Raw genomic sequence first — 40,849 nt, forward strand, 5'->3', positions numbered from 1 at the left:
TCCATTTAATGGGGATTAACAATGAGAAAAATAATCCTGGACCTGCCCGTAACCCTGGACGGATTTATCGAAGGCCCCGACGGAGAAACTGACTGGTGTATTATGGATGACGATATGAAATTCGACGATTTTATTTCAGGTATAGACACCATCTTCTACGGAAGGACCAGCTATGATATCTGGGGGAATTTTCAGCCGGGCCCGGATGCCGGTAAAGCAGGGAAGTCCTTATGGGCCGATATCCATTCCAAAAAGAAATATGTTTTTTCCCATACACGGAGGACGATAATACCACGTTTATTTCTTCAGATCTCGCTGAAAAAATAAACGGGATCCGGCAGCAGAAAGGCCGGGATATCTGGTTGTATGGCGGCGCCGGGCTCATCAGGACTTTTATCCGCCTGGGTTTAATTGATATGTACAGGATTTTGGTACATCCCACGGCATTAGGTACGGGTCGGCCCCTGTTTGAAGATCTCGAAGAGAGAATGAACCTCGAACTGCTGGAAGTAAACAGGTTCGGGTCGGGAGTCGTACAACTTATTTACGGGCATAAAAAATAAAACCGGTACGCCGATAGCTTAAAAGCCTTCCATATAAAAAACATTAAACCTGTGGCCATCCGGGTCGGCAAAAACAAAACCGTAATATCCTTTCCCGAATGCTTCCGGCCCGGAAATAATTTGCCCGCCGGCACTTTTCACCTCTTTTTCCCAATCGTCTACCTGGTCTTTACTCCCGGCAGAAAGGGTGAAGATGACCTCATTGACCTTTTGTGAATCGGCTATTTCACTTTTCATACTGGTCCGGAGGATATCTTTGCGGAAAAAGTGCATTACAAAACCGTTTTCACCGACAACAAAGCTTGTCAGTTCCCCTGAAGGGCGTGTATTGTTGGGCTTAAATCCCAATGCCGTATAAAATTCTGTGGTCCGTTCCAAATCGCTTACGGCTAAATTGGACCATATCATTCTCGGGTTCATAATTTATTTTTTTGACAGTGATTATATATAAACTCTTTTTACAAAATTATAATTACGGACGTAAACCTTGATGGTGCAAAAATGACATTCTGGAGGGGGCTTTATGCCAATCCGTACCATGGTACCATCTGTCATTGCCCGGTCTCTGCCTGGCATGGAAAGGTAAGGAACCTGTGTATTTAAACCGGTTAAATATAACAAAACCAGGATTTTCGTATATTTGAGAAGTCGCTGGTCATAAACAACACCAAATAAATGGTTCTCACAGATTTTCCAATTCCGTTTTAAAAAATAAAAAAATGGCAAGTAAAAAAGACAAAATAAGGAAACTGTTTGAAAACAGTAATACCCCCCGGAACACAGATGTTAAATATGCCGATGCATTCAATGAATTCATTATTCCTTTTCGGAATGATTTTTCCGAAAGCTGGGATTGGGAGTTCATTTTTTATTTTGCTTTGAATGCATGGAACATGGGCAATTTAAAAATGGTCATACCCGAAAAGGATTTTAACAGGATTATTGCTCCCAGACCGGGAGAGGATATAGGCGATATTAATATAGAACTGTTAAAGAAAATGGTCGATTATAAAATATCGCATTACAACCAATATGACCGCTTTATAACCAAATTCAACTTTACCGGGGAAGAAATCGGGAAACAGGTCCTTACCGTAAAGACGGAAAACAGGGATACCTTTGTAGAAATGAAAGACAGCGATATTTTCGGTGGGCCTTATGGATATGAATATTATGCAGGTGAATTCGATTTCGAAGAAAGCTATATCGACCGTTATGCCGTTGTTTTAAAGCCAAAACAACCTTTCCTGGATTGGGTCAACAGTTTTATTACCGGGGAGCGGGTCGAAAAAATTGAGGAAGCGAACATTTACCTGGTCGATGAGGATATTGAGGACCTGGAAAAATGGCTCAAAAAGAAGTATGATAAATTGTTCACAATGGAGCTGGATGAATGGTTTTCTTCGAAATGCTGGCCACAGAAGCGTACTTATAAAATGTTCAGGCAATGGTTTCAGGTTGATATATCCACCATGATCTACGACCTGGAGAAAAGACCTATCACAAAAGAATAAGCTGTTCCATTCCGGGAACCAGGGTGGGTAACAGTTTATGAACTCATTCCGTATGCTCATTTTACGTTTTTTTAAAAGCTCCTCCCTTTAGATAAAGGCCTGTGCCGAGCCCTGCCGAAGCAGACAGACTTTAGTCTGATCGGAGGGTTTGAAAGCCCGAGCCAGGGGAAACACAAATGTTTGGAAATAAATCCGGGGCCTGGGCCTGGTCAAACTCCCCGTCCCGCAAGCGGGACACCCCTTTTCTCCCGATAGTCCCGATGTGTATCGGGATCGGGATGAAGATGGGAGCCTTTTTTCTTATCCATTTTATTCACGTTAAATCAATACGCTATGAAAAAGCACACGATCCTGATATGTCTCCTGATTATGGGATGTTCCCGGCATCCGCACCGGGACCTGGCTATCAGTTATCCGTTCCCGCGTCCGGATTCAACTGCATTGACTTTTTTGCCCGGTATAATTTCCGGTGACAGTCTGGATTTTAATGCCGCTTTTTCTCCCGATGGTACATCCTGTTATTTTTCGCGGTCCTCCGGCGGCGTATCCGATATTTACGTTACACAATTTGAGGGTGACCAATGGCAACTCCCGGAAATGGTGAGTTTCAGCAAAGGTCCCTTTTCCGAAGCCGATCCCGTTTTTGCCCCTAACGGTGCCCTGTATTTCATATCGGACAGGCCGTCGAATGAAAAAGATACCCTGAAGAATTTTAATATCTGGTATGTAAAGCCTAACGGGAAAGGGAAGTGGACAGAACCGGTAAACGAAAGGGCCGTTAACTCCGACAGTACTGAATATTATATATCCTTCAGTGCTAACGGAAATCTTTATTTGGCATCAAACAGGCCTGGGGGATATGGTTCGCATGATATTTATATGAGCCGCCTTGAAGACGGGGCATATACAACACCTGTAAATCTCGGCCCTGCCATAAATGCCCCTCAGATGGAACACGATCCTTACGTAACCCCTGATGAAAATGCCGTAATATTCACTTCGGTGAACCGGGACGATTCAAAAGGTACTGCAGATTTGTATTATTCCGTTAAGAGCGCGGATAATACCTGGACACCGTCCCGGAATTTGGGTACGCTCATCAATACGCCCACCTACGACTTTTGTCCCTACATCTCCCCGGACGGGAAATATTTCTTTTTCAGCAGTGAACGGGACGTAAAATGGATAAAGACCGATGCACTCCCCGGGGAACTGAAGCAATTAATTGTTAAAACGGAATAACCGGCTCTTATGAACAAAAAGTTACAGTTTTATACTTACCGACACTTTACAGTTAATGCCATTACCTTTGATATAATCTTCATCCCTGGCAGACCATTGCGAAATTAACGGATAATAGTCTTTGTTGAACAGATTTTCTATACCTACCATCAGCCTGGTACTGCTTGTAAGCTGATAGGAGGTAAAAAGATTGGCCAGGAAAAAATTATTAACCGGTGCGTGCCCGTATGTATAACCCCCTCCCTCGTTTGCCTGAAACTTATCCCTGTTCCCGATATAAGTCCCGGCCAGATTCACATGCCATTCCGGGGTAATTTTATAATTGATATCACCCCTCAGGATAGAGGGGCTTATTCTTGAGCTATCGATGTATTCGTCTTCACTGTCATTGAATTGCCCGTTGTCGTTGTTGTCCGTCTTCCCTTCAATCGTTGACAACGAGAGGTCGAGATCGAGTTTCGTGTTCACAATGACATTCAATTCAAATTCGGCGCCGTATATTTTTTCTGGCAATCTGGACAGCTCGAAAAAATTGGTTTGAGGGTTTATGGTATAGGTTGTACCCAGCTTCTGCTTATTGATAAAATAATTTACCCCGTACCTGATTTTTCGTGTCAGGCGGCCTTCGAGCCCCAGTTCCAGGTTATCGGTGATCACGGCCTTTGTATCCCTTATGTTCTCGCTTATGATGTCCGGATCTGTGGCTATCCGCAAAATCCTGCCCAATTCGCCTACCGAAAAACTCTGGGAAAAACTCGCATAAGGCTGAAGGAATTTCAATTTGTTGTAACGCACCCCCAGGTTAAATGTAAACGCATTATAATCCAGCTTCCCGCCGTTTATGTCAAGGCCCCCGTCGGTGATTTCCCCGTTGTCGCGGTATATGGTGGTATAATCATCAACACTGATGTTGATAATTTCATATCTTCCGCCTCCCTTGAAAATAAAATCATCGATTTTTGCTTTAACCTGCAGATACCCGGCGTAATTTTTCATATCCATTTCAGGTGCAAACAGCCTTCCGTCGGCCATGGGCTGTGCTGTTTTGTTGCTCAATATATCAAGTCCGTAGATAATATTTCCCTTAAAACGATCGGACAGGACATAGTCACTGTTAAAATTAACCCTTAGTCCCTTCTGGTCGGATGTAAGTTCCGGCTGTCCGCCGATATAGCCCTGCGACAGGTCGGTATAATAGCTATAGCTCGCATAGATGGTTCTGTATTTTTGCAGGTAATAAGTTGCCGTGAGGTCGGTGTTTTTAAAGATATTGGTTTTATTCAGTGATAACCGGAGGTTGTGATTGTATTTAACACCCTGGCCTGTCAGACCCGGATCTCGTTCACCAAAAACGCCGAGAGCAGGAGTCTCGCCATACATCCCGGGAACCTGTTGCAGTTGTGATTTCTGATTATTACCGAAGTAATTGTACATCAGTTCCAGGCCGTAGCCATTCCCCATATTAAACCCGATCTTGGAGAAAAGATTGTACCATTCCGATTCTCCTATCCCGTCCCTCGGAGATGAGATCTCTCCTTTTGCGCTGCGCATAATACCGAATTGCTTATAAGAGCCTCCGATAATGTAATTTACTTTACCGGCCTGGCCGTTGAAGAACTGGGACACCTGCATTCCGGCCGTATGATCCGGTTTTACAAGAAAGGATGAAGCGCCGATGTTAGTGTGGGATTCCATCTTCCGGGAGGTATTGCCTTTCTTGGTTATGTAGTTGATAATGCCGCCCTGTGCCCCGTTGCCATATATGGAAGTGGAACCTTTCACTACCTCTATCCTTTCGATGGCGGAAGGATCGAGGTAATTCAGGTTATCTGTCACAAAAAGGGGAGTGGATTGAGGAATGCCGTCCACCAGGACCAGCATACTGCGACCTCTTAACTTCTGCCCCCGGGTCTGTTGCCTGTTATTTGCCAGGGAAACACCGGGAATCCGGGCAACGATATCGGAAACTACATTTGAATATTGCTTGATCTGATCGATCTGTTTTGATGTTAGGACGGAAATGGACGAAGGTACTTCGGCACGGGTTTCTTTGTCCCTGTTGGAAACAATAACAACTTCATCAAGGCCAAAACCCGATTCCTCCATTACAATATGCAAGTCGGTAATCGAAGTTCCGATTTTTACATTCACTTTTCGGGTGGTATAGCTTATATGTGAAAAGGTTAGCTCGTACTGGCCTTCTTCCGGAAAGTTCAGGACGAATTGCCCGTTTTCATCAGTTTGTGAACCCGAACGGGGAAGTTTTGTTCTAAAAATATTTACTCCGGGCAGGGGATTGTCATTTACATCCGTGACCTTTCCCCTGAGTTGGTATTCCTGCGCAAATGCTTTTGTGAAAAAAAACAGGGCGGGCAAGAGTAATACTATCTTCATTTATTTTTTATTTAGACTTATTTTAAATATCGGCGAAGATAATTATTTAAACCGAAACCTGCATTTGAATTTTACGGGTTTTCTTTCCGGGCTTTTCCGTATAAACCGAACGGCATTCTCATGTCCGGGAGGACCACAGGAGTAGAAGATATTCACCCGGTTGTTATCCGTTCCGGGAATCTGCAACATGTCATTTTGTTCGGAAATACATCTAAATTGAAAATAATAATCACTATTTTTAGTCATAAAATTATAATAACCTAAAAAATCTTATCATGAAAAAAGCAATTTTAAATGTAAAAGGCGCTAAAGAACTGTCCGGAAGTGAGCAAAAGAATGTTCTGGGCGGTAAAGGTTCGGGCAACAAATGTGGTGGGGACGGCTCCTACATCATCGTTGACGGTGAGGTAGTTTGCTGTTATATACCGGCACAGGATGCTTATTTATGCTAACATTTCTGTTAGACTTTAAATCATTTCGGGTTTACAGTCCCAATAGCTTCCGGGATCAGGAAGTTACGGGATTGTAAACCCTGATTTTTTATCCGGCCGGCAAAGCGTGTTTTGCCCGGAGACAATGGTTAGACGGAAAGCGCTACATTTTATTTCAATATTCTCATATTTTTAAATACACCTTTCGAGTTGTTTCCTGTCCAGAGGCCTATCTTGTTTGAAACTTGTTTTTCTAATCGATTTACATTTAATATCGCTGTACCTGATTCTTTATCATAGACATAAACATTACTACTGTCAATCTTCACCCTGATTCCAAACCATTCATCAGGGGATGGCGGGTTCAGATATGCTGCTTCGTACTCTCCTTCATGGTCCGTTCTTAAGGATTTCCATGTGTGTCGTGGGGGACTGATGTATTGAACTGAATGTTCGCGGCTCACTAGGTCATCGGCTCTGAAATTAAAGGGTCTGAAATAAACAGCTTCGTAAGTTGAATCATTTCGGATGTTAAAGGCAATACCGATAAAACTTTTGCCCGGGTTATTTTCTCCTTTTAATTCTAATGTTATCGTGCCAATATCAAAATTTATATTTTTAATGACGGCAAAACCGTCCCCTCCTTTGGCATTCAATGCTACTGTATTTACCTCCTTTTCATCAGTAGTGACGATCTCTCTATTTACAAGCTTTAAATTATCTCTATCGAGGTTGATTTCTTTTTCAGCACATGAGATTAAAAGGAAAATTGTTGAAATAGCTGTTGTGATGTTGATTAAATTTTTTACTTTCATGATATACTGGTTGTTTAAGTACATTACAAAGAAAAACAGAGCAGGGGTACATCTGCAATTCATGATGGCATCAACTTCGTACAATATCATACATAACTGAAATCCAAATGGCTAAATCTCATTCAGAAAGCGGTCCGTCAGATCTGTCGCACTGTTTAAAAACCATCGAAGAGAAATTGGGCTGGGGCAGTGGTTCGGATTGGTCGTCACAGAACTTTGAACAGTTAAGCGAAAAAATCAGGGAACATACAGGTGTAGTCATAAGCTATAATACACTGAAACGATTATGGGGGAGAATTCCGTATAATTCTAACCCAAGTACGGTTACATTAAATACGCTGGCAAAATTTATAGGTTATGAAAACTGGAGTGCCTTTTGTGCAAGCAACTCAAACGAAATACGCATCAGTAGAAAAAGCTACCGGTTCAAGGATATAAAAAGATGGTCAAAAAAAGGAGAAAAGACCGCTTTGACTACTATAATCATTATTTCTACTGTATTAACCCTGGTCATTCTGTCCTTTTCTCAAACCGGGATAAATAAAAAAGACTTTCGTTTTTCTTCAAAAAGAATCACTCAAGGATTACCCAATTCCGTAATATTCGAAGTAGATGCCTCAAGTGCTGACGATAACGATGAAATCGAGATTCAGCAAAGTTGGGATGTGAACAAAAGACAAATAATCAATAAAGAGGATTCCCTTGTTACTTCAATCTACTATAACCCCGGGTATTTTGACGCTAAGCTGGTTGTAAACAATCAGATCGTGAAACGGCACGGCATTTTAATTCCTTCGAACGGTTGGTTTGCCCTTATGGAAACGGACAATGAGCCGCTATATTTTAAACCTGCTGAATTCAAGACCCGAAAAGGAGTAGTGGTCTCCCCCGAATTGATCAGGAGTTACAATTCAAATACCTCCATAAGCAATACGGTGGTAAACTACTATTGGGTCGAGGATTTCAAGGATCTTAAAGCCGATGATTTTCAAATAGAAACTTCGCTCAGGAATATACCTGTTCAAAATTACGGAAGTTGCCGGAAAAGTGAAATCATCGTGTATTGTGAAGGTGAGGTCATCATTATTCCATTATCCGTAAAGGGATGTATTGCGAATCTGAATTTGCACCTGTTGGATAGGACTGTCTCCGGTACCCGGAACGACCTTTCCGATTTTGGCGTTGATTTTTCCTCCCCGGTCAATGTAAAATGCGTTTCAAAAGATGGTACAATAACAATATTTGTAAATAGTAAGGTGGCTTATAAAACATCTTTCGAAGGGAAAACGAATAAGATATACGGAATCAAGTACCGCTTTGAGGGTACCGGAATCATATCCGGATTAAAGATATCAAACAGCAAAAAAGTGTTTTTGGATATCTGAACATTTAAGAGCATGTTTAAAAAGAGTTTAATTGGCTAAAAAAATGTCCTTCATCACGGCAGGCCGGCCAGTCACTAAAAATGTCCAGTGGACATTTTCTTAACGTTCCTGCCTCCCATATTTGTCTTTTTTTCGGCCCATAACCTATATTTACGGCTACGACCCCTCAGATGGTAGCCTCGGCAACGAAAGCCGGTGTATCGGGGTCTTTGCCGTTGGGATATCTGCCTGCTGACCGGTGTGTGGAAATTATCCGTGCTACAAAACAAATTACCGATAAACCCTACAGAGGATAGAAGCCGGGCGCACCGGGGAAACTTTACAGAAGATAACCAACCGGAAAAACGAACTCCTGTCGTCAATACGGGAGAAAAGTGCCCTTTCCTTATATCGCCTCATCAGTTTTCCTCCTTCTGAAAGGAGCCCGGTTTTCCCGGGTTTCTCCCTTTTTCTCTTCCCCTTGCTAACCAACTCTTACAGGCCGGACGGGTATCTGATATTTTTCAAAACGCGGACAGTACTGTTCGTAGTCGTCCGTAGTCGTCCGTAGTTGTCCGCGAATTTTGAAACCTCGGACTTTCTCTTCAATTTGCCCATAGCAACAAAAAGTTTTGAATATGGCAACACAACAAAACCCCATCCGGGCAGGACCCGGAACTGACGGGAAAGTACCCGGACGAAAAAGAACAACACGAATTTCTAACCCAAAAAAAAGAGAAAATGAGAACACCAAAATTAATCACCAACTACAGCTACATGAGCGATACAGATCTCGCTTCACTGGCTACGCGAACGGTCAATGCCTTGCAGACCAATACCAACTTCCCGGACCTGAATCCACCCTTTACCGAGTATGAATCCGCAGCGCTGGATTACGTGGCCAGGCAGGCGATTACAGCCAACGGACGTGCCAGCGGCATGCAGAAAGAAGAGAAAGACGAAGCAAGGGCAGCTGTGCTAAAGCTGATGCGGGCGGTAACAAGTTACATCAACAATTTTACCGAAATCAGTTCCATACAGTTGAGTTCGGGTTTTTTGCCTGCGAATGATCCGAAACGGGGAAGGGCCCCGGATGCCCCCACATGGACACGGATACGCCGGTCTAACCGGCCCGCCGAGATCCTGCTGGGCTTCGAAGCTGTACGCGAAGCATACCAGTACGAGATGCAGATCGCGGAGAAACTGGATGAACAGGGCAAACCGCTATGGCGGTCCCTGCCACTGATATCCGACTCTCGGGGCAATTACTACGCGCCTGTAACGGACGGTGTACGCTACCACTTCCGTGTACGTTCGCTGAACAGGCATGGTATGAGTGCCTGGAGCCCGGTGGCCACCCGTACGGCCTGGGTGGATTAAGACGATAACTACACAGGAAGGGTTTTCCATTATGCCGGATACAGACCCGATCGCGGCGGTTTAGTTACGAACCGCCGCGATTTTTTATTGGTATACGAAGGAACAGGAGGGATCTGCCGGGAAACAGCCCCGTTATTCACCGGAACATGGCTATGGTGCGGCAGAACGGGATCAATATGAATAGAAATAGTTTACAAGTGCCCCGTTCTGAAATCGTTTCGACAAGGAACAAACCCGTTACGCGGCGAAACAGGCATCGTTATGCCGGGGAAGGGGGGACAGGTACCGTACTTTAAAACCGTTCTGATAAGAAACAAACCTGTTATGCGGCGGAACAAGACCATAACATGGGGAAACAAGGTTGTTATGCGGGTGAATGGCTTACAGGTGCTCCATGTTGGAATCATTTGGATAATGAACAAACCTGTTAAGCGGCGGAACAAAGCTATAGTGCGGGGAAAGGATATGTAAATGCGGGGCCTTAAACCGGTTTTGATACGGAACAAGCCTGTGATGTGGTGAAACAGTATCGTTGCAAGGCGGAAGAAACCGGTACCCGCGTATAACAGTATCTGAAGAGTCACATTCTTATGCGAGGGTGGGAGCGAAGCGGAGGGATTCATAAAACATGCTATCTTTTACATGGTTTCCCTGAAGATTTGTAATAACACGTTCCGTACTTGGTGATTTTTCATACTTTGTGCTTAAACGAGCATCAGTCGGGACAATTTACACCCAAGTAAACACAAAAGCCTGTTCAATGATTTGCAGTGAAAAACCATACAAAGCCAACGGTATGTGGAATTTTTGTGTATGTTTGTTATATACATAAACGGGTTATCCGCAAGCAAAAAATTGAATAAGGATATGAAAAACGCAATCTTCGCCATTATCATTTTAACTACAGTCATATCTTGTAAAAATCAAAATGAATCTAAAGATAAATTAACCGAAGTGGAAAAAAATACACCTGAAAAAATCGTCTCTTTATCCGGAAAAACATTTGAATATAATTACGGCGATTATGTTTATGAAGTAAATTTCAAATCAGAAAATATGCTTCACTGGAAATGTGTAAAAGGAGATGAAAAAGGAAAAGAAGCCGATGAAACCTATTCTGAACAAAGACTGAATAACCATACCTTATTTATCTCCTGGGTCGAACAGGACGGATTGGGCGTGAGCCAGGTTGTTAACTTAAAAGATAATACGGTAAATACGTTTTTGAGAATAGACAAAGAAATAATACCCCTTACGGGAACAATCCGTGAATTATAGGGATTGAGTGAATAAAAGTCAACGGTGTTTTCTATTATCAAAATCTGATGGAATACTCTTTGCCCCGAGTGACACACAAAACAAAACTGAGTAAAGAAAATAAAATTATTCCTGACTTTGAATTAATCCGAACACACTCAATAAAAAAACTTCTATGGGGAAACCCGTTATAAAAATCGTTCTACTCTTCAATTATCGATTTCTGGCGCTTCATATGTTCTGTACCCCATTGATCCATCTTTTTAATAATAGGGAGAAGAGACTCTCCGAGTGGAGTTAAGTAGTATTCAACCTTGGGAGGAAGTTCGGGATAGACTACTCTGTTGATAATCCCATGCTTTTCCAATTCTTTTAATTGCTGGTTAAGCACTTTTCTACTGGCTAACGGATTAAGTCGTTGTAGTTTACTGGGCCTGCGATCTCCGTTCATAATATTAAAGATCAGACAAGGCTTCCACTTTCCACCAATAATATCCATAATTACGGCCATACCGCAATCCAAGTTCTTTGGAATTTTACGTTCGTACATTTTTTTTATTTATACACAAATATAGCATATTCATTTATTTAACCATAGGTACTTTTTTGTACCTATGCCATAATGAAGTACGTAATTGCCTGAAGGGAGATACCTCCCTAACTTTGTCCCAGATAAAAGATCCGGCGCGCGGATTGTTTGGTTTAAAAGGTAAAAAAATAAAAAAATGAAAATCGTACATTCAAATATCTTATTGGGAATCCTATTTAGCCTCTATATAGGGGACGGTCTTCAATTACATGCACAGCAACAGCCGGGGCATTATTTACAACAGCCGGGCAGTTACGAGATGATATTGGGAGATGTTAAAATTACTGCACTTTCTGACGGTAGTATCAATCAGGAGTTAAAAAAATTATTGATCAACATTACGGATGAGGAGATCGATCATCTCACTTCTGAGAATTTTCAGACGGATGAGAATGAAGCATCTGTTAACGCCTATTTATTCCGATTAGACGGAAAATTGATGATGGTCGATGCCGGGACATCCGATTTGTACGGTCCTTCTTTAGGCTTTCTGCCCCAGAATCTCCGTAAAGCCGGTTATGATCCTTTACAAATAGACATTATCCTCATTACACATATCCATACCGATCATACCGGAGGATTAATGGATGGAGATAAAATGGTTTTCCCAAATGCCACAATTTACGTTAACAAAACGGAATTGGATTATTGGACAAGCGATGATGTTTATCAAAATGCGCCTGCTGACAAGAAAAAGTATTTTGTGGAAGCCAGGGAAAAAATTCTACCCTACTTAAAATCCGGAAAAATTAAAACTTTTGAATTTGGCGAAGAACTATTTCCCGGTCTAACTCCACTTTCGGCCGTAGGTCACACCCCCGGACATACGATATATGAATTGATCAGTGATAATGAGAAACTGGTGTTTTGGGGAGATCTGTTGCATGCTGCAGCCGTACAATTCCCTAATCCGGATGTGACTATTGTCTATGACATAGATCAAGAGCAGGCAGCCATAACACGTAAGGAAGCATTTGCAGATGCTGCGAGGAATAAGTATTGGATAGCTGCAGACCATATTTCCTTTCCCGGAATCGGTCATATTAAATCGGATGGCAAAAAGAGTTACCGATGGTATCCTATCAATTATACGACCAACCCTACCGGAAAAGGTCAATAAATCAGCAAGATATGAAGTTTAGATATTGGTTTTGCATTTCCGTGGTATTGTTTTTTTGCAAAAGTCTTTCTGCTCAAGGTCATTCCATAGATAAAGATCCGGATTCGATTATTGTCAGGCATATTTTTGAAGAGTCGCTGTCGGGCACGGAGATACCTGAGCATCTGTATTATTTGACAAAGAAAATCGGACACAGGATTTCCGGATCGGCACAGGCAGAGCGGGCGGTGAAGTGGATCGAGCATCAACTCAGGGCGCTGGAGGCAGATACTGTTTATCTACAGCCTGTAAAAATTCCCGTTTGGACCAGAGGAGCTAAAGAAAGGGCTTTTATACAAACAGGAAATGGCAATGTACAAACAGTAAGTGTACTGGCTTTAGGCGGTTCTGTAAGTACGCAGGGGGCTTTGAGTGCAGAAGTCGTAGAGATCAGGTCCTGGGAGGAATTGAATGAAATGCCGGAAGAAAAAATAAAAGGAAAATTCGTTTTTTATAACCGGGCCATGGACGCCTCCATGCCCGATCCTTTCGATGCTTACTTAGAGGCTGTAGATCAACGGAGTATAGGTGCTATCGAAGCGGCCAGAAAAGGAGCCGTAGGCGCTTTGGTACGTTCGCTCACACTGGCCAAAGACAATTCTCCGCATACCGGGGCAATGCAATATGCCGAAAATGTCCGCAAGGTTCCGGCTGCCGCTTTGAGTACGCTTGGCGCAGATGCGCTTAGCAAAGCCCTTAAAGAAAATCCCACACTTAAATTTTCTTTGGAAATGCATTGTTCCCCCCAACCTGATGTATTATCCCATAATGTCATTGCCGAAATAAAAGGTAACTACTATCCTGAAGAGTTCATTACCATCGGGGCCCATACAGATACCTGGGATGTGGGAGAAGGGGCCAGTGATGATGCTTCCGGCATCGTACAAACCATAGAGGCTTTACGCTTGTTCAAAACTTTGAATTTGGTCCCTAAAAGAAGTATCCGGTTTATATTTTATATGAATGAAGAGTCCGGCGCCCATGGCGGCAAAGAATATGCCTCTGAGGCCAGGAAGAAGGGGGAAATACATCTGGCGTCCATTGAATCCGATGCAGGAGGCTTTCAACCTGTAGGTTTTCGTTTTGACGGAGCACCGGAAACTATACAGCAGGTACAAAAATATAGTTCTTTTTTATCCCTTTATGGAATAGACGGCATCAAAGAGAATCAAAGAGGTGTGGATATAGCTCCCATGAAAGGGGCGTCTGAAGTATTACTTAGTCTGGACTGTGAATCACATCGCTTATTTGATATTCATCATTCGGCACTGGATACATTAGACAAGCTTAATTTCAGGGAAGTCAGCCTTGGCGCTGCAGCCATGACCACAATGGCATATTTGATCAGTGAATACGGATTGTAAAAATTTGCAAATGAAACCGACACCTGACCATTGAAAAACAATAAAAAAATAAACAGATGAAAAATAATATTTTAATGTTTCTAATCGTAGTTAGTTCCGGTACTATGGGGAATTATTGTTACGGGCAGACAACAGACACGGAAACTAAAGTCTACAGCGATTTCCATATCCATCAGGGTGTTCTTTACACTTCCGGTATATTAGGTACGGACCACAAGGAAAATATACCTGCAAAGTTTGAAGAGGAAGTCCGGCAGCTTTTTGCCAACCTCGATAAGATATTACATAGAGCGAATATCAGGAAAGAAAAGATTTATAGTGTCACCGTATTTTTAAGTGACATAGCGAAAATCGACACCTTCAATGAGTTATACAGGAATTATTTTCACGCTCCTTTTCCTGTCAGAACATGTGTAGGGGTAGAGGGCCTGGCAAAAAAGGCCAGAGTGGAAATGAGCGTCCTTGCGATTTATGATAGCCAGGAAAAGTCCGGTTGATACCATTCTTTAATTTTTTTAAAAACGAAACAGGCTGCTTTATCTGGCAGCCTTTTATCGTTAAAATACCGGCCGTCCTTAAAAAGCCGAATTTTACTTTTTTCTTTAAAAGACAAAACGTCCGGACAAGCCTGATCTTTATATTTTGCATAATATAATTATAGGGCAAAGGCAGCCCAACTGGTATAAATCAAAAGATACAGGTATTTGAACTATAATGTACTAGCGTTATGTTAAGTAGCTTTGGGGATTTGATTTTTCAGGGAGAGGGTGAAGGCTTTTTTATTTAAACAACCGCTTCATGTAAGGGTTGAAATGGGGGAGTGACTTACAGAAGGTTGTTTTTTATACCGCCCGGTTGAGATTGCAAATGGAGCTATCCGGTTCTCCCATTTTAACCTTTACATACCGCTTTTATAAGGAAAAATAGGTGAAGCCAGGTGGGGCTTTACGTATTTTGAGTGCGTGAGGGATAGCAGCGGCATCCTTTTGTGAGGCAGGAACAAAAGATACAGCGGATAGCCCGACCCCTGACCCCTCCTTTGTTCCCTTCTAAAACAGGGCAGGGGGCACGCCCTAATGCTACTTCATGTGCCTGTCTTAGTAGACTTTCTCGGATAATTCGGAGCCGGCTTTGAAACGCACTTTATTCTTAGCAGCTATTTGTAACGGCGCTCCGGTACGTGGATTGCGGCCTTTTCGGGCGGCTGATTTCTGAATGTCAAACGTTCCCAAACCGGGTAATTTGATGCGTTCGCCGTTTTGCAACGCTTCCGTAAGAATTTCCGAAAGGGCTTCGAGGTTTTTTTTGGCTTCGGCTTTAGTAGTCTGTGTACGCTTTGCCAGTTGTTCGATAAGTTCTTTTTGGGTCATGAATTTATTTTTAGTAGGTTATATTTTACAAATAAATTAAGATCAATTACCACGGTAATATTTTGGTAGAAATGGGTTGCCAATTTGTTCCGTCGTGATATTCAATTGTTGTCAAATAGTCTAGTGCTTTTGGAAATGCACCAATGGGAGTTCCAATTAAGAAATTATGAATTCTATCATGGGCATCTTGTAAAGACTCATAATTAAAATTGGCATTTTTCTTATCAGGATTAGATGTCTTATAAGGTATTGTACCATTATGTCCATAACATTTATCTGCGAAACAATGTACTTTAGAAAGGATTGGGGTGAGAGCACCGTTTCTTTTCATAGTTAATGAATCTTTTAAAATTAATTCATAAAAACAATAATGATTGGCTGCTGCATCAATTTCGTAAGATATTTTAAGTCTTTTGCCTTGTTCTATACAGCATTTATAGTTATTTGATATATCTAAATTTATAAGTTGTTCTTTTAACTTTATAAAGCTGTTTTGTATTATTTTTAATTCTCCTCTGTAAAGTGGTGAACTTATTTCATGATGCGAAAGTGGATGTAGTAAAGCTGAAAGTAGAGAGTTTATGTTATCAACATATTCAGTTGAGTTACCAAAATTAGCTAAAAAACGTTTTGTTCTCAATACTAGCTGAGTTAGCTGATAATCGGGCAATTGGGTATTCTCGGCATCTGCAGTTTCCCATTTAGGAACAAATTCTTTAATTAACTCTTCCAATGCCTTTCTAAAATAATTAGCTGCTGCTGGATAGTCCGGGGCTAATCTATGATTTAAATATTTAATTGCTTTGTCGAAATATGAATCTCCTTCAATAACAATTGGCTTATTTATTTTATTATTGGATATTGGGTCAGAGTCATGACCAACATACATTTCAATTACTTTCCACTTTTCATTAATGCTACTAGCAAAATACTTTTTAGCCAATTCATACCAATGTCGGTCATAAGTGGAGATAAATTTTTGGTAATCGGTAAATTCATTTCTAAGTATTTTTAGTATTGGGATTCTATTTCCAGAATCTAAACCTATAAATACATCATCTAAAAAAATAACTTTTAACTCTACTGACGCTGGATTAGTACGTAATGAAGCTAAATATAAACAGATAGCAATAGCAGATAATCGAGCTTCATTTAGAAAATCATTGTATCCTCCATCAATTAGAATTCCATCTTTAATTACCTGTAATTTAAAGACACTCGTAGTATACCATTCCCACTTATATCCGTAGTTAAAGGTTAAGGGTTCTAATGAATAGCTTAATTCAATATTTAATTCATCAAAGTAGTTAGATAAATATTTATTTAAAATGGTAAAGACTTCATCTAATGTACCCTTTAAATGAGTTTCAAAAGTAGGAAGAAACGCTATTGCATTTTTATGACACCGGTCATTTCTTGTATAAGCATTTGTAGTTAAATCATTTTGTAGTTGTTTCCATCTTTCTTTGAATCTAAAATTACCTCCTGTGCTATGTGGGATATGCTCTCCCAATAGATTTAAGATTATCAATTCAAATAAGTTGGGTTCAGGTTCATTGTGAAAGTAGACTTTTAGTAAATCAGTATAATCAAGAAACCCTTTGATAAGAGCAGTATTTTGAATGAAAAGAACATTGTGATCAGAATTTACATCAGAAAATAAATGTGAAGCTTCTGTTCCACTCAAAATTTGGTTTGTCGAAGTATCATAATCTGAAAACTGTAATTTTATTCCACCTGGATCATAGGGTAAATATCTATTTTTTATGTACTGTACGGAAGTATCCCTAGAGCTTGCGAAAAAATTATTTAAGGCTTTATATAAAGAACTCTTTCCACTACCATTTTCACCATAGACTAATAAATTTTCACCATTTGGCATATTTATAGGATCGTATTCTCCAAAATACCCCCTAAAGTTATTTATAGCTATCGATGTGATCTTCTTACCCATTTTAAACAATTATTTAATAATGAGATTCGATCTCGATAACTTGTGGAATATTTAAAAGCGATAGGAAATTTCCTCCTAGATTATGCTCTGGAGAGCTAATTTCCGCATATAGTTTTTCAGCGGCTTCGGCTTTTTTTTCATTATCTGGTTCGGCTTCTAATTTAGGAAACGTTGAAATATAGTTTTTGATTTCAATTTCTTTTTCTTTAAACTCTTTATCAAAGAATATTTCATAAACTAAGGCATCTAGAACTCTTTCGAAAAATAGTGTCGCTTTATGATTCCCTTCACTATGAATAATATAATCAACGATATTTGCAATTTGAATTTGACTATCTAAATCTATAATTGGGATTTCTATCTCATTAATATCAGTAAGTGATAATGGTTTTGTTTCTTCCTGATCCTTTCGTTTTTCGATATAGTATTTATGAAAATAAAATCTACTAGATAAAAGCGCTAAAATATATTTTGGTATAAAATTGGGTCTATTTAATACTAAACCAATAATATTATTTTTAAATGCTACCACATCATTGGAAATTGCAATATTGAAGCGAGACGATGAATTGAATGCACGAGATATTAGGATTTTCCCTTTAGATTCAAATAACTCTCTTACAGATAAATCTATGTCTATAGTAATTAGCTCTAATTTTTCTTTATTAAAACTATAATTTTTGAAAACACCTTGGGTTAAACAATTATAATTAACATGAGTATCACTTGATATTTGACTACTTTTTTTTATATCTTCTTTGACTCCTGCTTCTATGGATGCTATCTCTTTAAGAAAAGCAGTTGTATTATTTTTATTAGGTTGATTGTCCGAATATTTATCCTTAAAAGATTTTACAGCATTTTCAAACGTAGATTTCTCATCTATACTGGCCATTAGAGAAAAAAGGAACTTTATATCCTTACGAATTTTTGCCTTATTGTGCAAAATAGCATTATATGGTATGTCAAATAAAAAGTACCAAAGGGCATAAAAACTTTGTTGAGTCCTTCTACCTTTAGTAATTAATAACAGTTCATCTAAATTTTTATTAAGGCTTATAGTCGTCAAATCTTTACTTTCTGTTAATAATTCTTTTAACTTTCGAATAAACTCAAACTCAAAATGATTTATAGCATTAATAAAATCATTTTTGTCTTGAAAACTTTCTAAAGTTTTTGTTATTTCATTTTTTGATTTTAATCTAAAGTTTATTTTAGTGCCTATCTTGTAGATGTCAATTTCAGATTTACCATTAGATTGATTGGTTTCATTTTTATTCCTGGAGAATTGCAAAAATGATAATGCCGTATATATATTTTCATCTTCCATTCTTGAATTGTTTTTCCTGAAATAGAACCAATTTTTGTGATTCCTGTGGGCTGCTTTTATTGTATCAATGATGTCTCTAGAGATATAAGAATTCCACATTTCAAAGGAGTCTTCTTTTATAGGATATGGTTTGTCATTTAACCTGACAAATAAATCTATTGGTTCAAAATTTTTGTTATATTTTTTGTCAATTTCAATAACCCATAAATCAAAATTCTTAATTCGGTCTTGAAATTCAAGCGATAAAGCATTAAATTTATTCCCATGTAGATTGGTTAAAATGCTATTTTTTAGATATAAGGAATATCCATTTTTATTAGAATAGGTTCTCTCTCCATTTTCATCCAGATAAGGATCGCCCGTAAAACCTAAAATGCTTAATATCCTTTGCTGTCCATCTAGAACTTCTCTAACTCCATCTTCTCTTTTAAATACAAAAATTGGGGGAATTTTTATTCCTAAAAGAATGCTTTCTATTATTGATGAAGATTTCTTTTTGTTTATTACTTCTTTTCTTTGATACTGAGGACGAATTAAAAAACGCTGTCGATCCATTGAACGTATGATATCCGTTATGGCAATAGAAGATGGTTCTGGTTTATTAATTCTCAACTCTTCAAAACTAGTTAGTTCATCATCAACAGGATTGATCTCGTTATTTCTTTGAATAAATTCTTGATTAGTATCAAGATAAAGCTTTAAGGAGGTATCGAACTCTTGCTCAAAAAATCTGGCGGTAGCACTATATCTTTCATATAGTTCTTTGGAAAAAGAACTTCTTTGAAGACTATATGATTCAATATTATTTACCAAATAAATAACTAGCTTATCGATTAATTCAGGTTTGTCGATTTTCTGTAATTGAATATCTTCGTTTTCAAGAGCAGAAAATACCCAAAATAGACATTCCGAGATCAACCTATTATATGAATTACTTTGTTTTAAAAAAGTAGCCTTTATCTTTACCAGTAGATTCAGTTTTGCTATAAAACTCTGGTAAATATTTTCGATTTCGGAAGTATCAATTTTAGCAAATAGAGCTTCGTAAAACTTTGAAACTATGGATTGCTTTTTGACAGCATAATATTTGATTGGGATTTCATGTTGAACTAGTAGCTGACGGACTCTTTTAAGTATTATTTCTATATTGTTCTTTTCGAAATGAAATACATTTGATATGTCTCGATTTAGAATTTCATCTTCTTGGATCTTTTGCTTTAAATAGGCATTGAGATCATCTTCTAAATAGACTGCGTTATCTATTTCTGATGGTTTTAGAGGTGTAATTCCAGAATTATACCTTTTAAATATTTCTCTTTTTACTAACTCTTCAATGTCGTCACTAATTCCTTCCCTAGATGGAAAACTAAATTCAATAATACGTAATTTAGTATCCCAAAATAAATCCTGAAGTTCGGTGTCGATATCTTTAAATTGCTTATTAGCTATTCCAATATTTCCCAACTTATGCAATCCATTTTTTCTAAGCTTAAATTCATTGCCTTTAAACCGTAAAATAGTTTGATATCTTTGGCGGCCATCGATAACTTCAGTTTTGTCACTATTTTTAAAAAAAACTAATGGAGGAATTTCTGTTCCAAGGAGTATACTTTCAATAAAGTAAGTAGCCTTTTCATCATCCCAAACATAATTACGCTGATATGATGGTTTAAAATCTGTATTTCGAACCCTACTCGCATTATTAAAAAGACTCTCAATCGACATTACTTTCGATTCAATCTTGATTTTATTCTCAAAAATATCTCTAATATCCATAAATCTTAGACCTTATCATTTGAAATGATATCTTATTTTAACTATTAGTTTTTTTCTTCCCCAACCAACTTCTCCAACCGCGCCATCATTTCGTCTTTCTCCTTCAACATACGCTCATACAGCGCCATTTTTTCCTCGTGGAGTTTCCTTATTTCATTAATAGGATTGTTATTAAAAACTTCAATTCTGTTATTGAACATTGCATTGTCAGAGAAGTTACAAGAGATTAAATTCACCGCCTGCTCCTCATCAAAATTCTGTATGGCTTCGACGGGGATTTTCAGAGCTTCGGAAATCTGTGAGAGTAGGGGAGTATCAATGGATTCTTTTTGCTCCAAAAGGGAGATCTTTTGCTGGTTCCAGTCTTCACCCAGTTCGAAAGCTAAAGCATCCTGTTTGATGCCGAGCATTTCACGAAAACGCTTCACGTTGCGGCCCTGGTGTATTCTGGGATTTTTAGTGGCATGTGTCATAGCTCAAAATAGTATTTTTAGTTCATTTTCTGTCTGGTTTTTACTTCCAAACCCCTTAAAACAAAAGAATTACATACGTTTAAAGGATGTTGCAGGTAAAGGTAATTATTCCGTAAAACAATCGCCCATCTAAAGATATGTAAAAAACATAAAATTCATCGGTTCAAGGCTGTAAAATACAAATTTGTTGTGTAGGATACCTCTGCAAAGCTGACCAACTTTAGGGAAACAAAAATACAGGAGCATGAAAAATTCTGCAAAAACACGCCGTATGAAGGTGTACAGCAAAATATTGAAACGAAGAGAAAAACTAGCGTGGAATTACATGGTAACATTCCCCGAAATACGGTTGATGGGGAAGTGGTTGCAGGAGTGTGGATTTGAACCCGGTCAGGAGATCAATATCGTTACAGCAAGCCGTAAACTGGTGATTACCATTGAACCGCAACGGGAAGAAAACGAAGCAGCCATCCCGGAAAAAGCCCCTAAAAAGAGAAAGAAATCAGCCGTTAAATAAATGTGGATTAACCGAATATTATGTAAAATAGAAGCTTTCGAGGGCGATCACCTAAAAAGCGCGTTGGCCTGACAAAAATGCGGGCCGGCGTTGGGGGGAATGGCCAAATGCGTAGAAATTCGCCAAAGGCGCTTGTCGTTTCCCGATGATAATCGGGGTTCGTTTGGCAGAATTTCAAGCATATGGACAGGGCGCGTTGAAGCTTATTTTTGTCTTGATCTTTTTGGTTCTTTTTGCATCAAGGCAAAAACGAACATATCATAAACTCCGTGAGCGCCGAAATAGAAAAATACGAAGAAAGCTGCCTGATCAGGCACATCCGTATTTTTTGTATGCCAAGCGAACACCATCTTTAAATAAAAAAGGCTTTACTGCGCGGTGGCAAAAAATCAAATAAGCGTTGGCGAGCGTTGGCCTTATACGGTACACATTGTATATCATCATAATCTGTAACTTTTCCGATAAAAGTAAACGCTTCGGAAAACCCACAGCGCGGGCGTGCGGCTGTTTTGTCCTATAATGTACTTGCGTTATGTAACTTTGCTTTGGGGAAAAAGGTCCTGCCTTTATGGTCTTCTGAAAAGTTTTTCTGCTAAATTTCCTATACTCAGCGAATGGAATACTCTTTGCCCGGAGCGACGATAGGAGAGTAGGGGAATGTGTATGGAATGGGATTAAAAAGAATGCACTTAATTATTTAGTTTTGAATGGCTTCCTTTTTATTGGTTTATGTGAGTTCTTAATCAAATTCAGGATCATAGTATCCAAATCTTATTGTTGCTTTATGAAATATGATTTGTGTTTCAGTTTCTGTAAACTCAATATCATCGAAAAAAATTGTATAGCTAACATTATTAATTCCAGTATGTACTCTTCCTGAAAACGAAGTTCCTTCTAATTCATAATCTTCATAAACCATTCCCGTATGGAACTCCCAAGTATCGTTTTCTTCGACTAACCTTGCACTTATTCCAGCATGAGGAACATTATTGGGGTGTGTTTTGGTATAAGGTTCAAACCCAAGAAATGTAAAAGTCATATTCGGGTTATCATTAAAAATAACGCAGTCATTGGGCTCAATAACAAAAGGTTCCAGGAAATTTTTTTCCAAGCAAATAGACATTTCTTCATTATTGTCATCATCATTATTATTGTCAGCATCATTATTGTCATCATTATTCGAGCAACTTGTTATACACATTAATAATATTAAGTAAAATACTTTTCTCATACGTTTATTATTGATTGTAGCTAACGGTTAAGGGCATACGGTGTTGTGCAGGGGCTCTGGATCTTTATAACTTCCTAATATCCCATTTAGTAAGCCCGGTAAGTTCTTTTATAGTATCGGCATCATATCCTTTATCCTTCATCTTTTTGGCAATCATAAGGTTACTGTCCTTAACGGCCTGTTCCTTTTCAAATTCAGCTTGCCACTTTCTTGTTTCGGCTTTTTCTTTATCAAGGATTTCGTATTTGCCCGTTTTTTTCAGTTGGCTCATAACACCCGCATTGGCAAAACTGTAATATTTATCCTCGGAAATAACCAAATGATCGACAACTTCAATATTAATCAGTTCCCCGGTTTTCATCATCCGGTCGGTTAAGTCCAGGTCTGCTTGGGAAGGTTCGGTTTCGCCACTTGGATGATTGTGTACCAAAATCATTTTCACGGCCAGTTTGTAGATAGCCATTCTGAATATCTCCGGCGGGTTTACCAAAAGACGATTAACGGCTCCAAGACTGACCAGTTCTATAAAAAGGATTTTGTTCGCATTGTCTAACCCGACTACCCAAAAATGCTCCTGATTTCGCCTGATCTTATTCTCACGTAACAAAACCTGTTGCATTACCTTATAGACGTCAGCGGAATTTAAAACTCTTATTTTTTGTTCTTGGGTAAGGCGTACGTTCATAGTTTCAAATATACGAATTTGTATTGTGTAATACTTAGATGTTTTTTAGAGATTTCAATGCGGTTTCCCGTAAATCATTGTTTTTCAAAATTCTGTATATTTGGTTAAATCTATAATCACTTAAACATATGAAAAAACAATATAAGTTATGACCACAAAAGAGTTTAGAGAAAAAATACTTGAATCAAAGAATCTAAAGTGGTTTAAAAATATTAAAGTAGACTTTCAGTTAACAGCTGTTAATTTTTCTAAAACTTTTAAAAGCCTTAGTGAGTTCCATAAATTTTTAGAGTTACAAAAAACTGGCTTTGAAAATATTGATTCATTACCAGATGAACTTAAAGGTTCAAAAGATTTTTTTACTAAAAATTTAACAAATTTAGAAGTTTTTTTTAACCGATATCAAAATAGTACTGAAAGCCAATTAGACGTCTATTGGAAAAGTGCTACTACTAAGAATAATTCACAAAAAATTGATTTGTCAAGTACTAATGTTTTGACTTTTGATTCTACCCAAACAGATTTATTAATCAGAATTAATGAAACTAACTCAAACTATACGAAAGGAGCATACGATTATATAACAAATGCAAAAAATATAGGTAGCTCCCGTGACAGTTTTATTGGTGGAATTTTAGCATATGAATTCGAAAATCCTAAAACATTACTGGCTAAAGGCGATACTCCTTCCAAAAGAAAAATTCAAGAATTAGAAAACCGAATAGAGAATCAACTTTCTGAAAGTGAGAGCCAACTCCTTGAACATTTAGAGAGTTCAAAAAACGAATTTGAAGCCTATGTAGAGAAAATAGACGAATTAAAAACTCAAAAGGAGTCACTATTCAATGATTGGTTTGAAGGAAATGAAAATTTGGAAGGAATTAAAAGTCAGATTACCCAATTTTTTGAAGAATCAAAAGGTCGAAGAGAAAACTTAGAGATTGCTTACGACAAAAAACTTGAACTTTCAAAGCCTGCAAGATATTGGCAGAAAAAAGCAAATACATATTTTGATAATTATAAAACAGCAAGAACTATTTTACTTGTAATGATTGGGGTAACGGCTTTATTTTTAGGAATCATCTTGGCAGTAGCGCCTGAATATATTTTTAAAAATGTATTTAAAGGAAATGAAGTTACAATAGTAAGGTGGTCCTTAATATTTATTGCATTTCTGGCATTGATGGCTTATGCTATTAGAGCTGTAAACAAATTTATGTTTAGTTCTCTTCATTTATCAAGAGATGCAGAAGAAAGACACGCTTTGACTTTTGTTTACTTGTCACTATTAAATGAGCAGGGGTCTGAAATGGATGGAGAGGATAGAAAATTGATTTTACAATCTTTGTTTAGTAGGTCAGAAACGGGTTTATTAAAGGATGATTCTGGGCCAACGATGCCAAATGATATAATTAGTAAAATAATAAATAAATAAAGTTGGTTCTTGAAGAGTGAATTTTTAAATAAAAATACTATGATTAATAATTATTTGGAAATTATAAAGCATGAAATGTTAGTAGAATCTTTAGAAACTATTGACAGAAATTTTATTAAAGAAATAGTTTTAAGGGCTGGTGGAAAAGTTAGTGATATTGATATTATCCTTAAGCATCCTTCTGTTAAAGAGATTAATGAAGATTTATTCTACATCAATAAATAGATTGTCATTTCTCGACAAAGAATTAAGCCAATACGAAATCCAACAGAAGCGAGAACGAGTAACGGCTAAGAAATTTTACATCCGGGAGCATGCGGCAGGGAAAATTTTTAGCGGTTACGGACAAGCTGGCCAAAACTTCCTTAAAAACTTTTCTCAGCCAAAATATTCGGTATAGCGCAATTTTCAGGCAACAGCCAAAACGTTCTGCTTTTTAGCGCTGGCCAGGCGGCTGGAAATTGTGTGTGAAAATAAATGCCAAAGCATTTAATTTTTACAAAGCAATAAGCACGTTTGGCAAAGCGGCAATTTTATGCTTCGGCTGCGCTCAGCACAGGCGCCACGGCAAATTATAGTTAAAATGCCGGTCGTCCTTAAAAAAGCCCGATTTTACTTTTTTCTTAAAAAGATTAAACGCTCAGGAAAGCCTGATCTTTATATTTTACATAATGTCATTATAGGGCAAATAGCAGCCAATATGGTATAAATTAAAAGATACAGGTATTTGAACTATAATTTATATTATGTAAAATAGAATATTTTAAATCCCTCCATCACTTCGGATTTTAACCGTTGTTCTCAATATATAATGAAAAACCCACCCTCTCATAATTCCCGTATTTGAAAATTTCCGGCCATCTCATAATTCCCGTATTTGAAAATTTCCGGCCATTGGTACGGAATATCGAAAATATGAGCATTATGGCAAATAGCTATAACAATGATTATGTGGATCATTTTGCATGCTAATTTCCCGAATCCTGATTTTCCAACTAATAAAGACATCTGCTCAAAACTTGCGTATTTGAAATTTTCCGCACGAATATCCGGAATATTAAAATTATACACCGGTCAATTTATCGGTTTTTATTATCGTAAGATTATTTCCGGGAAATGAAGTTAGTTTATCGGAAATTATAAATAACAGGTATGGTAATACATTTTTCAGTTTACTTTACCCTTTTCTCCTGTTTTACATAATAATTGACCCGCTCCTAAAAGCCCCGTTTCGTAAATGAGTTTGTACTCCGGATTTCATCCGACAAAAAATCCGGAAACCCTTTCTTTCAAAAGATTTTCCGGGTTTTCCCGGGTTTTAAACCCATCTATAGATTACGAGATACGCTCTATCCGCGCACCTATGGCCCGGAGGCGTTCATCTATGTGCTCGTATCCGCGGTCTATCTGTTCTATATTGTGTATTGTTGAAGTTCCTTTGGCAGAAAGCGCTGCGATGAGCAAAGCTACCCCCGCCCGTATATCCGGCGATGTCATGGTGGTGGCTTTCAGTTTGGACTGAAAGTCATGGCCTATCACCGTAGCCCGGTGCGGGTCGCAGAGAATGATCTTCGCCCCCATATCTATGAGTTTATCGACGAAAAACAGGCGGCTTTCGAACATTTTCTGGTGAATAAGTACGCTTCCCCTGGCCTGTGTTGCCACCACAAGTATGATGCTCAACAGGTCCGGGGTAAAGCCCGGCCAGGGGGCATCGGCAATGGTGAGTATGGAACCGTCTATAAAGTTCTGTATTTCATATCCATCATTATGTGCGGGAATATAAATATCATCATCTCTTTTCTCCAGGGTGATACCGAGTTTACGGAATACGTTCGGAATCTGCCCCAGGCTTCCCCAGCCCACATTTTTAATGGTCAGTTCGCTTTGTGTCATGGCCGCCAATCCTATCCAGCTTCCTATTTCGATCATGTCGGGAAGCATGGTATGGGTGGTTCCGTGCAACTTTTCCACGCCTTCGATAGTGAGCAGGTTGGACCCTACTCCACCGATCCTGGCGCCCATCCGGTTCAGCATATTACAGAGTTGCTGCAGGTAAGGTTCACAGGCCGCATTGTAAATGGTGGTGGTACCTTCGGCCAGAACAGCGGCCATAACAATATTGGCCGTACCCGTCACGGAAGCTTCATCGAGCAGCATATATGTTCCCTGAAGCTTTTCGGCTTCCACACCATAGAAATATTCTTCGCGGTTGTAGCGGAATTTCGCACCGAGTTTGATAAGGCCTTCGAAATGCGTATCCAGTCGCCTGCGGCCTATTTTGTCCCCGCCCGGTTTAGGAATGTAGCCCATACCGAACCTGGCGAGTAACGGGCCCACGATCATGATCGATCCCCGGAGTCCCCTGCCGTCTTCCTTAAACTGCTCCGACTGCAAATAATCCAGGTCTACATTATCCGCCGTAAAACTATATGCCCCTTTGCCCAGTTTCTCCGTTTTTACGCCCAGGCTCCCGAGCAGGTTTATCAGTTTATTGACATCCAGTATGTCGGGGATGTTGTGAATGGTAACCGTTTCTTCCGTAAGTAAAACGGCACATAAGATCTGTAAAGCTTCGTTTTTTGCCCCCTGGGGAATAATCTCCCCTTGCAGGGTGTGACCTCCTTCTATTTTGAATGTACCCATTTAAAGACCATGGTATTTAAAAAATTTCAATATCCCTGCTTCCTGTCACCTATACGGTAAGCGGAATGCAATTGAAATCGGGATTTGACTGATATTTTAGTAGCGTTTTTTATTGCGGTTGTTCTTACCGTTATTCCGGTTTTTCTGATTGGTTTTCCCGGGATGCTTGGTTTTTCCCCTCATAAGATCATCACTGTCCGACAGGTCTTCCTCCCATTTGGCAAGGTTGATCTTACCATCGCTCAACTCGTAAAGATGCTCAAAAATAACCTCGTCCTCAACCGTGTCTTTATTCCAGTTCAGAAAGCTCTTTTTCATGTGGTTGGCTATGGTGAACTTCAGTCCTTCTTTAAGGTCGCTTTCTTCCCAGCTGTTGCACACATCTATCATCCTTTTGATATTGTTTCCGTAGAAACGGTATTTCGGATGGTTTTGCGGGTAATTCAACGGTTCGGGCTTTTGTTCCAGAAGCTCTCTTTCCGGCTTGGGGAAAGGAGAATCCGCATCGAGCCGGAAATCGGAGATTATGAAAAGCTGATCCCAGAGTTTATGCTGAAAATCAGGCACGTCCCGCAGGTGAGGGTTAAGATTCCCCATAACACCGATAATGGCCCTGGCCACCTTATTGCGCTCTTCCCGGTTATCTATCGAAACCGCATAATCTATCATCTTCTGTATATGCCGTCCGTATTCGGGAATTATGAGCCTCTCACGCTCTGTATTATACTCTAAATTGTCCGTCAAAATATTATAAGGTATTAAAATTTATGTTATTGAAGTACGACTAATAAATGGGGCGAAGTAAAATAACTGAGTGCAAAATACTAATTTTTTTCCAAAACAGGATTAAAAGCCTCCTATTATCCGATGTATAACCGGGCAGATCAGAAAAAACCGGTTTCCCCGGAACAGTAATTGCCCCCTCTGTTTATAAAGAGATCACTCCCTCTACCTTGCCGACCTCTTTATATTTTTCTATTACGGCCTCCGCGCTTTCCATGATCAGCTGAACCGAAACCGAAGTGTATTTACCGTTAGAGGATTTCTTACTGTTTATCACCGCTCCTTTGTTATCAAAAATATTTTCGATCCGGGTTATTTTATCCTTGTCCGTAGGGATAATGAATTTGTATAAATAACTGGATGGCCAGGTCGTGGTATTGTTTAATTCTTCTTTTAATCTTTTGTAGAATTGTTCTTCCTTTTCCGAACCCATGTCTGAATTTCCAAGTATTAAATATCGTAAACTGCAAAGATACATCTTCTAACGGAATTTTCTCCCGTATATTACGTTAAACCCTGCGCAGGACAGAATTTTGAGGACCCCGGGATAAAAAAAACATACGATAAGGCATAATATAAGCCCCGGAAGCCATTTTCATTTTTTAGTTACACCGGCATTTCCGTATTTTGCATTTTTTATCGAACTGCCATGCGGGTCGAATGTCCGCAGGTTCGGAACAGATTGAAGGTCTGTTAGGCCACGCATACATCAATAATTGTAAAATAAGGTTATTAAGTTACCCCGTTAGCCAGACGCCCCCAATAACCTATTAACTTAATAACTGAGTAACTCAATAATCAAATAACTATCGGAAACAAGGTATTAAACCCCAAACCGAGACCAATAAAATACGGTGAATACGAAGAAGATTGTAATTACGGGCGGACCGGGAACGGGAAAGTCATCCGTACTGGATGAATTTACGCGGCGGGGACATACCTGTTTTCCGGAAATATCCCGGCAGGTTACGGCCGAGGCACAGGAACAGGGTATAGACCAGTTGTTCCTCACAGAACCGCTGTTATTCAGTACCAAACTGCTGGAAGGCCGGAAAAAGCAGTTTACGGATGCCGGTGAGACCGGCGCGGAAAGGGTTTTTATAGACCGTGGCGTACCGGATGTCCTGGCCTATATGGACTATGCAGATTCCTCCTACCCGGATTTTTTCAGGGAAACATGCAGACATTGTAAATACGATGAAGTATTTTTACTTCCGCCGTGGGAAGCTATCTATATTTCCGATAAGGAACGTTATGAAAACTTCCGGCAGGCCGAAATCATTCACCGTTTTATAAAAGCAACATACGGAAATTACGGCTATAACCTTATAGAAGTGCCTACGGGGCCTGTACCTGACCGGGCGGATTTTATACTGGAACGCCTGGAAATGGTCCTGCGTAAATAATAAATAAGCTCTAAACAGCTAACAAATAATTCTAAAAAAACGGAGCTACGATAGAACCGCTTCAAATATTAAACAAGTACTGGGGGTTCGACTCCTTCCGGCATCCGCAGCGGCAGATTATCAATGCCCTACTGGACGGACAGGATGCGTTTGCCCTGCTCCCTACCGGGGGCGGCAAATCCGTTTGCTTCCAGGTGCCCGCCCTGGCCAGGGAAGGTATCTGCATTGTAGTCTCCCCGCTCGTAGCCCTTATCCGCGACCAGGTTGAGAATCTCAAGGCCAGGGGAATTAAAACCGCAGCCCTGGCGGGAGGGTTGAAATACGACGAAGTAGACAGCATACTTGACAATTGCATTTACGGAAATTACAAATTTCTCTATCTTTCCCCCGAACGGCTCCAGCAGGAAGTGGTTATCGAAAGGATACGCCAGATGCCCGTAAACCTGATTGCTATCGACGAAGCACATTGTATTTCCCAATGGGGCAACGACTTCCGTCCCGCTTACCGCAATTGCGCGGTGCTGAAGGAGATGTTTCCGCAGGTCCCCATCGTTGCCCTCACCGCATCCGCAACGGCAAAAGTCGTGGACGATATCCTGGATAACCTGAAGATGAAGGACGCCACCGTATTCCGGAAATCCTTCGCCCGGACCAATATCGCCTATATGGTCTTTGAAGAAGAGGACAAACTGTACAGGCTCAAACAAATACTTCGGAAAAACAGAGAAACATCCATCGTATATGTCCGTAACCGTAAGGCCACATCCGAAATAGCCGCGCATCTCAATGCCAATGGTATCACCGCCGGTTATTACCACGGAGGGATCACCCCGGAAGAGAAAAACGACAAACTCCGCCAGTGGCTGAACAACACTATCCAGGTAATGGTGGCCACCAATGCCTTCGGGATGGGGATCGATAAACCGGATGTAAAAACAGTCATCCATATGCACCTGCCGGAAAGTATGGAAAGTTACTATCAGGAAGCAGGCCGGGCAGGCAGGAACGGGGAAAAGGCCTTTGCCGTGATCCTCAAAAACAACCAGGACGAACACTACCTGAAAAAACAATTCCTGGAGAACCTGCCGGATATCGCTTTTATCAAATTATTGTATAAAAAACTGAACAATTACTTCCAGGTCTCCTACGGGGAAGGAGAAAACGATACCTTTTCCTTCCACTTTAACCATTTCTGCTCCACGTATCACTTAAACCCGGTGCTTACCTATAACGGGTTGAAATTGCTGGACCGGAATTCCGTTATTTCCCTTTCCGAGCAATTCGAACGGAAAACCACCGTACAATTTACCATAACCAACCATCGATTGTTTCTGTACATGGATAAAAATCCGCGTTCGGAACATATAGTCCAGGCCATTCTCCGCACCTACGGCGGTATATTTGATAACGAGACCACGGTGAATCCGCAACTGATAGCGCAAAAAACCGCCTCGGAAGAAAAAACGGTGATCGCCGTGCTGGAGCAATTGGCCCGCGACGAGATTATTTCATACAACGCCGAACACACGGACGCCCGGCTTACCTTTCTTGTGCCCCGTGAAGATGATATTACCATTAACGTCATAGCCAAGGGCATAAAAAAGCAGAATAAACAGAAATACGAACAGGTAGCCTCCGTTATCCGTTATACCGAAGATGACAACACCTGTAAAAGTCTCCGGATACTTTCGTATTTTGGAGAAAACAACGGTACGGAATGTGGTATATGCTCCGTGTGTATCCGTAAAAAACAAACCGGGGTTTCGGGAGAGGTCATGAAGATCATCGAAGAAGAAACGCTGAAAGCCCTCAGGCAAAAAGCAATGACATCCAGGGAACTTGCGGATACCCTTACTTTCCGTGAAAAATATGTACTGGACGTTATAAAAGCACTGCTGGAAGCCGGAAAGATCCGTATCAACGATAGAAACGAATACGAAGTAAAACAAGGGAATTAAATAACTGCAGAGCTGATGCCACGGTTTTCCCGGAATACTTCAAACCCAATACCGAGAACAATGAGAAACTTGAGAATTGTCTTTATGGGAACCCCCGATTTTGCTGTGGGGACCCTAAAAAAACTTGTAGAGAATAATTACGATATAGCAGGGGTTATTACCGCGCCGGACAAACCTGCGGGAAGGGGCCGCAAACTGCAGGAATCTGCCGTAAAAAAATATGCCGTTGCGCAAAACCTCAAAGTCCTGCAACCCGGAAATTTAAAAGACGAACAGTTCCTTTCCGCGTTGCGGGCCCTGGAGGCCAACCTGCAGGTCGTAGTGGCTTTTCGCATGCTTCCCCGTGCCGTATGGCAGATGCCCGAATACGGCACCTTTAATCTGCACGCCTCCCTCCTCCCCGATTACCGGGGGGCCGCTCCCATCAACAGGGCCATTATGAACGGTGAAACGGTAACCGGGGTTACTACCTTCTTTATCGATGACAAGATAGATACCGGGGAGATCATCATGCAAACGAAAACCGATATAGGTCCGGATGAAAATGCGGGGGACCTTCACGATAAGCTCATGAACATCGGGGCCGGACTTGTGCTTGATACCGTACGGCAGATAGAGGCCGGTAAAGTGGTCACACAAAAGCAGGAAGAGCCCGGGGTGCTGAAAACCGCCGGTAAAATTCATAAAGACACCTGTAAAACAGACTGGAACGACAGTATGGAAAATATTTACAATCACATACGCGGGCTCAGTCCTTATCCGGGCGCATGGACCACACTGGTAGACGGGGAAAAGGAAGAACAGGTAAAGATATTCCGGGCGGAAAAAGAAAAAGGGAGACATAACGAGCCTTCCGGAAAAGTAATTACCGGAAAAAACGAAGTAAAAGTTGCGGTCAGGGACGGGTTTATCCGGTTGCTTGAAATACAGCTGCCCGGAAAGCGGAAAATGCATATTACCGATGTACTTAACGGCTACACTTTCGGGCCGGAAGCTAATGTAAGCTAAGGGCTTATAATTACTGGGCTCAGCAAAAGCAAAGAAAAAGCTTACACTTTATCAACAATTTTCCGAAGTTATCAACAAAAACCGGGATTTCCCCCTATTTTACTTGCGTTATAATGAAATCCGTATAAATTTGTGTAACCATTTTAAAAACGATGTTTAACCAACAATTAATTTTTTAAATTCTTATATTATGAACAAAACAGAATTAATTGATGCCATGGCTGCTGATGCCGGTATCACCAAAGCCGCGGCTAAGAAGGCCCTGGAGTCTTTCTTAGGAAGTATTGAAAAAACCTTAAAAAAGGGAGATAAAGTGTCTTTGGTAGGCTTCGGTTCATGGTCAGTTTCCAAAAGAGCTGCCAGGGAAGGAAGAAACCCTCAGACTGGAAAAACCATCAAAATCGCTGCTAAAAAAGTGGTTAAATTTAAAGCGGGAGCCGAATTGAGCAAAGCTGTCAATTAATTACCTTCCTCTTTTAAAATAAATGTTAAACACCTGTAAAAACAGGTGTTTTTTTATTTTCTACCGTCAATTTCTCCTGCTGAAAATTTGTTTTTACCATTTTTTTCTTTAGATTTAAAGAAACAAAATGCCTATGATTGCTCTAAAGCCACAAAAAGGACATTTACTGATCGCGGAACCTTCTATCATAGGGGATGTTTCTTTTAACCGGTCTGTAGTCCTGCTCGCAGAACACAATGATGAAGGGTCTATCGGTTTTATTCTCAATAAACCGCTTACCTTTCGTTTAAACGAACTCATTCCGGAAATCTCCCGGTCTTTTAAAATATATAACGGCGGTCCTGTTGAGCAGGACAATCTTTATTTTATCCACAAGGTACCGCAACTTATTACCAATAGCATCGAAATATCTCACGGCATCTACTGGGGAGGTGATTTCGAAGTGATTGCGAACCTGATAAACAACGGTGGGATCAAGAGTTCCGATATAAAATTCTTCCTGGGATATTCCGGCTGGGATACGCTTCAACTGGAAAAGGAATTACAGTCCAACTCCTGGATCGTATCGGAAAACACGTACAAAAGCAATGTGATCCGTAAATCGGCCTCCTCCTTCTGGAAGGAAAAAATGGTAGAGTTCGGCGGAGATTACCTTTTGTGGTCCAACGCCCCCGAAAACCCGAATCTCAACTGATTTCCGAAAGCAAGCCACTACCCCCCGCTTTTCGCTTTTCTCTCTCTCTATTTACCGCCTTCGAGGCGTACATGCATATTTAATTTCCCCAGAAGGTCCCTGCTTATATCCGTACGGAACTGTTTTTTCCTGTAATTGGTCACCGGGCGTATTCCCGTAATCGTATTGGTAATAAACAATTCGTCCGCTTTTTGCAGTTCAAAAGGCGAAACGGAAGCTTCCTCTACGGTATATTCTTCCAGTTTGGACAGTATTTTCAGTAATTGTTTTCGCAATATGCCGTTAATACAGCCGTCTTCCTGCGGCGGGGTCTTTATGATATTTCCCCTGACCAGAAAAATATTTCCGTTAATCGCTTCCACAACATTTTTCTTTTCATTGATGAGCAGGCAGTTTTCATACCCGTTTTCTTCGGCATAAACGGAGGCCAGGACATTGATAAGCCGGTTATTGGTCTTCAGGGTGGACAATAAACCGGAATTCACCCAGTGGTCCTTAAACAGCTCTACCGTATATGGTTCCCCGCCCAGCATATAAAAAGGGCTGTCCAGCTCGCGGGTTTCGATTATATATGCCACACTTCCGGATTCCGGAAGGTACAGTCCCCCTCCCTCGCGGTGCACTCCCAGTCTTACCCTCACGGCCTTGTCCTCCATTGTATTGGCTTCCAGGGTTTTCTTTATCTCACTTTCCAGATATTCCATGGTGAAATCCATCGGGATATCCATCCGGAGTATCCGCATGGAAGCCATAAGTCTCAGATAGTGTTCTTCCCAGAAGAATATCTTTGAATTTACGACCCGTATGGTCTCAAACAGTGCGTCCCCGTAACGCAATCCCCGGTTTTCCTGGTTTAAGAAGAATGATGTGGAAGGCAGTAAATCGCCGTTGAAATTAATCATAAAAAAAGCCCTGAAAATTTATTCAGGGCAAATATACTGGTAAAAACATAAATAACCTTACGCAGAACCCAGAACGTGCTTCAGATCGGAGATTTGGTTTTCCCACAGCATTTTTGCTTCGTCGAGTTCATCTTCTTCGGTAAAATCGGTAATCATAAGCGATACGTCCTTTGTAATTTCATCCACTACGATCTTAAATTCGAAAAAAGCATCATCTTCGGCAGAAAGCCATTTGAATTTAACGGATTCGCCGCTTTTTTTCCTCACCATCCTGGCCTTTTCTTCGCTGTCATCCCATATAAAGGTATACACTTCTCCCCTGGAATTCACATTATCGGCAAACCATTCGGACAATCCGGAGGGCGTGGAGATGTATTGGTATAATAGCTGGGGCGAAGAATGTATTTGAAATTCAAGTTCGTATTTTATTTTATCCTGCATATCTGTTCCGTTTTTAAAGAATGACAATATAATTATTTCTTACAAAAAACCTAACCGAAAATCATAAAATATTTTTTTTTCATTATGTGTTTGCCGTACCCGATTTTGTTTCTATATTTGCAGCCGCAAAGACAGTTTTACTGCTGCTTCAGCGAAAAAACGATCTTTAAAAAACGGCGAGGTAGCTCAGTTGGTTAGAGCGCAGGATTCATAACCCTGAGGTCACGGGTTCAAATCCCGTCTTCGCTACCAGAAGAGGCGCCGATTTGGTGCCTCTTTTTTGTTTTAACACTGTTTCATCTCCTTATAACAACTTTATTTTCAGCATGATATACAATTACATGACGCCTTTTTCAGATTGATATTACTTTATTTCTTCTCCATTATTCACGTTAATTAATATATCTCACTTAGCGGGTGAATCTACCAGCTCCTTAAAAGCCGAGCCAAAGAATAAATAACCGGTGTTTCCGGCAATGGTCCCTTCGTTTTCTCCCCATAAAAAAGGCCAATCGTCGTAGTTTTCAAAGTGATCGGGCTTTCTGAATAAAACGCCCGGTGCAACATTCCCCGGGATAAACGAGAAATCGGCCCGGTTGTTTCCGTAAAAAACCGCTTTGGGGCGGGCAGCACCTGCCGTTGCCACTAAGGAATAATTGTGATAAGGATGGCAGCCATAGAGCCAATTGGCAGCTTTAAAAGCGTGATCGGCATCAATAATTTCGGGGAAATGTTTGCTGGCCCGGATAACGGTAGTCCCAAAATTTACTACCATTCCGCTGCCCGCCCAGTTGCCGAGCCCAATAGGCACACCGTAGGGATTGTCCTCTTCCAGTTCGGCAATATAGTCTTTGTATTTGACTACATACGGGCGAAGCTTTTCCTTAAAAGCAGCATCCATATGAGGGATCCCCTGCAATGCCGTAAAAATCACAAAGCTGAGATTGCGATCCAGTGCGGGCCATAAAAGTTCCTGATACTTATCGGCATACTGTTGTTCCCCGGTAGAAATATACAGCTGAAGATTGGTAGAAACATCTGCTCCTCCACTTCTCCTGTCGGAGGGAGGCTCGGGCTGGTCAGCAAGTAATTCCGTCGCTTCTTTCAAAAGTCTTTTGGACTGGAACAAGGCCCTTTCTGAAAGATTGTCATTATACCCCTTCAACGCCCGGCTTACCGAAGCAAACATGGTTGCTGCCCACAGGTCGCGCGAGGGATCGCGGCTGGTAAATGCCCACATATCGTCCTTAATCCCGCTTGACCGACCGTCGGCAGCTACTTCATAAGGACCGAGTTCCGGATTATAAGGAAGACCATCGGTGATAGATGCCGCATCGCCGAGGTGGTGGTAATTATAGAGAACCGAATTGGAGAGGGTCTGTGCCATATGACCGATAATCTCTGCCTGGGCTACCAGTTGCTCGGCTCCGTGTTCGATAAACTGTAATATATCCGGCACTCCATCCTGGCGGTGAAGTTCTACATAACGTTGCTCCTGGTCGACAAAAGTCTGATCCCTCTGAGGCTTAAAACTCTCCCATATCCGCACAAAATTCTGTACTACACTTATATTGGATCCTGTCTCGATATCAAAATCCCCGGCATCGAAAAAACCGCCTATGTTTAACCCGGGGATCAACTCCAGCGCTTTGTACTTGGTATCGGTTGTCGGCCCCTGCCCGTGAAGGTCAAAGTGATCTGTGTCAGGCGGGGCCTGACGGTACCCTTCCTTAAAAGGCTCTCCGTGCCATACCCTGTAAGCCTCTCTCACAAACATATGATTCATATGTATGGGGATCCAATGATCGCTTGTAGCATCGGTAATCTCGTCGTAAACGTTATGGTCTATGATAAAGTTATTGGTTTTGATATCTCCATACTGAATATAGTATATGCCCGGAGCAGTGACCGAAGAAAAATCGAACTTCACATAGTGGTACTTGTAATAATCACCCCAGGATTCCACATCGCCACTAAATACCCGGGTAGCTTTTCCATTCTCATCTATTTTAAATATTGATGCTTTGGTCTGTGGCCGGTCATTTTTATCCAGCTCAATCACAGAAACTTTGGGTTGCGAAGGAACGTAACCCACCTGGGAAAAACCTATATTCGGTTCTCTGATCCAGTCCTTAATAGCATTGGGTTCAATGGTCCAGGTCAAAACCTTTCCCGTTTTGCCCGCAGGAAGCACACTGCGCACTACATACCAGCCGTTCTGTGCCAGCACACGCCCGTCAAACAGCATTAAATCCGTATCCTTTGAGGTTATTTTTACCGTACGCTCAGGGTCATCCGGTGCAAGAAGAAGCTTATGGCCGGTTTCGAGAGGAAGCGGTTCGATAAACCTTCCCGTCCCCCTGTCATCAGAAGTTACATAGCCTTTGAATTGCTTTAGTTTTTCACTGTTGGGCTTTGTTGTATTATTTCCTGTCACATAACGGGAAAAACGATGGAGACGCCCGTCCATCAGATATGTTTTTCCCCAATACTTGGAGGGGAGGAATTCCAGGTTAAATCCGGCTTTTCCTTCAAGTTTCCCGGGAACGGGTTTGTCCAGGTAGACGGAAATCTCAACACCTTTTCCCCTGGCGCTGACCACAACACGGGAATCAAAGTCGTAATCCTCATACCTTAAAACAGCTTCGATACTTTGCGATCCGCGATCTACTTTCCGGTTTAAAACCTCGGGAACCAGATCCCACTGCTCCGGGGTGTTGGAAAGTCTTACAGCACCTCCCTGGGAGGTTCTCACCCCGTGTTGAATCAGTTCTATCCCGGCGTTTTTCTCATCGTTAAACCCTCCGGTAAAAAGGTTGCTGTACGCCAGCACATTAAGCCCTTGCTTTTCAAAATATTCAAGGTCATTAATTTTCAGTTCCTGTCCTTTGGCATTGTGAAATACTGTCAATAGCAATGCCGTCAATGATACAAATAGCAATTTTTTCATATCGGTATAATTTGATTGGTAATACTTCTTCTGTGTTACCTGTCCAGTCCGGTTAGCTGCGTTTTAACACTAACCGGGCATCCAGGAAATACGAATGTCCTTTTTCGGTTTTGAATTGTATACGCTTACCCTTATAACGCAAACTGCATTCGTTTCCGAACCGGGACATAACCTCTATTTCTGCCAATGTACCGTTTTTCCAGGTTACGGACAGCTCAAACCCGCCCCTGGCACAAATGCCTTTTATTGATCCCGACGGCCATGCGTCCGGCAGGGCTGGCAAAAGGCGGATCTCCTCTTCATCCGACTGCATGAGCATCTCGATAACTCCTGCCGCGCCCCCGAAATTTCCGTCAATCTGAAACGGCGGATGAGCGTCCAGCAGGTTCGGGTAGGTGCCCCCTCCTCCACCGTAATTCGTTTTTCGCGCACCGTCGGGTGCTACATAGGTCAGCAGTTCCCGGAACAGTTTATAGGCGCGGTTGCCGTCCCAAAGCCTGGCCCACAGGTTAATGCGCCAGCCTTTTGACCATCCTGTGGTCTCATCGCCCCTGATCTCAAGGGTTTTACGGCAGGCATCCGCTAGTTCAGGCGTTTTTTCCGGGTTTATCTGCTGTCCGGGGTATAGGCCGAATAAATGGGATTGATGACGGTGTTGCGGCTCCGCGTCTTCCCAGTCGTGATACCATTCCTGCAGGTTTCCCTTTTTTCCTGTTTTATAGGGATATATCCGGTTTATTGCAGTTTTCAGGCTATCCCTGAATTCCATATCCGAACCGAGCTCTTCCGATGCCTTTATGACCTGGACAAAACACTCCCTGATCATGGCCAGGTCGGAAGTGGCCCCGTAGAGTGTTGCTCCCTTAAAACCATCGGGTGTGATATATACATTCTCCGGTGATGTGGACGGTGAAGTGACCAGGTAGCCCTGTTCATCCTCCACTAGCCACTTCAGGCAAAATTCTGCCGCACCCTTCATCAGCGGGTAGGCATACTCCTTTAAAAAAATCCGGTCCCCCGTGTATAGATAATGGTCCCAGAGATGGGTCACGGCCCAGGTCCCTCCCATATTCCAACACGCCCATACCGGTTCTCCTTTTCCGAAATCACCTACGGGGTTACTCATGGCCCAGATATCCGAATTATGGCACGCAGCCCATCCCTTGTCCACCTCGTAAAATGTCTTTGCCGTGACTTTCCCGGTCCGGGCCAGGTTGCCGATAAACGACAGGAAGGGATCGTGCATTTCGGTGAGGTTGGCAGATTCCGCCAGCCAATAATTCTCCTCCGCATTAATGTTCATCGTGTAGTTACTGCTCCAGGGCGGCCGTATATGGGGGTTCCATATCCCCTGTAAATTGGCAGGTACTCCCCGGGTCCTGGAACTCGATATCAGCAGATAGCGGCCATATTGAAAATAAAGTGTTTCAAGGGCTTTGTCTTCCGCCCCGGAAGTATATCGTTTTAATCGTTCATCGGTAGGTAAGCCGGGAGTTTCACCTCCTTCCAGGTTAAGTGTTACCCGCTTAAAAAAGGACTGGTAATCTCTCAGATGTTCCTGCTTTAGAGCCCGATAGCTTTTTGCAGATGCAGCTGCCAGTTGTTTTTGTGCAATGGCTTTATGATCAACTCCCTCTTTTGCCGGGTCTTTATCGAAACCGTTAAAGCTGGTGGCCATGGAGACAAACACTATCGCCTCATCGGCATTTTTTACCTGTATGGTACTGTCCGTTACTTTTACGGTACCGCCCTTATTCATCACCTTAAAATATGCTGAAAAACGGGTTCCCCGCTCTTTATCGAAACGAACGGGGTTTTCATCGGGCCAGTAATTCGGAGTTATATGATAAGGAGCATAACCGTTTACCTTCAATACTCCCGTACTGCCCGTACTTTCGTATTTGAGCAGGCTCTGGAATTTCACGTCAAAACTCAAAGCCCCTTTTTCACTGCCTGACAGCCTGACGACCATCACCTTGTCCGGGTGGGAAACAAAGTATTCACGGGTGTAGCGGATTCCGTTCAGGTCATACCTTACCCGGGAAACTGCTTGATTTATATCCAGTTCCCTCCGGTAATTATCAGCATCTCCCTGATGTCCGAAATCAATGTACATGGTCCCCAGCGGGGCATAGGACTGGGAAAATTTTCCCTGGATTTTTTTGTTCAATTGCTCTGCCCGCCGGTAATCTTCGGCTTTCAGCGCTTCGCGGATCTCCGGGATGTGTTTATGCGCATCCGGGTTCATATCAGGGTCCACCGGTTCGCCGGACCACAGGGTGGCATCGTTCAGGTATATCTTTTCTGACGGAATACCTCCGAAAACGGATGCCCCGTGCTTCCCGTTTCCCAGAACGAGTGTTTCTTCGAAATAGGTTGCCGGCCGGTCGTACCATAAGACCATATCCTGTTGTGAAAAAGCCATCCCCGGACCGAGCAGTACAACGGGAAGCAGAAGTTTTAGAACGCGAATCATTTTTACGTATTATATATTTATCGAGTTATACATATAAATTCTATATTATTTTCGGATCATAATCAACATATTAAAAGATGAACAGGTGTTTCAAAAAAGTCCTGGCTCTGTGCATCTTCGGGTGTTCTTCGCGGCTCTTTGTGTAATAGCCAGCATTCATTGCGTTATTACACAGAGACTCACAAAGGTTACTCTGAGGTTCACAAAGAGTTATATAGAAAATCAACTACCTCGGGGCAATCCCGATAATTATCGGGACACGAGGTATTCAAACGAGCC

36 protein-coding genes and 1 tRNA gene are annotated in these 40,849 nt (G+C 41.2%); 20 read left to right on the top strand and 17 right to left on the bottom strand.

The genetic code is table 11. From position 1 onward, the window contains the following. Positions 1-21 precede the first annotated feature (21 nt). Both ED312_RS24205 and ED312_RS24210 read left to right on the top strand, forming a co-directional pair. Entirely contained in the window at positions 22-327 is a 306-nt protein-coding gene (locus ED312_RS24205; protein ID WP_240643010.1) for a hypothetical protein, read from the top strand. Next, the gene (locus tag ED312_RS24210) at positions 231-563 is read left to right on the top strand and encodes a dihydrofolate reductase family protein (RefSeq protein ID WP_240643011.1); all 333 of its coding nucleotides are present in this window, start codon (positions 231-233) and stop codon (positions 561-563) included. Before ED312_RS24205 ends, ED312_RS24210 begins: the two co-directional genes overlap by 97 nt. An 18-nt stretch (positions 564-581) precedes the next feature. Here ED312_RS24210 and ED312_RS03650 read toward each other — a convergent pair whose 3' ends face one another. Beyond that, positions 582-983 (bottom strand): VOC family protein, encoded by a 402-nt coding sequence (locus ED312_RS03650; RefSeq protein ID WP_123214654.1) that lies wholly within the window; start codon positions 981-983, stop codon positions 582-584. 299 nt (positions 984-1,282) lie between these two features. Here ED312_RS03650 and ED312_RS03655 point away from each other — a divergent pair, with 299 nt between their 5' ends. Then, positions 1,283-2,077, top strand: coding sequence for a hypothetical protein (locus ED312_RS03655; protein WP_123214655.1), 795 nt, complete (start codon positions 1,283-1,285; stop codon positions 2,075-2,077). A gap of 333 nt (positions 2,078-2,410) precedes the next feature. Next, a complete protein-coding gene (locus tag ED312_RS03660) occupies positions 2,411-3,319 on the top strand; it encodes a PD40 domain-containing protein (protein ID WP_123214656.1) in 909 nt (302 codons plus the stop codon). A 21-nt stretch (positions 3,320-3,340) separates the two neighbouring features. Here the strand turns inward: ED312_RS03660 and ED312_RS03665 are convergent, their stop codons facing one another. Further along, positions 3,341-5,713 (bottom strand): TonB-dependent receptor, encoded by a 2,373-nt coding sequence (locus tag ED312_RS03665; protein WP_123214657.1) that lies wholly within the window; start codon positions 5,711-5,713, stop codon positions 3,341-3,343. Positions 5,714-5,988: 275 nt separating this feature from the next. Here ED312_RS03665 and ED312_RS23675 point away from each other — a divergent pair, with 275 nt between their 5' ends. Next, complete coding sequence (locus tag ED312_RS23675) at positions 5,989-6,165, top strand: hypothetical protein (RefSeq protein ID WP_170164438.1); 177 nt, start codon at positions 5,989-5,991, stop codon at positions 6,163-6,165. Between the two features lie 149 nt (positions 6,166-6,314). Here ED312_RS23675 and ED312_RS03670 read toward each other — a convergent pair whose 3' ends face one another. Then, on the bottom strand, positions 6,315-6,959 hold the full coding sequence (locus ED312_RS03670; protein ID WP_123214658.1) for a hypothetical protein: 645 nt from the start codon (positions 6,957-6,959) through the stop codon (positions 6,315-6,317). A gap of 107 nt (positions 6,960-7,066) precedes the next feature. On the opposite strand from ED312_RS03670, the gene ED312_RS03675 reads away from it, so the two are divergent. The 3 genes from ED312_RS03675 (at position 7,067) to ED312_RS03695 (ending at position 10,981) form a co-directional block, all read left to right on the top strand. Continuing rightward, on the top strand, positions 7,067-8,344 hold the full coding sequence (locus ED312_RS03675) for a hypothetical protein (protein WP_148044204.1): 1,278 nt from the start codon (positions 7,067-7,069) through the stop codon (positions 8,342-8,344). 720 nt (positions 8,345-9,064) lie between these two features. Then, entirely contained in the window at positions 9,065-9,703 is a 639-nt protein-coding gene (locus ED312_RS03685; RefSeq protein ID WP_148044205.1) for a hypothetical protein, read from the top strand. An 867-nt stretch (positions 9,704-10,570) separates the two neighbouring features. Beyond that, entirely contained in the window at positions 10,571-10,981 is a 411-nt protein-coding gene (locus ED312_RS03695; protein ID WP_123214690.1) for a MoaF-related domain-containing protein, read from the top strand. Between the two features lie 181 nt (positions 10,982-11,162). On the opposite strand, the gene ED312_RS03700 is transcribed toward ED312_RS03695, so the two are convergent. Further along, complete coding sequence (locus ED312_RS03700) at positions 11,163-11,510, bottom strand: winged helix-turn-helix transcriptional regulator (RefSeq protein ID WP_123214663.1); 348 nt, start codon at positions 11,508-11,510, stop codon at positions 11,163-11,165. A gap of 175 nt (positions 11,511-11,685) precedes the next feature. Here ED312_RS03700 and ED312_RS03705 point away from each other — a divergent pair, with 175 nt between their 5' ends. Genes ED312_RS03705 through ED312_RS03715 form a run of 3 tightly spaced genes read left to right on the top strand, consistent with a single transcriptional unit; the run spans position 11,686 to position 14,569 of the window. Continuing rightward, complete coding sequence (locus tag ED312_RS03705) at positions 11,686-12,669, top strand: MBL fold metallo-hydrolase (RefSeq protein WP_123214664.1); 984 nt, start codon at positions 11,686-11,688, stop codon at positions 12,667-12,669. Positions 12,670-12,680: 11 nt separating this feature from the next. Then, on the top strand, positions 12,681-14,072 hold the full coding sequence (locus ED312_RS03710; RefSeq protein ID WP_123214665.1) for a M20/M25/M40 family metallo-hydrolase: 1,392 nt from the start codon (positions 12,681-12,683) through the stop codon (positions 14,070-14,072). 56 nt (positions 14,073-14,128) lie between these two features. Continuing rightward, on the top strand, positions 14,129-14,569 hold the full coding sequence (locus tag ED312_RS03715; protein WP_123214666.1) for a RidA family protein: 441 nt from the start codon (positions 14,129-14,131) through the stop codon (positions 14,567-14,569). A 600-nt stretch (positions 14,570-15,169) separates the two neighbouring features. On the opposite strand, the gene ED312_RS03720 is transcribed toward ED312_RS03715, so the two are convergent. The 4 genes from ED312_RS03720 to ED312_RS03735 are packed head-to-tail and all read right to left on the bottom strand — an operon-like array spanning position 15,170 to position 20,975. Beyond that, positions 15,170-15,442, bottom strand: coding sequence for an HU family DNA-binding protein (locus tag ED312_RS03720; RefSeq protein WP_123214667.1), 273 nt, complete (start codon positions 15,440-15,442; stop codon positions 15,170-15,172). Positions 15,443-15,488: 46 nt separating this feature from the next. Continuing rightward, a complete protein-coding gene (locus ED312_RS03725; protein ID WP_123214668.1) occupies positions 15,489-17,396 on the bottom strand; it encodes an ATP-binding protein in 1,908 nt (635 codons plus the stop codon). A 13-nt stretch (positions 17,397-17,409) separates the two neighbouring features. Continuing rightward, positions 17,410-20,502, bottom strand: a complete 3,093-nt coding sequence (locus tag ED312_RS03730) for a GmrSD restriction endonuclease domain-containing protein (protein WP_123214669.1) — start codon at positions 20,500-20,502, stop codon at positions 17,410-17,412. Between the two features lie 44 nt (positions 20,503-20,546). Next, a complete protein-coding gene (locus ED312_RS03735) occupies positions 20,547-20,975 on the bottom strand; it encodes a helix-turn-helix domain-containing protein (protein WP_123214670.1) in 429 nt (142 codons plus the stop codon). Positions 20,976-21,219: 244 nt separating this feature from the next. Here ED312_RS03735 and ED312_RS03740 point away from each other — a divergent pair, with 244 nt between their 5' ends. After that, complete coding sequence (locus ED312_RS03740) at positions 21,220-21,492, top strand: SymE family type I addiction module toxin (RefSeq protein ID WP_123214671.1); 273 nt, start codon at positions 21,220-21,222, stop codon at positions 21,490-21,492. A 739-nt stretch (positions 21,493-22,231) separates the two neighbouring features. Here the strand turns inward: ED312_RS03740 and ED312_RS03750 are convergent. Together ED312_RS03750 and ED312_RS03755 are read right to left on the bottom strand one after the other, a co-directional pair. Continuing rightward, the gene (locus ED312_RS03750) at positions 22,232-22,723 is read right to left on the bottom strand and encodes a hypothetical protein (RefSeq protein WP_148044206.1); all 492 of its coding nucleotides are present in this window, start codon (positions 22,721-22,723) and stop codon (positions 22,232-22,234) included. 64 nt (positions 22,724-22,787) lie between these two features. After that, positions 22,788-23,408 carry a JAB domain-containing protein gene (locus ED312_RS03755; RefSeq protein WP_123214674.1) on the bottom strand — a complete coding sequence of 207 codons (621 nt, stop codon included), beginning with the start codon at positions 23,406-23,408 and terminating at the stop codon, positions 22,788-22,790. Between the two features lie 148 nt (positions 23,409-23,556). Here ED312_RS03755 and ED312_RS03760 point away from each other — a divergent pair, with 148 nt between their 5' ends. Next, a complete protein-coding gene (locus tag ED312_RS03760; protein WP_123214675.1) occupies positions 23,557-24,843 on the top strand; it encodes a DUF6161 domain-containing protein in 1,287 nt (428 codons plus the stop codon). 39 nt (positions 24,844-24,882) lie between these two features. Beyond that, positions 24,883-25,068: a hypothetical protein gene (locus tag ED312_RS03765; RefSeq protein WP_170164439.1), complete on the top strand. Its 186-nt coding sequence runs from the start codon at positions 24,883-24,885 to the stop codon at positions 25,066-25,068. Positions 25,069-26,178: 1,110 nt separating this feature from the next. On the opposite strand, the gene murA is transcribed toward ED312_RS03765, so the two are convergent. From murA to ED312_RS03785, 3 genes are all read right to left on the bottom strand, one after another. Further along, entirely contained in the window at positions 26,179-27,489 is a 1,311-nt protein-coding gene (murA, locus tag ED312_RS03775) for a UDP-N-acetylglucosamine 1-carboxyvinyltransferase (RefSeq protein ID WP_123214678.1), read from the bottom strand. A gap of 96 nt (positions 27,490-27,585) precedes the next feature. Continuing rightward, complete coding sequence (locus ED312_RS03780) at positions 27,586-28,233, bottom strand: DUF4290 domain-containing protein (protein ID WP_123214679.1); 648 nt, start codon at positions 28,231-28,233, stop codon at positions 27,586-27,588. 184 nt (positions 28,234-28,417) lie between these two features. Then, entirely contained in the window at positions 28,418-28,705 is a 288-nt protein-coding gene (locus tag ED312_RS03785; RefSeq protein ID WP_123214680.1) for a DUF493 family protein, read from the bottom strand. A 421-nt stretch (positions 28,706-29,126) separates the two neighbouring features. Between ED312_RS03785 and ED312_RS03790 the strand changes: the two genes are divergently transcribed. From ED312_RS03790 to ED312_RS03810, 5 genes are all read left to right on the top strand, one after another. Then, entirely contained in the window at positions 29,127-29,678 is a 552-nt protein-coding gene (locus ED312_RS03790) for an AAA family ATPase (protein WP_123214681.1), read from the top strand. Between the two features lie 65 nt (positions 29,679-29,743). Then, the gene (locus tag ED312_RS03795; RefSeq protein ID WP_317125658.1) at positions 29,744-31,636 is read left to right on the top strand and encodes a RecQ family ATP-dependent DNA helicase; all 1,893 of its coding nucleotides are present in this window, start codon (positions 29,744-29,746) and stop codon (positions 31,634-31,636) included. Positions 31,637-31,696: 60 nt separating this feature from the next. Further along, entirely contained in the window at positions 31,697-32,644 is a 948-nt protein-coding gene (gene fmt, locus ED312_RS03800) for a methionyl-tRNA formyltransferase (protein WP_123214683.1), read from the top strand. Positions 32,645-32,834: 190 nt separating this feature from the next. Beyond that, positions 32,835-33,107, top strand: a complete 273-nt coding sequence (locus ED312_RS03805) for an HU family DNA-binding protein (protein WP_123214684.1) — start codon at positions 32,835-32,837, stop codon at positions 33,105-33,107. A gap of 133 nt (positions 33,108-33,240) precedes the next feature. After that, positions 33,241-33,801, top strand: coding sequence for a YqgE/AlgH family protein (locus tag ED312_RS03810; RefSeq protein WP_123214685.1), 561 nt, complete (start codon positions 33,241-33,243; stop codon positions 33,799-33,801). A gap of 47 nt (positions 33,802-33,848) precedes the next feature. On the opposite strand, the gene ED312_RS03815 is transcribed toward ED312_RS03810, so the two are convergent. Together ED312_RS03815 and ED312_RS03820 are read right to left on the bottom strand one after the other, a co-directional pair. After that, positions 33,849-34,703, bottom strand: a complete 855-nt coding sequence (locus ED312_RS03815; protein ID WP_123214686.1) for an aminotransferase class IV — start codon at positions 34,701-34,703, stop codon at positions 33,849-33,851. A 57-nt stretch (positions 34,704-34,760) separates the two neighbouring features. Next, positions 34,761-35,144: an START-like domain-containing protein gene (locus ED312_RS03820; RefSeq protein WP_123214687.1), complete on the bottom strand. Its 384-nt coding sequence runs from the start codon at positions 35,142-35,144 to the stop codon at positions 34,761-34,763. A gap of 175 nt (positions 35,145-35,319) precedes the next feature. Here ED312_RS03820 and ED312_RS03825 point away from each other — a divergent pair. Then, positions 35,320-35,396 (top strand) — tRNA-Met (locus tag ED312_RS03825). A gap of 154 nt (positions 35,397-35,550) precedes the next feature. Here ED312_RS03825 and ED312_RS03830 read toward each other — a convergent pair. Then, entirely contained in the window at positions 35,551-38,094 is a 2,544-nt protein-coding gene (locus ED312_RS03830; RefSeq protein WP_123214688.1) for a cellulase N-terminal Ig-like domain-containing protein, read from the bottom strand. Positions 38,095-38,146: 52 nt separating this feature from the next. Further along, positions 38,147-40,570, bottom strand: coding sequence for a glycoside hydrolase family 95 protein (locus ED312_RS03835; RefSeq protein ID WP_123214689.1), 2,424 nt, complete (start codon positions 40,568-40,570; stop codon positions 38,147-38,149). Between the last annotated feature and the right edge of the window lie 279 nt (positions 40,571-40,849).

The sequence above is a fragment of the Sinomicrobium pectinilyticum genome (genome assembly GCF_003725735.1).
Taxonomy (GTDB): domain Bacteria; phylum Bacteroidota; class Bacteroidia; order Flavobacteriales; family Flavobacteriaceae; genus Sinomicrobium; species Sinomicrobium pectinilyticum.

Excerpts from the sequence above, each read along its gene's own strand:
- ED312_RS24205 (WP_240643010.1), top strand. The coding sequence starts at position 22 with ATGAGAAAAATAATCCTGGACCTGCCCGTAACCCTGGACGGATTTATC.
- ED312_RS24210 (WP_240643011.1), top strand. The coding sequence starts at position 231 with ATGGGCCGATATCCATTCCAAAAAGAAATATGTTTTTTCCCATACACG.
- ED312_RS03650 (WP_123214654.1), bottom strand. The coding sequence starts at position 983 with ATGAACCCGAGAATGATATGGTCCAATTTAGCCGTAAGCGATTTGGAA.
- ED312_RS03655 (WP_123214655.1), top strand. The coding sequence starts at position 1,283 with ATGGCAAGTAAAAAAGACAAAATAAGGAAACTGTTTGAAAACAGTAAT.
- ED312_RS03660 (WP_123214656.1), top strand. The coding sequence starts at position 2,411 with ATGAAAAAGCACACGATCCTGATATGTCTCCTGATTATGGGATGTTCC.
- ED312_RS03665 (WP_123214657.1), bottom strand. The coding sequence starts at position 5,713 with ATGAAGATAGTATTACTCTTGCCCGCCCTGTTTTTTTTCACAAAAGCA.
- ED312_RS23675 (WP_170164438.1), top strand. The coding sequence starts at position 5,989 with ATGAAAAAAGCAATTTTAAATGTAAAAGGCGCTAAAGAACTGTCCGGA.
- ED312_RS03670 (WP_123214658.1), bottom strand. The coding sequence starts at position 6,959 with ATGAAAGTAAAAAATTTAATCAACATCACAACAGCTATTTCAACAATT.
- ED312_RS03675 (WP_148044204.1), top strand. The coding sequence starts at position 7,067 with ATGGCTAAATCTCATTCAGAAAGCGGTCCGTCAGATCTGTCGCACTGT.
- ED312_RS03685 (WP_148044205.1), top strand. The coding sequence starts at position 9,065 with ATGAGAACACCAAAATTAATCACCAACTACAGCTACATGAGCGATACA.
- ED312_RS03695 (WP_123214690.1), top strand. The coding sequence starts at position 10,571 with ATGAAAAACGCAATCTTCGCCATTATCATTTTAACTACAGTCATATCT.
- ED312_RS03700 (WP_123214663.1), bottom strand. The coding sequence starts at position 11,510 with ATGTACGAACGTAAAATTCCAAAGAACTTGGATTGCGGTATGGCCGTA.
- ED312_RS03705 (WP_123214664.1), top strand. The coding sequence starts at position 11,686 with ATGAAAATCGTACATTCAAATATCTTATTGGGAATCCTATTTAGCCTC.
- ED312_RS03710 (WP_123214665.1), top strand. The coding sequence starts at position 12,681 with ATGAAGTTTAGATATTGGTTTTGCATTTCCGTGGTATTGTTTTTTTGC.
- ED312_RS03715 (WP_123214666.1), top strand. The coding sequence starts at position 14,129 with ATGAAAAATAATATTTTAATGTTTCTAATCGTAGTTAGTTCCGGTACT.
- ED312_RS03720 (WP_123214667.1), bottom strand. The coding sequence starts at position 15,442 with ATGACCCAAAAAGAACTTATCGAACAACTGGCAAAGCGTACACAGACT.
- ED312_RS03725 (WP_123214668.1), bottom strand. The coding sequence starts at position 17,396 with ATGGGTAAGAAGATCACATCGATAGCTATAAATAACTTTAGGGGGTAT.
- ED312_RS03730 (WP_123214669.1), bottom strand. The coding sequence starts at position 20,502 with ATGGATATTAGAGATATTTTTGAGAATAAAATCAAGATTGAATCGAAA.
- ED312_RS03735 (WP_123214670.1), bottom strand. The coding sequence starts at position 20,975 with ATGACACATGCCACTAAAAATCCCAGAATACACCAGGGCCGCAACGTG.
- ED312_RS03740 (WP_123214671.1), top strand. The coding sequence starts at position 21,220 with ATGAAAAATTCTGCAAAAACACGCCGTATGAAGGTGTACAGCAAAATA.
- ED312_RS03750 (WP_148044206.1), bottom strand. The coding sequence starts at position 22,723 with ATGAGAAAAGTATTTTACTTAATATTATTAATGTGTATAACAAGTTGC.
- ED312_RS03755 (WP_123214674.1), bottom strand. The coding sequence starts at position 23,408 with ATGAACGTACGCCTTACCCAAGAACAAAAAATAAGAGTTTTAAATTCC.
- ED312_RS03760 (WP_123214675.1), top strand. The coding sequence starts at position 23,557 with ATGACCACAAAAGAGTTTAGAGAAAAAATACTTGAATCAAAGAATCTA.
- ED312_RS03765 (WP_170164439.1), top strand. The coding sequence starts at position 24,883 with ATGATTAATAATTATTTGGAAATTATAAAGCATGAAATGTTAGTAGAA.
- murA (WP_123214678.1), bottom strand. The coding sequence starts at position 27,489 with ATGGGTACATTCAAAATAGAAGGAGGTCACACCCTGCAAGGGGAGATT.
- ED312_RS03785 (WP_123214680.1), bottom strand. The coding sequence starts at position 28,705 with ATGGGTTCGGAAAAGGAAGAACAATTCTACAAAAGATTAAAAGAAGAA.
- fmt (WP_123214683.1), top strand. The coding sequence starts at position 31,697 with ATGAGAAACTTGAGAATTGTCTTTATGGGAACCCCCGATTTTGCTGTG.
- ED312_RS03805 (WP_123214684.1), top strand. The coding sequence starts at position 32,835 with ATGAACAAAACAGAATTAATTGATGCCATGGCTGCTGATGCCGGTATC.
- ED312_RS03810 (WP_123214685.1), top strand. The coding sequence starts at position 33,241 with ATGATTGCTCTAAAGCCACAAAAAGGACATTTACTGATCGCGGAACCT.
- ED312_RS03815 (WP_123214686.1), bottom strand. The coding sequence starts at position 34,703 with ATGATTAATTTCAACGGCGATTTACTGCCTTCCACATCATTCTTCTTA.
- ED312_RS03820 (WP_123214687.1), bottom strand. The coding sequence starts at position 35,144 with ATGCAGGATAAAATAAAATACGAACTTGAATTTCAAATACATTCTTCG.
- ED312_RS03830 (WP_123214688.1), bottom strand. The coding sequence starts at position 38,094 with ATGAAAAAATTGCTATTTGTATCATTGACGGCATTGCTATTGACAGTA.
- ED312_RS03835 (WP_123214689.1), bottom strand. The coding sequence starts at position 40,570 with ATGATTCGCGTTCTAAAACTTCTGCTTCCCGTTGTACTGCTCGGTCCG.